This window comes from Variovorax sp. PvP013 (assembly GCF_050435945.1).
Taxonomy (GTDB): Bacteria; Pseudomonadota; Gammaproteobacteria; order Burkholderiales; family Burkholderiaceae_C; genus Variovorax.
The window spans coordinates 1-55,941 of the sequence record NZ_JBNDLF010000010.1; the positions used below are offsets into that span (position 1 = coordinate 1).

Consider the following 55,941-nt stretch of genomic DNA (forward strand, 5'->3'; position numbering starts at 1 on the left):
TTCTACGGCGCCCTCATCTTCGCCCTCGGCCTCGTCACCTTCGTCCCCGCCTTCTCCACCTGGCTGCCAAGCATGTTCATGGTGGTGCGGTAGGCACGACGGTGGCGGGCGCGCCGGACACCGCTTTCGGATTTCAAACGCAGGAGACCAACCATGAAGCAGAACGAATCGTCGATCCCCACCGGTGCACGCGCACCTTCGATCCCGTCCCGCCGGCCCCCGACCCTGGCATTGGCCACGGTCTTCGGCATGACGGCCCTGACCCTCGCGGCCTGCGGCGGTGGCGACGGCGGCACGGTGGAGGTCGCCCAGCCCGCGCTCGGCACGCGCTCCAAGCCGATCCTCGCGGTGGACGGCCGCCAGTTCAAGGACCTCAACGGCAACGGCCGGCTCGACGTCTACGAGGACTGGCGGCGCGGCCTCGACGAGCGCATCGCCGACCTGGTCGCGCAGATGACGCTGGAGGAGAAGGCCGGCCTGATGCTGATCGACACGATGAACGCCGGCACCGACGGCGCGCCGCCGGCCAGCGCCGGCACGTTCATCAACGACAACAAGATGCGGCGCTTCATCTTCCGCAGCGTCGTGACCGCGACGCCCGCGTCGGGCCAGGTGACGCCGTTGCAGGCGGCGAACTTCATGAATTCGGTGCAGGCCCTGTCGGAGGCGTCGCGCCTGGGCATCCCGTCGGTCTTCAAGTCCAATGCCCGCAACCATTACGAGAAGGACGCCCGCGTCGGCATCAACGAGGCCGCCGGCGCCTTCACCGAGTTTCCGAAGGAAGCCGGCATCGCCTCGGCCGCGCTCGGCGAAGAGGCCCTGAAGACCGGCGCGGCGCCGACGGCGGGCGACATGTCGATCGTGCGCACCTTCGCGCAAACCATGGGCGACGAGTGGAAGTCCATCGGCCTGCGCGGCATGTACGGCTACATGGCCGACATGTCGACCGAGCCGCGCTGGTACCGCGTCCACGAGACCTTCACGGAGAACGCCGACCTCAATTCGAACATCATCAGGACGCTGGTCGAGACGTTGCAGGGGCCGATGGTCGACGGCAGCTCGGTCAGCCCGAACTCGGCGGTGGCGTTGACGATGAAGCATTTCCCGGGCGGCGGGCCGCAGGAGCTGGGACTCGATCCGCACTACACCTTCGGCAAGACCCAGGTCTACCCGGGCGGCAACTTCGGCTATCACCTCAAGCCGTTCATGGCGGCGATCGACGCCGGGGTCTCGGCCATCATGCCGTACTACGGCGTGCCCATCGAGGTCACCTACGAGGGCGTCAAGTACGACCAGCTCGGCATGGCCTTCTCCAGGCAGATCGTGACCGACCTGCTGCGCGGCAAGCTCGGCTTCAAGGGCTACGTCAATTCCGACACCGGCGTCATCAACGACCGCGCCTGGGGCCTGGAGAGCAAGAGCGTGCCCGAGCGCGTGGCCACGGCCATCAACGGCGGCACCGAGACGCTGTCGGGCTTCAACCAGGTCAAGACCATCGTCGACCTGGTCAACGCCGGCCTGCTCACCACCGCCCGCATCGACGAGGCGGCGAAGCGCCTGCTCAAGGAGCAGTTCCAGCTCGGCCTGTTCGAGAACCCGTACGTCGACGCGAGCCGGGCCACGGCGGCGATCGGCAGCGACGCCAACCGCGCCAAGGGCCTGGAGGTCCAGCGCAAGTCGGTCACCCTGCTGCAGAACCAGGACCGGACCCTGCCGCTGAGGGCCGGCGCCCGCGTCTACGCCATGGGCATGGCCAAGAGCGACGTCGAGAAGTACGGCTTCACCGTCGTCGACGGCGAGGCGCTGGTCAACGGCGTACGGCCCAGCGCCGCCGGGGCCGACTACGCGGTGATCCGCGTCGAGGTCTCCAACCCGCGCGCGGCCACGGCGCTCTACCGCAGCGGCGACGCCGCGACCGGCGCCAGCACGGCGCGCACCAGCCCGATCACCGGCCGGGCCTGGGGCGCCGACGACCCGACCGGGCTGGACAACGGCCTCGGCTTCGGCGGCGCCTACCCCTGGGAGGCGAGCAACCTGTCGTTCACGACCATGGCGGCCTCGCAGTCCTGGCAGATCTCGCCCAAGCTGGCCGACATCCAGGCCGTGATGAACGAGGTCGGGCCGAAGAAGACCGTGCTGAGCATCTACTTCCGCCAGCCCTACGTGCTCGACGACGCCAGCGGCCTGAAGAACGCCGGCGCCATCGTGGCCGGCTTCGGCGTGAGCAACACGGCCTTGCTCGACGTCCTCAGCGGCCGCTTCAAGCCCCAGGGCCGGATGCCGTTCGCGCTGGCCAGCAACCTGCAGGCCGTCGTCGACAACCAGCCCGACGTGCCCGGCTACCCGGCCAAGGACACGCTGTTCCCGTTCGGCTTCGGACTGAGCTACTGAGGCGCGTCGCCACGACACCCCGACCACCAATACGGAGACAGACATGGAATTCACACATCTCGGCATCGCCAGGACCGCCGTCGCCATCGCCGTCGCCGCCTTCCTGGCCGTGGGCTGCGGCGGCAGCGACGACGGCGGCGCGGCCACGCCCCCCGCGACGACGCCGCCCGCCACCACCGCGCCGGTGACGACCGACGCGATCCGCACCACCACGGCGCTGAACAAGGACTGGCGCTTCGTCCTCGACGAGAACCTCACCGAAGCCCAGGCGCTCGCCGCCGGTCTGCCCAACGCGGCGCCGGTGACGCTGCCCCACACCTGGAACACGGCCGACGCCGCGACCACCGCGCAGTCGACGCCGGCCACGCCGTCGTACAAGCGCAGCGTCGGCTGGTACCGGCTGGCGTTCGACGACGCGGGGGCGGGCGCCGGCCGCAAGTGGCTCCAGTTCGACGCCGCCAGCATCACCGCCGACGTCTGGCTCAACGGCGTCAAGCTGGGACAGCATCGCGGCGCCTTCACGGCCTTCCGCTTCGACGTCACCGGGCTGCTCAAGCCCGGCGGCAACGTGCTGGTCGTGAAGACGGACAACCGGCAGGCCACGCGCGACGGCGACGTCAACGCCATCGCGCCGCTCAGCGGCGACTTCAACATGTCCGGCGGCCTCTACCGCGGCGTCTCGCTGGTCTCGACCACCGCTGCGCTGCACGTCGCGCTGGGCGACCTCGGCGGCCCCGGCGTCTATGCGAAGACCACCAGCGTCAGCGGCACCGACGCGGTCGTCAACGTCGTGACCAAGCTGGAGAACGCGCTGCCGGCGGCCGGCAGCTACACCGTCACGGCGTCGTTGCTCGACGCCGAGGGCAAGACGGTGCGGCAGACGGCGACCAGCCGGGTCGACGTCAAGCCGGGCGAACCGATCGCGGTGACGCAGGACCTGAGGCTCGCCGGCGTCCGGCTGTGGCAGGGCCTGGCCGACCCCTACCTGCACCGGCTGGTGGTCGAGGTCAAGGACGCCGGCGGCGCGGTGCTGGACAAGGTGGTGCGCGAGTTCGGCGTGCGCCAGATGCGCTTCGACCCCAACCAGGGTTTCTTCCTCAACGGCCGCAGCGTGCCGCTGCGCGGCGTCAACATGCACCAGGACACGCTGGGCAAGGCCTGGGCGGTGTCCGAGCAGGACGTCGACCAGTCCTTCGCGCTGATCCGGGAGGTCGGCGCCAACACGCTGCGCATGGCGCATTACCCGCATTCGGACTACGCCGTGCGGCAGGCCGACAAGCTCGGCCTCGTCGTGATGGCCGAACTGCCTTTCGTCAACGCGAGCTCCGTGACCCGCCTGGCCGATCCCGAGGCGACCGGCTTCGCCGAGAACGCGCGGCTGCAGCTGCGCGAGCTGATCCGCCAGAAATTCGACAACGCCTCGGTCGGCATCTGGTCGGTGGGCAACGAGGTGCAGGGCGGCGACGACACCCAGAACAACGTGAAGGCCCTGTTCAAGAGCCTGCACGACACGGCCAAGGCGGAGGACCCGAGCCGGATCACCACCCTGGCCAACCAGATCAACCGCAGCGGCGACGTGGTGCGGCCCGACGCCATCACCCTGACCGGCGTGACCGACAGCTTCAGCGTCAACCGCTACTTCCAGTGGTACTACGGCCAGTCGGAGACGCAGCTGGGCGACAACCTCGACGCCATCCACGCTGCCAGCCCGGCCCAGCCCATCGGCGTGACCGAGTACGGCGCCGGCAGCGGCCTCACGCACCACACCGACGACGTGCGCGGCGGGCGCGTGTGCTCCAGCGACACCAGCGGCTCGACCCGCATCTGCTACCAGCCCGAGGGCTACGCCAACTACGTGCACGAGAAGGCCTACGCGCAGATGAACCCGCGCGCCTACCTGATGGGCACCTGGATCTGGAACATGTTCGACTTCGGCTCGGGCAACCGCCACGAGGGCGACATCGGGCAGACCAACACCAAGGGCATCGTCACCTTCGGGCGCGACGCGAGGAAGGACGTGTTCTTCTTCTACAAGGCCAACTGGACGCAGACGCCGGTGACCTACATCGCCGAGCGCCGGCACACCCAGCGCGTCTACCGCACGGCGCCGGTCAAGGTCTACAGCAACGCGGCGTCGACCGCGCTGCGGGTCAACGGCGTCGAGGTCGCGCGCAGATCGGCCCTCGAATGCCCGCTGCGCGTGTGCGACTTCGGCGAGGTGCCCCTGGTCGCCGGCGCCAACGCGATCTCCGCCGTGGGCGAACACGCCGGTCAGAGCGTCACCGACGCCGTCACCTGGACGCTGTCGCCCCGCAACGCCGACAACGTCTACATCGCCGCCGGCCAGCTCACCAGCGGCTTCGTTTCCAGCGACCCGCTGCTGGGCAGCAACACCTACGGCTCGGACAAGTACTTCGTCAACGGCGAGCTGCCGCCGCTGTCGGGCCGCAGCACGGTGGGCTTCTCCGGTGCCGTGGCCATCTCCGGACTCGGCACGACGGCGATTCCCGAGGCCGGCCGGGTCTGGGACATGTGGCGCGAGGGGACCGACTTCGCCTACGAGGTGCCGGTCGCCAACGGCACCTACAAGGTCACGCTGGGCTTCGTCGAGCCGACGGCGACGGCCGCCGGCGCCCGCGTCTTCGACGTGAGTGCCGAGGGCGTCGGCAGGCTGGCGAACCTGGACCTCTTCGCCGCGACCGGGGCGATCCGGACCGCGACGGCCCGCTCCTTCGACGTCACGGTGGCCGACGGCAGATTGACGCTGAACTTCGTCGGCGTGACCGGGCGGGCGATCGTCTCGAACATCGCCATCGAGCGCCGATAGTCCTTGCGGGGCGGGCGTGCATCGCCATGCGCGCCCGGAGGAATCAGGGTAAACCCTTAGAATCCGGAGACCGTCTTCAGTCCCCGGAATCCAAGGAAATCGCCATGAACCATTCCTCCGTCAACACCCTCGGCGACGCCGCCGCCTCCCGGCGTCCGCGTTCCGCGTTCTGGCGCGCGGTCGAGCGCGTCGCCGCCGCCTGCACGACCGGCGAGCTGGGCGCGCTGGCCGATCACTACCAGGTCGGCCAGCCCGCCCTGGCGGCCCGCTTCCGGGCGGCGGTGCCCGCGGCGCAGGGCCACCGCGCCTGACGTGAGCGGTGGCCGGCCGGGCCCGGGACGCTCAGTTCCGCTCGGCCAGCTGTTCGAGGATGGCCGGGTTCTCCAGGGTGGAGGTGTCCTGGGTGATGGGTTCGTCCTTGGCCACCGAGCGCAGCAGGCGGCGCATGATCTTGCCGCTGCGCGTCTTGGGCAGGTTGTCGCCGAAGCGGATGTCCTTGGGCTTGGCGATCGGCCCGATCTCCTTGCCCACCCAGGCGCGCAGCTGCGCGGCGATCTGCTTGGCCTCCTCGCCCGTGGGGCGGGATCGCTTGAGCACCACGAAGGCGCAGATCGCCTCGCCGGTCGTGTCGTCCGGGCGGCCCACCACCGCCGCCTCGGCCACCAGGTCGGTCATCGACACCAGCGCCGACTCGATCTCCATCGTGCCCATGCGGTGGCCCGAGACGTTGAGCACGTCGTCGATGCGCCCGGTGATAGTGAAGTAGCCGGTCTTCTCGTCGCGGATCGCACCGTCGCCCGCGAGGTAGTAGCCCTTGAGCTCGGCGGGGAAGTAGCTCGACTTGAAGCGCTCGGGGTCGCCCCAGATGGTGCGGATCATGCTCGGCCAGGGCTTCTTCACCACCAGGATGCCGCCCTGGCCGTGGGGCACGTCGGCGCCCGCCTCGTCCACGATGGCCGCGGTGATGCCGGGGAAGGGCAGCGTGCACGAGCCCGGCACCATCGGCGTGGCCCCGGGAAGCGGCGTGATCATGTGGCCGCCCGTCTCGGTCTGCCAGAAGGTGTCCACGATCGGGCAGCGCCCGCCGCCCACGTGCCGGTGGTACCACTCCCAGGCGGCCGGGTTGATCGGCTCGCCCACCGAGCCCAGGATGCGCAGGCTCGTGAGGTCGTAGCGGTCGGGGTGCACCGCCGCGTTGCCTTCTGCCGCCTTGATCAGCGAGCGGATCGCCGTCGGGGCCGTGTAGAAGACGGTGACCTGGTGGTCCTGGATCATCTTCCAGAAGCGCCCGGCGTCCGGGTACGTGGGCACGCCCTCGAAGACCACCTGCGTCGCCCCGAGCGCGAGCGGGCCGTAGGCGATGTAGGTGTGGCCGGTGACCCAGCCGATGTCGGCGGTGCACCAGAAGACGTCGTCGTCGTGGAGGTCGAAGGTCCACTTGGTGGTGAGCGCCGCGTGCAGCAGATAGCCGCCGCTCGAATGCTGCACGCCCTTGGGCTTGCCGGTGGAGCCGGAGGTGTAGAGCAGGAACAGCGGGTGCTCGGCGCCCACCCACTCGGGCTCGCAGGTCTCGGCCTGGGCCGCCGTCTCCTCGTGCAGCCAGCGGTCGCGCTCGGGGTGCCAGGCGATGTTCCCGCCGGTGCGGCGGTAGACGATCACGTCACGCACGGACTCGCACCCGCCCAGGGCGATGGCCTCGTCGACGATGGCCTTGAGCGGGAGCTGCTTGCCGCCTCGCAGCTGCTCGTCGGCGGTGAGGACCATGACCGCGCCGGCGCCCTCGATGCGGTCGCGCAGGCTCTGGGCGGAGAAGCCGCCGAAGACCACCGAGTGGGTCGCGCCGATGCGCGCGCACGCCTGCATCGCCACGATGCCCTCCACGCTCATGGACATGTAGATGACGACACGGTCGCCTTTCTTCACGCCCCGCGCGCGCAGGGCGTTGGCCAGGCGGCAGGTGCGGGACAGCAGCTCGGCGTAGGTCACGCGGCTGACCTGGCCGTCGTCGGCCTCGAAGACGATGGCGGTCTTGCCGCCCAGGCCGCGCTCGACCTGGCGGTCCAGGCAGTTGTAGGAGACGTTCAGGGTGCCGTCGTCGAACCACTTGAAGAACGGCGCGGCGCTGTCGTCGAGGGTGCGCGTGAAGGGCGTGCGCCAGGCGACGAACTCGCGCGCCAGACGGCCCCAGTAGGCCCCGTGGTCGGCCTCGGCCTCGGCCACCAGCGCCTCGTAGGCGGCGAAGTCGCGCACGTGCGCGTCGGGGATGTCGGGGGCGGCGATCACGTTCGTCGTCGTTTCGGTTCGGTCGGTCATGGGGTTCTCCTGCGATGGCTGTGTCGATGTCGATGTCTCGACGGTGGTTGTCGTCAATCCTCGGCGTGGCCCGCCAGCCAGGCCGCGACGGCGGCGATGCTGCGGAACTCGTCGCAGGCGCGCGCAGGGACGTCGGGATGGCGCTGGTTCCACAGGCGCGCCAGGCCCTGCCCGGGGCCGATCTCCAGCACGCACCGGACCTGCCGCGCCATCACGTTGTCCATGCATTCGTCCCAGCGCACGGTGGTGGCGATCTGCGTGGCCAATGCCTGCCGGGCGGAGGCGGCGTCGCGGACGCGGTCGGCGGCGTTGCTGAACAGCGGCACGCGGGGAGCGCGGAAGGGCACGTCCGCCAGCAGCCCGGCGAAGCGGTCCGCCGCCGCGCGCATCCAGGGCGTGTGCGAGGCCACGCCGACGGGCAGGCGTTGGCATTGCGCGCCTTCGCGCGTGCCCCGATCGAGCGCCTGGTCCAGCGCCGCGACCGGCCCGCCCAGGATCACGGCGTCCTCGCCGTTGCGTATGGCCAGCGCCAGGCCCGTGTCCGCGATCAGCCGGTCCAGCCGCGCGCCCGACAGGCCGGTGACGGCCAGCAGCCCGCCCGGCGTCGTCGCGGCGGCGGCGTCCATGGCGGCCGCGCGGCGCGGCGCGAGGTCGAGCGCCGCCTCGGCGGAGATGACGCCGGCGGCGGCGAAGGCCGCCAGTTCGCCGACGCTGTAGCCCGCGACGGCGGCCGGCGGCATCGCGACGAGCGGCGCCAGTTGGCCCCACGCCGCCAGCGCGAGGCCGGTCAGCAGGACCTGCGCGTGGTCGTTGCGGCTCGCCCAGTCCGCATCGGCCAGCGCGGCGCGCCAGTCGGCCACGCCCAGCCGCGTGCGTACGCCATCGACCAGCGCATCGTCGGCCAGCCACGGCAGCATGGCGGGATGCTGGGCGCCCTGGCCGGAGAACAGCAGGGCGAAGCTCATCGGCCGACCGCCATGCCGCTCACGCGCCGCCTCCCACGCGCAGCAGCCAGCAGGCCGCCGCCAGCGTGTCGGCCGCGCCGCCGGGCGACAGCCGCCGCGCGACGCAGTGGTCGGCGATGGCGTGCGCCTCGCGCAGCCCCCCGGGCCGGGCGATGCCGCCGCGCTCGACGAAGCCCCGCGCCAGCGCCTGCACGTCGCGCAGGCCGGCGAGACCGCCCCGGTGCGCGAGGTTGCTGTCGTCGAGCACCGCCATGACCTGGAACAGGGCGTCGAGCCGGGCCTGCCGCACCGTCAGGCCGCGCGCCAGGGCCGATGTCAGGGCCGGCAGGGCGGTCTCGAACACCACCGGAAAGGCCAGCGCCGCTTCCTGCGAGGCGCCGCGCAGGCCCAGGCGCCGCGTCGCGATGCCGCCGGGCAGGGTGGATGCCCGCTCGCCGCGCCGGGTCAGCGCTTCGCCCCAGTGGCGGCGCAGGGCGTCGCGGATCAGGCCCGGGTGCGCGATGGCGCCGTCATCGCGCACCATCGCGCCGGCCGCCGCGCACAGCAGCCCGAGCATGAAGATCGCGCCCCGGTGCGTGTTGACGCCGCCCGTCGCGGCCAGCATGCGGGCCTCCGCCGCGATGCCCAGGCGCTCCAGGGCCTCGAACGCCGCGCCGTCGAAGCCGGCCCCGGCGATCCCGGCGAAGTAGTGGCGCAGGGCGAACAGGCTGCGCATGAAGGTGTGCGCGTCCATGTCGTCGTGGCTGCCCGGGTCGATCGGGGTCACCAGGCCCGGCTTGGGGGCGAGCGACAGCTCGTCGTGCAGCGCCAGCACGGCGGCGCGGCCGATCTCGGCCGGCGTGAGGCCGCGCGGCGCGGGTCGTCGGCGTGCCGATGCGTTCATGGGCCCGGCTCCCGCGACGGCGATGCCACGCACCACGCCGTGTCGTGCCGCAGGGCGACGCCGTCGATGCGCTTGACCATCACGGCGCGCGCGCGGCCGGCGCGCCAGTCGGTCCATTCGCGCCAGGCCACCGCCGCGCCGTCGGCGAAGACGAGTTCGCCGTCCAGGCGGGGTCGCGCGCCCTCGAAGGCCTGGAGCGCCCGCGCGACCTCGTCCGCGTGCGCGATGCCGTCGACGGCGATCCACAGGTCGAGGTCGGACGACGGGCGCACGTGGACCAGCCGGCTGAGCGCCTGCCAGCCGTGGCTGCCGAAGACATGCGCCGTGGCGTGTCGTCCGGCGAGCGCGTCGACGACCTCGCGCGCCACGCCCCGCGCCTGCGCGTCCAGCAGGCACCACGCGTCGGCCAAGCGCGGGAACTCGTCGAAGCCGTCGACCTCGGCGTGCGGCACGTGCAGCGCCAGCCGGCGCCGGTCCCAGCGCGGCGGCGCGGGCAGGCCCAGGGCGATCCAGCCCCCGACCGCCGCGTCGGCCGGCTGGCGCGTGACCACCAGGGGCAGGCCGTGCGAGGCCCAGTGCGCCAGGCACGCGCGCGCCTGCGCGTCCCAGGGCTGGCGCAGCACGCCGCGCCAGCCGGCCGGCGTGAGCCGGGCGAGCCGGTGGCGTCGCGGGAGCGGGCGATGGGGCAGGTCGGGCACGGCGCCTCCGGTCCTCAGGCGGCGTCGAGCACGCGTTGCGCGACCTCGGCGGCGAGCCGGCGTCCGCCGCGTTCGGCGCCGTCGCGCGCGCGCAGGTCCTCGGTCGGCGTGCCGGTCAGCGCCTCGCGCAGCGCGGCGGGCAGGTCGCCCTCCCACAGCGCGCGCACGCCGCCCATCGCCACGTAGTTGCCCACGCCGGGGGCGAACACCGGGTTCGATTCGGACAGCGCCGTCAGCATCGCCTCCGGCAGCTTGGTCACGCGCGCCATGGCGGGAATCCGCATGACCCGGATCTCGGCTTCCGGCAGGGCGAAGCAGGCGTCGGCGATCAGGCCGGAGGTGATGAAGCCGCCCGAAAGCGCCTGGTCGTACACCAGGCCGATCACCGGATGCCCCCGGCGCCGCGCCAGGTCGATGCAGGTGCCCAGGTGCGCCATCGCGCGGTTGATGCCCAGCAGTTCGTCGCGCCGGCGCAGTTGCTGGCCCTGGGTGTCGACGAGCAGCAGGATCGGCCGGCCGGGATGGCGCCCGAGGGTGTCGAGCACGCCGCGCGCCTGCGCCAGGGCCAGCCGCACGCCGATGGGCGCGTGGTTCGTGGTGCCGACGACCGCCAGCGGCGCGCCGTCGAAGGCGACGTCGCCGCGGATGAAGTCGCCCTCGGCGACGAGGCCGTGGTCGGGGCCGAAGAGCCGGGTGGCGAGATCGTTCCAGTGCATGGGGTGTTCCAGGTTCCTCAGGGGGTGCGCAGCGCGCGCACGGCGTCGACCGGCAGGTCCGGCACGCGTTGGGCATCGGCGATGCCCAGCGCGCGCCACAGCGCGACGGCGTCGTCGGTGCCGGGCTGGGCGTCGTCGCGCGGCGGCAGGGCGTGCAGGCGGCGGTCGAGCAAGGCGTGCTCGGCTTCCAGCGACGCCGGGGTCGGCGGCCGCGAGCAGTCCGGCAGCGCCAGCAGCGCGACGGCGGCGGCGCGGAAGGCGGCGACGTCGTCCTCGACCAGCGCGTCGCAGTCGCCGGTCAGCCAGCGGTGCTTGCCGCCGGTGGTGCGCCAGACCTGCGCGCGGTCGCGGGAGTCGAACTCCTCGACGCCGTGCGAGGCCTCGATGACCTCCGGCCCGGACATCGCCAGCCGGCCGACGTCGCTCATCACGATGCGGTCGGCGCAGCGCGCCACGATGCCCATGCCGCCGAAGCAGCCGTTGGCGCCGCCGATCAGCACCACCACCGGCACGCCGGCGGCGCGCACGTCGAGCAGGGCGCGCATCACCTCCGACACCGCGATCAGCCCGGCGTTGGCCTCGTGCAGCCGCACGCCGCCGGACTCGGCCAGCAGCAGCACGGCGGCCGGCCGGTCGCGCAGCGCGCGGCGCAGCAGGCCGACCAGCTTGGCGCCGTGCACCTCGCCGACGCCGCCGCCCATGAACTCGCCCTCCTGCGCGGCGACGAAGACCGCTCGGCCGTCAAGCGTCGCGCGGCCGACCGCCACGCCGTCGTCGAAGGCCGAGGGCACGCCCAGCTGCGCCAGGTGCGGGCTGGTCACGCGCTCGCTCGGCGGCAACCACTCGTGGAAGCTGCCGGCGTCCAGCAGCAGCGCCAGGCGCTCGCGCGCCGAGCATTCGGCATAGCTGACGGTCATGGCCGGCCTCCCGCGCGCTCGGCGATCTCGGCCACCGCCTGGTCCAGCCGCAGGCTGACCACGGCCGGCGTGGCGCCCATGTCGTTGATCGACACGCGCAGGCCGCCCAGCGGGTGGCGCGCGTGGAAGTCGTCCATCACGGCCTGCCAGATGGCGCCGAAGCCGCGCGCCGAGGTCTCGACGCGCACGGCGCAGTCGTCGCGGCCGGCGTCGGACTCCAGCATCACCTCCAGGTTGCCGGAGCCGACGACGCCGACGAGCACCGGCGCGAAGGGGGCCACGGCCGTGCGGCCGGGGTAGAGGAACTGCAGGGTCTCGAGCCCTGCGGGAACGTCGCTCATGGGGGTATCTCCTTGGGTTTCGGGCCGGCGGCTCACCAGTTTCTGAAGCGCTTGGGCGGCTGGTAGAGCCCGCCCGAGGCGCGCACCAGGTCGCGCATGCTGCGCGCGGCCAGCAGGTTGCGCGTGGCCTGGCGCGGGTCGATGCCCAGGTCCTGCGGACGGCGGATCACGCCACGGTCGCGCAGGTTCTCCACCGCGCGGCGGTCGCGCGCCAGGCCGACGGCGGTGTAGCCGGCGACGCCGCGGATGGCCTGCTCGCGCTCGGCGTCGCTGCGGCACAGCAGCAGGTTGGCGATGCCTTCCTCGGTCAGGACGTGGGTCACGTCGTCGCCGTAGATCATGATCGGCGGCAGGTCCATGCCGGCCTGCTCCTGCAGGGTCCAGGCGTCGAGCCGGTCGACGAAGGCGGGCTGCATGTGCTCGCGGAAGGTCTCGACCATCTGCACCACCAGCTTCTGCCCGCGCGGCGTGCCGGCCGCGCCGGTGCGCCCGGCGCGCGCCTCGCGCCCGGCCTTGAGCCAGGCCGGGCTGGCATGGCGCCGGCCGCGCGCGTCGGCCCCCATGTTGGGCGCGCCGCCGAAGCCGGCGATGCGGCCCAGCGTGGCCGTCGAGCTGTTGCCGTCGAGGTCGATCTGCAACGTGGAGCCGATGAACATGTCGCAGGCGTAGTGGCCGGCGGCCTGGCAGAAGGCCCGGTTGCTGCGCAGGTTGCCGTCCGGGCCGGTGAAGAAGACGTCGGAGCGCGCGCGGATGTAGTCCTCCATGCCCAGCTCCGAGCCGAAGGAATGCACCGACTCGACCCAGCCGGCCTCGATCGCCGGGATCAGCGCCGGGTGCGGGTTGAGCGCCCAGTGCTTGCCGATCTTCCCCTTCAGGCCCAGCGATTCGCCGTAGGTCGGCAGCAGCAATTCGATGGCCGCCGTGTCGAAGCCGATGCCGTGGTTCAGGCGCTGCACGCCGTACTCGGCGTAGATGCCCTTGATGGCCATCATCGCCATCAGCACCTGGATCTCGCTGATCTGCGCCGGGTCGCGGGTGAACAGCGGCTCGATGAAGTTGGGCTTGGGCGCCTTGACGACGAAGCCGACCCAGTCGGCCGGGATGTCGATGCGCGGCAGGGTGGTGGTCTTGCCGTCGACCAGCTCGTTGACCTGCGCGATCACGATGCCGCCGGAGAAGGCCGTGGCCTCGACGATGACCGGCGTGTCCTCGGTGTTGGGGCCGGTGTAGAGGTTGCCTTCGGCGTCCGCCGCGTGGGCCGCGACCAGCGCCACCTGCGGCGTCAGGTCGATGAAGTAGCGCGCGAACAGCTCCAGGTAGGTGTGGATGGCGCCGATGGCGATGCGCCCGCCCGAGACCAGCCTGGCCAGCCGCGCGCCCTGCGGCCCGGAGAAGCTGAAGTCCAGCCGCGAGGCGATGCCGTTCTCGAACACGTCCAGGTGTTCCGGCAGCGCCAGCACCGACTGCACCATGTGCAGGTCGTGGACCTTGGCCGGATCGACCTGCACCAGGGCGCGGGCGAGGAAGTCGGCCTGCTTCTGGTTGTTGCCCTCGAGGCAGACGCGGTCGCCGGGCACGAGCACGGCTTCCAGCAGCGCGCCGATGGCGTCGGCGTCGACGCGCTTGCCGGCGAGCCGGGGGCCGAGCGCGGCGGCCGCGCGCGCCAGGCGCGCGGCCCGGTCGTCGGCCTTGGTGGTCCAGGATCTGGAGTTCATGGTGGGAGTGGGTTGAGGGATGTCGATGAGGTCGATGACGGGCGGATCGGGGCGGTCACAGCACGACGAAGAGGAACCACACCACCACCGGCGCCACCACCGTGACGATGGCGCCGTAGACCATCAGCTGGCGGAAGAACACGTCGCGGTCGATCCCCTTCGCGTTGGCCAGCACCAGGGCGCCGTTGGTGGAGAAGGGGCTGACGTCGACGATGGTGGAGGACACCGCCATCGCCGCGATGAAGCCGATGGCGCTGACGCCGGCGTCGCCCTGCAGGAAGGGCACGGCCAGCGGGATCAGCGAGCCCAGCACGGCGGTCGAGGAGGCGAAGGCCGACACCACGGCGCCGACGAAGCACAGCAGCAGGGCCGCCACCAGCGGCGAGGTCAGCCCGGCGACGCTGTGGCCGACGAAGTCGATCGTGCCCATCTTGTCCATCACGCCGACGTAGGTGCTGACGCCGACGATCAGCATGATCTCCGGCCACGACACCTGGCCGAGCGCGCGCTTCTGCAGGTTGGGCGCCATCAGCGTGAGCACGAGGCCGATGGTGATCGAGACGAAGCCGATGTCCTGCTTGAAGAACAGCGTCAGGACCGCCAGGGCGATCAGGCCGGCGACGGTGGCCATCCGGTAGAGCCGCGAGCCCTCGGCGGCGGGATCGACGGCCGGGGCGTCCATGAGCGAGGCCGCATCGGGCGAGGCGGTGCGGCGCTCCTCGCCGAAGGACTCGCCCTCGGCGTCGCCGTAGATCTGGGCGCCGCCCTGGCCGTGGGCGACGCGGCGCACCGGGGCCATGGCGCCGCCGGCATCGGCGCGCTGGCGCATCAGCTTGGCGCCGCCGAACATGAAGAACAGCAGCAGCGCCACGCTCAGGTTGACGCCCAGGCTGGCCAGCATGGTGGCCGTCTCGTTCAGGGGCAGGCCGGCCTTGGCGACGATCTTGTTGGTGATGCCGCCGTAGATGCTGATCGGCGAGAAGCCGCCGCCCTGGGCGCCGTGCACCACCATCAGGCCCATCATCAGCGGGTTGATGCCGTACTTGGCGGCGAAGCCCAGCGCGATGGGCGCGATGATCGCCACCGCCGCCGGGCTGACCGCGCCGACCGCCGTCAGCAGCGCGGCGATGAAGAACATGATCCACGGGATGGCGGCGATGCGCCCGCGCACCGCGCGCACGGCCAGCCTGACCAGCCAGTCGATGGTGCCGTTGTTCTGCGCCAGCGCGAACAGGTAGGTGATGCCCACCAGCGTGAGGAACAGGTCGGCCGGGAAGCCGCCCATGATCGCCTTGGCGTTCATGCCGGCGACCAGCGTGCCCACCAGGAAGGCGCCGACGAAGGCGATCACGCCCATGTTGATGGGCAGGGCGGTGGCCAGCACGAACATGCCGATCAGCGCGTAGATCGAGATCCAGTGGGGGGTCATTCGGTCGTCTCCGGGTTTTTATGGTTCGCGACGCGCGATGGTCGGGCGTCTGGGGGCGAACGATAGGCACCCGGTTCCTTCCGATCAATGAAGCGCGCGGCCGGACCCTTACGCCCGGCGAAACGATCGAGGGTTAACCCGGGACGCGTCCCGGCGCGGTCCTCAGGCCAGCTCGCGCCGCACCGTGCGGCACACCGCCAGCAAGGCCAGCAGGTTGGGATCGCGCTCGCGCGTGCGCAGGAAGCTCAGCGCGATGGTCTGGCGCATCAGGTAACGCGGCTGCAGCGGGATCAGCTGCACCTTCTGCGGCATCGTGCCGCGCACGCGCCCGGGCAGCAGCGTGCAGCCGACGCCGCCGCCCACCAGGTTCATGAGCGAGAAGATGTCGCCGGTGCGCATGACCACGTTGGGCGTGAAGCCGGCGACCCGGAAGGCGTCGACGAAGCCGCCGTAGGTGACGAAGCCCTCGGTGAGGGTGACGAAGCGCTCCCGGGCGCAGTCGGCCAGGTCGACCTCGGCCAGCGCCGCGTAGCGCGAGCCCACCGGCGCCGCGAAGTGGATGTCGTCCTCGAACAGGGGCTCGGACTCGACGTCGGCCGCGTCCTGCGGCCGGCCCATCAGGGCGGCGTCGATGGCGCCGTCGCGCAGCTTCTGCAGCAGGTCGGCGTTCGAGCCCAGGACCAGCTCGGTCTGCAGGTCGGGCTTGCGCAGCTTCATGGCCATCACCAGCGCCGGCACGGTGCGGTCGGTCAGCGAGTAGAGCGAGCCGATGCGCACGCGGTCGGCCGAGTAGCCGGCCAGCTCGCGCGTGGCGCGCACGCCCTCGACCATGGTGTGGAGCACCTCGCGCGCCACCTCGGCCAGCGCCTGCGCGGCGTCGGTCGGGTGCAGGTTGCGGCCCTCGTGGCGGAACAGGGTGCAGCGCAGGCCCGTCTCCAGCGCGTGCAGCGCGCGGTGCACGCTGACCGGGCTGATCTGCAGCAGCTCCGCCGCGCGCGTGAGGTTGCCGGTCTCCATGAAGGCCAGCAGGATCTCCAGCCTGCGGAAGGTGATGGCTTCGTCGATGTGGAGGGGCATGGGGGTCGAGGCGGGGCGGGCCGGGTGTCAGCCGATCGTAGTACCGTCCTGCGAAGTGGCGATGCGCTTCCTCATCTCGTCGCCGATCGCCCGGAAGCGCGCATCGGGCGAGTCCGACAGCAGCCGGCCGACCTCGTCGAGGAAGCCCGGCGTCGCCGTCGCCGGCACGCGCCGCAGCCACCGCAGGGCCTCGTCGACGCGGCCGCGCCCGGCCAGCAGGCGGGCGAGGTGGTACTGGCCCCGGAAGTCGCCGCCCTCGGCGCCCTGGCGGTAGCGCTCGAAGGCCGCCTCGGCGTCGGGCGCGGTGCCCCGGCCCTCTTCGTGATGGCGCCCGGCCTTGGTCGCCGACTTGGCGTGCCCCCTGCGCGCCGCCCGCTCGTACAGCGCCAGCGCCCGCGCGTCGTCGCGCGGCAGGCCCTCGCCCGAGGCGAGCTGGTTGGCCAGGTTGTAGAGCCCGGCGTCGAGGTCCTTGTCCGCCGCGCGCCGGTACCAGCGGATGGCCGCGCCCAGGTCGCGCGCCACGCCCCAGGCGTTCTCGTAGCAGCGCCCGGCCATGTTCATGCCCATGGCGTCGCCCTGCTGCGCCGCCTTCAGGAACCAGGCGAAGGCGTCGCGCGGTCGCGGCTCCGACCCCGCCGTGCCCCGGCCGTCGAGCAGCCACTGCCCCAGCAGCGCCTGCGCGCCGGCATGGCCCTCGCGCGCCGCCGTGGTCAGCCAGGCCAGGGCCTGCGGCGCCGGGGCGTCGAGGACCGTGCGCCATTGCGCGGCGGTCATGCGGCGCAGGGCGGGGAGGTCGGTGGGAAGGTCGATGGGCGGGGGAGGCGGGGAGGTCACGGGAAGGGCGTCGGAGCGATCGGGCCGTCGGGCGCGGGGCGCGGTCGGGGATTATGGCGACGGGGCGGGGCGGATCGACGCGGGCGTGGCGTCGTCCATCTCCCCGGTGCCGCTCACGGCCATCCCGCCCCGCGACTACGATCCGGACCATGACTCGCGCGACCTCCTTTTCCTTCCCGGGCCCCGACGTGAACCCGCCCGGGCTCGTCGAGTCGACCGCTCCCGCATTTCCGACGCACGCCTCCACGATCCGCACCGCCACCCGCCAGATGCCCCCGCCGGACGGCCCGCTCTCCCGCGCCCGCCCGGGCCGCGAGCGCATCCTGGGCGCCATCCGCGCCGCCGCCATCGCCGAGTTCAGCCTGCACGGCCTGCGCGGCACCTCGACCCAGGCCATCGCCGCGCGGGCCGGGCTGACCAAGCCGCAGCTGCACTATTACATCACCGGCAAGGAGGAGCTCTACGAGGAGCTGCTGATGCAGTGCCTGCACGACTGGAAGGTGACCTTCGCCTTCGAGGGGCCGGCCGACGAACCGGCCACGGTGCTCGCCGGCTATGTCCGCAAGAAGCTCGCGCACGCCTTCGACGCGCCGGAGATCTCGCGCATCTTCACGCGCGAGGTGCTCGACGGCGGGCGCAACCTGGCGCGCTACTGGCCCAACGCGCGGGCCTGGACGCAGGCCAAGGTCGACGTCGTCGACGGCTGGATCGCGCGCGGGCTGATGCGCCCGCTCGACGCCCGCATCCTGCTGATGCACGTCTGGGCCATGACGCAGAGCTACGCCGACTACGCCCTGCAGACGCGCGTGATGCTCGACGTGGCGCCGGACGCGCCGCTCGACCGGGCGCCGATCGAACGCGAGCTGGTGGCCTTCGTGCTCGCGGGCTGCGGCTTGGCGCCGCCGGCCGCCTGATCGGCGGGTCGCCCGAAGGTCCCGCATGCGCCAGCGCGGTGCGCGCGCGCTGGCACACCGCTTGCTTAATCTGACCAGTTGCTCTGATTAAGCGGTCAAGCCCATGCGTGTCCTCGTCGTCTACTGCCATCCGGTCGAAACCAGCTTCCACGCGGCGCTGCATGCCGACGTGGTGCGCCACCTGCGCCGGGCCGGCCACGAGGTCGACGACTGCGACCTCTACGCCGAGGGCTTCGACCCGGTGCTCTCGCGCGCCGAGCGCCTGGGCTACCACGACGTGCCGTCCAACCAGATGCCGCTGCAGGCGCACGTCGCGCGGCTGCAATGGGCCGAGGCGCTGGTGCTGTGCTTCCCGACCTGGTGCTTCGGACCGCCGGCCATGCTCAAGGGCTGGTTCGACCGCCTGCTGATGCCCGGCGTCGCCTTCGACATCAGCGACCCGGCCGACGTCCGGCCGATGCTCACGCACATCCGCCGCATCGCCGCCGTGGTCACCTACGGCCGGCCGCGCTGGATGGCGCTCTACATGGGCGACCCGCCGCGCAAGCTGGTCACGCGCTACCTGCGGCGCCTGACCGGCCAGCGCGCGAAGGTCGACTACCACGCCTGCTACCACATGAACACGGCCACGCCCGAGCGCCGCCGGCGCTTCAAGGAACGCGTCGGCCAGGCGATGGCGCGCTTCGCCTGAGCCGGGAGCCGCTGCCGTGACGTCCTCGCTCTCCACCCCGTCCCCCATGACCACCACCCCCGCGACCGCCTTCCCGACGTCGGACGCGAGGGCCGCCGCGCCGGCGACGATCGACCGCCTGCGTCTGCCGCGCTGGCTGCTGCCGACCGACTGGCCCGTGCGGGACGGCGCCGCCGCGCTGGCGCACCTGACGCTGGAGCGGGGCCGCATCGTCGCGCTGCGTCCGGCCGGGCAGGGCGGACCGGACGGCGAGGGCGCCGCGCCGTCGCCGGACGCCTGGGACGTCGCCGGCGCGCTGGCGCTGCCGGGCCTGGTCGACGCCCACACGCACCTGGACAAGAGCTTCACCTTCGGCCGCATGGCGCACGTCGAGCCGGGCCTGCTGGGGGCCATCGACGCCATGCTGGCCGACCGCGCCCACTGGACCCCGGACGACGTGCGCGAGCGCGCCGGGCGCGGCCTGCGCTGGGCCTGGGAGAGCGGCACGACGCGCCTGCGCAGCCACGTCGACTGGTGGGAGCCCGACGCCGTGCCGGTCGCCTGGGGCGTGCTGCGCGAGCTGGCCGAGGCCTGGCGCGGCCGCGTGCGGCTGGAGCGCGTCGCGCTGGTCAAGCTGCCGCTGTTCGAGGACCGGGCGCAGGCGCGGCGGCTGGCGCGCACCATCGCGGCGACCGGGCCGGACGCCTTGCTCGGCGGTTTCGTCCACTCGACCAACTGGAGCGAGAACGCATTGCGCAACCTGCTGCTGGCGGCGCAGGAATGCGACCTCGACGTCGACCTGCACGTCGACGAGGAGCTGGAGGCCTCGGCCACCGGACTGGCCGCGACGGCGCGGCTGCTCGGCGACATCGGCTTCGAGGGCCGGGTGGTCTGCGGCCACGCCTGCGCATTGGCGGCGCAATCCGAGGCGCTGGCGCTGGCCACGCTCGACGCCGTGGCGCGCGCGCCCATCACGCTGGTCTCGCTGCCGGCCACCAACCTGCTGCTGCAGGACGCCACCACCGGCCGCACGCCGCGCCGGCGCGGGCTGACATTGGTCAAGGAGGCGCGCGAGCGCGGCATCCCGCTGCTGTTCGCCAGCGACAACGTGCAGGACCCGTTCTGCCGCTCGGGCAGCTTCGACCCGGTCGAGGCGCTGGGCCTGGCGGCGCTGGTGGCGCAGCTCGACGAACCCTTCGACGCTTGGTCCGACACGGTCTGCCGCGCCGACTGGCTCGACCGGGGCCGTCCCGGCGCCGCGTCGATCGTCGGCGCCCCGGCCGACCTGGTGCTGTTCACGCAGGCGGACCGCCACGGCTGGCCCTCGCGCGCCGGCGCGCGCGTGGTGCTGCGCGACGGCGCCGTCACGCAGGGCGAGGTGCCGCCGGCCTGGCGCGCGCCGATGCGCTGACCGACCCATCGACCCATCCGTTTCTCCCGACCACCCCGAGGCTCCCCCATGCTGCACGGCTACATCCCGCCCCACCGCTTCATGCCCTACCTGAGCTGGACCCAGATCGCGGCCCTGCCGGACCGCGCGGACACCGTCGTCGTGCTGCCCTGCGGCGCCATCGAGCAGCACGGACCGCACCTGCCGTGCTCGGTCGACAGCGTGATCGCCTCGGGCGTCATGGGCCGGGCGCTGGAGAAGCTGCCGGCGTCGGTGCCGGCCTTCGCGATGGCGCCCATCACGTATGGCAAGTCGGAAGAGCACCTGCACTTCCCCGGCACCATGACGCTCACCGGCACCACCTTGCTGGCGACGGTGACGGAGATCGGCGAGTCGGTCTACCGCTCGGGTTTCCGCAAGCTGCTGCTGGCCAACGGCCACGGCGGCCAACCGCAGGTGCTGGAGATGGCGGCGCGCGAGCTGCGGCTGCGGCACGGGGATTTCGTGGTGGTGCCGCACGGCGTTTCGCGCCTGCCCAACGCGTCGGGCCGGCAGATCACCGAGCGTGAGAAGAAGCTCGCCATGCATGCCGGCCACGCCGAGACGGCCCTGATGCTGGCCCTGGCGCCGGAGACGGTGCGCATGGCGCACGCCGTCGCCAACTACCCGCCGCCGTTCCCGATCGCGCTGCTCTCGCCCGACGGCCGCCCGGCCTGCGCCTGGACGGCGCGCGACTTCGGCCCCTCGGGCGTCATCGGCGACCCGACCGCCGCCACGCGCGCGCAGGGCATCGAGATCCTGGAGACGCTCTCCGACAGCTGGGTGCAGGTCCTGACCGAGCTGCACGCGCTGCGCTGGGTGGTGCGCGAGGAAGCGACCTGGGAGCGTGGCCATCAGCAGGGCCATGTCGAGTCCGCGCCCGGTGCCGCCTGAGGCGCGTTCCTTGCATTCCGATTCCGTCCTCCTCCCTTCGAAAGGCTCCTCCATGCGTCCGCATTCCGCCCTCCGTTCCCTCTCGCTCGCCGCGCTCGTGGCCGCCGCTTTCGCCGGACCGGCCCACGCCCAGGCCAACCCGCCCGTGGAGCCCTTCACCTACATGACCAACTGGTACGCGCAGGCCGAGCACGGCGGCTTCTACCAGGCGGTGGCGCAGGGCATCTACAGGAAGCACGGCCTCGACGTCACCATCCGCATGGGCGGCCCGCAGGTCAACATCACGCAGATGATGGCCGCCGGCCAGGCCGACTGCGTGATGGGCTCGAGCGACATCCAGATGATGCAGGTGCGCGAGGGCGGCGTGCCGGTGGTCAACGTCGCGGCCTTCTTCCAGAAGGACCCGCAGGTGCTCATCGCCCACGACGACGTGAAGAAGTTCGAGGACCTCAAGGGCAAGACGATCCTGATCGCCGCCCAGGCCCACCGCGGCTACTGGCCGTGGCTGAAGTCGCGCTTCGGCCTCGTCGACGAGCAGACGCGTCCCTACACCTTCAACATCCAGCCTTTCGTCGCCGACAAGAACGCCGCGCAGCAGGGCTACCTGACCTCCGAGCCTTTCGCGATCCAGAAGGCCGGCGTGAAGAGCACCGTGCTGATGTTCAGCGACCACGGCTACCCGGCCTACGCCACCACCGTCTCGTGCATGGACAAGACGCTCAAGGCGCGCAGCCGTCAGGTCGCCGCCTTCGTGAAGGCCTCGGCCGAGGGCTGGAAGAGCTACCTGGCCGATCCGGCGCCGGGCAACGCGCTCATCAAGAAGGAGAACCCCAACATGAGCGACGAACAGCTCGCCTACAGCGTCGCCAAGCTCAAGGAGATGGGCATGATCACCGGCGGCGACGCCGCCACGCTGGGCATCGGGTCGCTGACCGACGCGCGCGCCAAGGCGAGCTACGACTTCCTCGTCGCCTCCAAGCTGATCGACCCGGCCAAGGTGGCGCTGGCCGCCACCTACAGCACCGAGTTCGTCAAGGACGCGAAGGTGCTGCCGTGACGCTCGCCGCCCCGACGGCCGTCCACGCCACGCCCGCGGTCGAGGTGCTCTCGGCCGAGAAGACCTACCCCAACGGCACGCAGGCCCTGCTGCCGGTGGACCTGACGATCGCCGAGGGCGAGTTCGTCACGCTGCTCGGGCCCTCGGGCTGCGGCAAGAGCACGCTGCTCAAGATGGTCGCCGGCATGCTGGAGCCCTCCGACGGGCGCCTGCTGGTCTGGCGCAAGCCGGTGGCGCAGCTGCACGACTGCCCGCACAGGCTGTCCTTCGTGTTCCAGTCGGCGACGCTGATGCCCTGGGCCAGCGTGCGCACCAACGTGCGCCTGCCGCTGGACCTGGCCGGCGTGCCGCGCGGTGAAGGCGACGCGCGCGTGGCCGAGGTGCTGGCGCTGGTCGGGCTCGACCGCTTCGCCGACGCGCTGCCCGGCGCGCTGTCGGGCGGCATGCAGATGCGGGTGTCGATCGCGCGCGGGCTGGTGACGAAACCCGACCTGCTGCTGATGGACGAGCCCTTCGGCGCGCTCGACGAGATCACGCGCCACAAGCTCGACGCCGACCTGCTGGCCCTGTGGCGCGAGAAGAAGCTCACCGTGATCTTCGTGACGCACTCGATCCACGAGGCGGTGTTCCTGTCGACCCGCGTGGTGATGATGGCCGCGCGGCCCGGCCGCGTGGTGGAGCAGTTCGTCATCGACGAGCCGCATCCGCGCACGGCCGACTTCATGGTGTCGCCCCGGTTCGCGCAGCATGCGCGCCGGCTGCAGGACAGCCTGCTGCGCGCCAGCGCGGAGACCGTGTCGTGAACGCGCTGGCGGAGTCCGCGCCGTCGACATCGGCATCGACGACGTCGTCGAAGGCCGCGACACCGGCGGCGCCGGCGCCCGTCGCGGCGGCGAAGGCGAGACCGCCCGCGCGCGTCCGCGTGCCGCTGATGGCGCAGCCGCGCGTGCAGCGCGTGGTCTACCCGGCGCTGGTCGGCCTGGTGCTGGTGGCGATCTGGCAGGTCGCGGTCACGGCGCTGGAGCTGCCGCCGTACCTCGTGCCCTCGCCGCTGCTGATGATGCAGACGCTCGTCACCGACTGGGTGCCGCTGGGCAACGCCCTGCTGGTGACGCTGAAGATCACCTTGCTGTCCTTCGCCGTCGCCACGGTGGCGGGCGTGCTGATCTCGTTCCTGTTCGTGCAGAGCAAGCGCATCGAGACGGCGCTGTTCCCCTACGCCGTGCTGCTGCAGGTGACGCCGATCGTCGCCGTCGCGCCGCTGATCATCATCTGGGTGCGCAACCCGACGGGCGCCATGACGATCTGCGCCGCGCTGGTCGCGCTGTTCCCGATCATCAGCAACACCACGCTCGGCCTGCGCAGCGTCGACCCCGACCTGCAGGCCTACTTTCGGCTAAACCGGGCGACGCGCTGGCAGCAGCTGGTGCGCCTGCGCATCCCGAGCGCGCTGCCGTACTTCTTCGGCGGCCTGCGCATCTCCAGCGGGCTGGCGCTGATCGGCGCGGTGGTGGCGGAGTTCGTCGCCGGCACCGGCGGCTCGGGCGCGGGCCTGGCCTACCAGATCCTGCAGGCCGGCTTCCAGCTCAACATCCCGCGCATGTTCGCCGCGCTGCTGCTGATCTCGCTGACCGGCGTCGCGCTGTTCGCGGCCATGGCCTGGCTCACGAAGCGCGCGCTCGGCGGCTGGCACGCCAGCGAGCTGTCGCAGGACTGACGACGAGACCCCGCCTTCCGCCTTCCTTCCGATGGACGCCACGACCGCCATGACCGCCACGAATGCCATGACCGCCACGAACGACGCCTCCACCTCCGCCGCCCTCCCGGGCGCCGTCGCCGCGCTGATGGCCGAGCTGCCCGACCTCGACTGGATCACCGACGCCGTCCGCGTCGCCCGGCTGTCGCAGGACTTCGCCTGGTTCAGCCCGGTGCTCGATCGCCAGCTGAAGGACAAGCGCGCCGACGCCGTGGCGCGACCGCGCACCGAGGACGAGATCCGCGCGCTGGTGGGCGCCTGCGCGCGCCACGCCGTGCCGATCACCATCCGCGGCAGCGGCACCGGCAACTACGGCCAGACCACGCCCCTGGCCGGCGGCGTGGTGCTCGACATGAGCGGCTACCACGCGCTGCAATGGGTGCGTCCCGGCGTGGCGCGGGCGCAGGCCGGCATCCGGCTGGGCGAGCTGGAGAAGCAGGCCCGGGCCACGGGGCAGGAACTGCGCTGCCTGCCCTCGACCTACCGCAGCGCCACGCTCGGCGGGCTGTTCGGCGGCGGTTTCGGCGGCGTCGGCTCGATCAACTACGGACCGCTGGCCGCGCCGGGCAACGTGCTCGGGCTGCGTGCCATGACTATCGAGGCCGAACCCCGGATGGTCGAATTGCGCGGCGCCGAGGCGATGCGCATGCACCATCTCTGGGGCACCAACGGCCTGGTGCTGGAGCTGGAGATCGGCCTGGCGCCGGCCCATCCGTGGCTGGAGACGCTGGTCACCTTCGACGACTTCGCGCCGGCGCTGGCGTTCGCGGACGCGCTCGCGCACGCGCCCGGCCTGGTCAAGCGCGAGGTGGCCTTCCTCGCCAGCCCGGTGCCCGACCACCTGGCGCAGCTGGCCGAGCACCTGCCGGTCGGCTGCCACGCCGTGCTGTCGCTGGTGGCCGAGCCGGGCGAGGAGGCGCTGCGCGCGCTGGTCGAGACGCACGGCGGCACGCTCGGCTACCGCCGCACCGCCGAGGAGGTCCGGAAGAGCAACCGCACGCTGATGGAGTTCACCTGGAACCACACGACCCTGCACGCGCTCAAGGTCGACAAGTCGCTGACCTACCTGCAGAGCAGCTTCGTGCCCGGCCGGCACGTCGAGCAGATCACCGAGATGGAAGGCCTGCTCGGCGGCGAGGTGCTGATGCACGCCGAGTTCCTGCGCAATCTCGACGGGCTCGTCACCTGCAGCGCGCTGCAGCTGGTGCGCTTCACGACCGAGGCGCGCCTGGACGAGATCATGCGGATCCACCGCGACCGGGGCGTGCGCATCAACAACCCGCACGTCTTCATCGTCGAGGACGGCAAGGCCGGCGGTCCGCTGCCGGCGGAGGTGGTGGCGACGAAGCGGCGCTTCGACCCGCACGGGTTGCTCAACCCGGGCAAGCTGCGCGACTGGCCGGTGCGTCCCCCGGCGTCGCCGGACACCGCGCCGGTGGAGCCGGCCGGAGCGGTGGCGTGAGCGGCGAGGGCGCCGCCGTCGTCGGCGCGCCGATGGCCAACTACGCCGCCTTCCGCCGCGCGGGCGATTTCGTCTTCATGAGCGGCGTGGTGGCGGTCGATCCGGCCAGCCGCCGGGCCGTCGCGGCCTACGACGACCTGCCCGACGCGGCCCGCGCCGCCCTGCGCACGCTGGGCTACGACACCGGCCAGATGTCGGTCGACGTGTTCGAGGCGCCGGCCGTGGCGCAGAGCTGGTTCGTGCTGGCGCGCGTCCGCCAGCTCGCCGAGGAGGCCGGCGGCGGCATGGCCGACGTCGTGAAGCTGGTGCAGTACTTCCGCGACCTGCGCCACTACCCGGCCTACAACCGCGTGCGCGGCCTGTTCTACCCGGACGCGCCGCCGGTCAGCACGGTGGTGGAGGTGGCGCGCTTCCTGCCGGGGGACGACCTGGTGATCGAGGTCGAGGCGACGATGTACCTGCCCACCCCCCGGCTTGCTCGCTGCGCGTAGCAGCGCCCACCCCCTTCCGGGGGCGACACCGGCGGCCCGGCGAAGCCGGTTCCGCGGTGTCCTGGGTCCGGGTCGTGGCTGTCTCAAGAGGCAGGGGGCTCGGGCAGCGTCGTCGTGCCGACGCGGAAGACGTGCCGCTCCGGATCGCTCAGCACGGCCTGCCACTGGCCGTAGTAGGTCGGGCAGGGCGGCTTGACGACGCGGCCGCCGAGCTGCGCGACGCGCGCCGCCGCGTCGTCGACCTCGGCGGGCGTGGCGAGCATGAAGGTCGCGTAGGCGGTGACGGGGGCCGGCGACGCCTCGGGCCGGCGGTCGTCGAGACCGAGCAGGGCGTAGGCCGGGAGTGCGTTGAAGCCGAACTGCACGCCGTCGTGTTCCAGCGCGCGGTAGATCGGCGAGCGGGCGTGCACCGCCTCGGGCCAGCGCAGCAGGCGGGCGTAGAAGTCCAGCTGCGCCTCGACGTCGCGGCACAGCAGGTTGAACCAGAGCTTCATGCGGCGACGGCGTCCGTGGCCGCGGTCGCCTTCTTCATGCCGTAGGTGGTGCGGTACATCTCCTCCAGGTGCTCGCCGGCGGTGCACGGCGCGTAGCGCGGCGCCTCGCCGGCCGGCACGGTGCCGGGCACCGGCACGATGCGGGCGTGGTACTCGGGCTCGTAGAAGAAGGGAATCGAGTGGCGCGCCGCGCCGCCGGAGAAGGTGTTGCGCACGCGGTGCGGATTGGAGTGGTAGAGGCCGTTGGTCCAGCGCGGGATCATGTCGCCCAGGTTGACGACGAAGGTGCCGGCCATCGGCGTCGCGGCGACCCAGTCGCCGTCGGGCATGCGCACTTCCAGGCCGCCGTGCGCGTCCTGCGCCAGCACCGTGATGGCGCCCCAGTCGGTGTGCGCGCCGGCGCCGAAGGTGCGCTCGTCCGCGCCTTCGGGGTGGGGCGGGTAGCGCACCATGCGCAGCGTCACCATCGGATCGGCGCAGGCGGCGTCGAAGTGGTCCTCCGGCAGGCCGAGCGACAGCGCCATGAGCTGCATGAGGCGCAGCGAGAGGGCGTTCATCGCCGCGATGTAGGCCTCGCACGCCGGCCGGACGTCGGGCAGTTCGTCGGGCCACTGGCTCGGGCCGTAGGTCTGGTGGCCGGCCTTCACGTACGGGTGGTCGGCCGGCCAGTCCATGCCGCAGTAGAAGCTCTCCTTGAGGTCGGGCTTCATGGCCGCGTCGAGCGTCTGCGCGCCCAGGCCCTCGAAGCCGCGCAGGATCGGCGAACGGCGGATCGACAGCGCCTCGCGCCGCTCGGGCGGCAGGTCCATCAGGCGGCGGGCGATGTCGAACTGGCGCGCGACCCGGTCGGCGTCGACGCCGTGATGGCGCACGTAGAAGAAGCCCGAGGCCATGGCCGCCGCGCGGAACTCGCGCGCCACCTCGGCGCTGCGCGGGGCGCCCGGCGTCAGGGCGTCGGTCAGGTCGATCACTGGAATGCCCATGGCGCGCGTCCCCTCAGACCTTCAGCTTGCGATCGGCCATCGCGGGCAGGAAGCGGTCGGTGAAGAAGTCCGCCACCGTGGGCGTGGCCTTCAGGCCGAAGGCCGCCACGGTCTCGTCGATGGTGGCCTGCAGGCGCGCGGGCGTCGCCGCGCCCCAGCCGTTGGCGCGCACGTCGGCGGTCTTCATGGTGCCGTCGACGATGAGCTGCAGGCGCTCGGTCTCCAGCGCCTGGTTGGCCAATGGCTCGCGCGCCTTGACGGCGGCGCCGCCGGCGGCGGGGTCGGCGATGCAGTCGATCCAGCCGCGCGTGGTGGCCTTCACGAAGGCGCGCATCGTCTCGGTCTGCTGCATGGCCTTCGGGTTGGCGACCAGGCCGTTGCCGTACGACTTCATGCCGTGGTCGGAGAAGCGGAACACGGTCAGCTGCTCCGGGCCCATGCCGCGCGCCTTGAGGTTGAGCAGGCCGGTGAAATAGAAGTACGCGGAAGCGTCGAAGTCGCCCTTGACGAAGCGCGTGTCGCCGATGTCGGGCGTCACGTTCTCCCATTTCACGCCGGAAGGGTCGAAGCCCTGCGCCTTGGCGAACACCGGGAACAGCTTGCGCGAGGCGTTGAAGGGCTGGCCCAGGATGGTCTTGCCGGCGAGGTCGGCCGGCTTCTTGATGGCGCCGTCCCGGCGCACGATGATGGCGTTGGGGTTGAGGTCGTACTGGATCGCCACCGCCTTGAGCAGCACCGTGGGGTTGGCGACGTTGAACTCGATCATCGACGACAGGTCGGCCGACGCCGCGTCGTAGGCGCCGCTGCCCACCAGGCCGATGGCGGCCGTCGAGCCGTTGCCGGTGTCGATGGTGACGTCGAGGCCGGCGTCCTTGTAGTAGCCGCGCTGCTGCGCGAGCAGGAAGCCGGCGCCGGAGGCCTCGACCTTCCAGCCGAGGTTGAACTTGAAGGGCGCGAGCGCGCCCTGGGCGCGCAGCAGGGGCGGGGCGGCGACCAGCGCGGTGGCGGCGCCGGCGGTGCGAAGGAGGGAACGGCGTTGCATGGGAAGTCTCCGGAAAAGAGGAAGGGACCGGCGCGGGGCGCCGACTTCAGGAGCAATTTCCGGGCGGTCCGACCGCTGAACGCTTCTACTCGCTGCGCGCGATGCGAAGCACGGTCCGTGCCAGCACCGGTCCTCCGGCTGGATCGATTTGGCGGTTTCTAGCCGGATCGACTAATCAGCCGGTTCGACTGAAATCGATCAAATGGAACTCTTCCACCGTCCCGCCCTGGCCGAGCAGATGGCCAGGCAACTGCTGCGCCCCGGCCTGCTCGACCAGCGATCCGACCGCGCTGGTCCACGCCGCCGTCCGCAGCACCCTGGCCGAGCTGGAAACGCCGGCCTCGACCCTGCTGGGACGGCTCGAACGCCGCGAGGGCATCGACGTCGGCGCCGGCGGCTTCAAGTTCGGCTTCCAGCTCGACGACGTCGGCGCGAAGGGCGGCGCCACCTTGGCGCAGGCGCTGACCGAGCTGATCGACCGGGCCCGCACCGACGTCGTGCCGATCGTCGACGAGGTGCAGCAGGCCCTCGCCGGCGACGACGGCACCCAGATGCTGCTGGCCATCAAGGCGGCGCGCGACGCGATCAGCCCGCGCCCCGGCATGCCCGGCCACTTCCTCTTCATGGGCACCGGCTCGCACCGCGCGCAGGTGGTGGGCATGACGCTGCAGAAGGAAGACCCGGCCGAGGCCGACCGCTTCCTGCCGGTGATCGCGGCCACGCTCGAGGGCGCCGCCGCCGACGTCGAGCTGCGCAAGATCGAGGACCTGGGCGCCCTGGCCGGCGCGGTGTTCGACCGCGTCGCGCGCGTGGATGGAGACACCACCGGCCTGTTCACCGCCGACGCCCTGGCCGAGTACGCGGCCGTGGCGCGGCGCGACGTCACGGTGGACCCGATGCAGCGCATCGCCGAGGCGCTGCGCGACGCCAACCTGATCCTGCGCAAGGGCCACGGCGTCCATGCCGTGGCGGACCCGTCCGTTCAGGAGGCCTGGCGCGGGCGCAGGCCGCCGTCGGCGCTGCAGTAGCGGATCAGCGCCTCCAGGTCGCACGTCTTGTCGAACACGGCGTCGGCCCCCAGCAGTTCGCAGGAGGCGCGCGCCTGGGGCGTGGCGAAGCCGGTGAAGATGGCGATGCGCCGGCCCGCCGGCCGGTGGCGGTGCGCGCCGAGCAGCCGGATGCCGTTGCCGGCCTGGATGAAGACGTCGACGATGGCCACGTCCCAGTCGGCGTAGTGCTCGCCGAGCCAGCGGTCGGCCTCCGCCTCGACGGCCGTGCTCAGGACGATCTCCACGTCCGCGCATTCGCCCAGCATTGCGGCGAGCGTCTCCCGCAGGGCGGGGTCGTCCTCGACGATGGCGATGCGCTGGCGGGGCCTCGGCGAGCGGGTGGGAGCGGTGTCGGCTTCGGCTGGGGGCGCGACGGCGGTGGCGGTAATGGGCGAGGTCATGGGCGGTGGTTCCTGACGGGTGTCTCCGGGCGGTCGCGGGGTGTTCAGGGCGCGGCGGCGAGTTCGCGCAGGTCCTGCGCGTAGGCCTGCAGCCGGCGCGCCGCGCGCTCGCGCTGCTCGGGCCGCGTCGCCTCGTGCAGCGCGGCGACCTTGCGGCAGTTCTCCTGCTGCAGCGTCTCCTGGTGATCGCGCCAGGCGCCCGGGGCGGGCTGGAGGAAGTCGCGGGCGTAGGTGTCGATGGCGGCACGCATCTCGGCCTCGGGCATGGCGCGGTGCGCCGGATCGCGCAGCCAGGCCAGCACTTCCCGCTGCCGGCGCCGACGCTCGGCGTCGACGCGGCGCGGATCGAAGACCGAGCGGTCGGCGAACTCGCGCAGCAGGGCGCGCTGCGCCTCGTCCAGCCGGCCGTAGAAATCCTCGAAGCGCTCCAGGTCCTTGTCGTAGCGCTTGCGGTGCTGCTTCTCGGGGCCGGGCGCCAGCCAGTCCTTGGCGTAGGCGGCGTTGTTCTTGGCGAACTTCTCCTCCAGCCGCTGCAGCTGCGCGTCGTCCAGGCCCGCGACCAGCTCGGCCGTCGGTGCCGCCGCCTGCCGGGCCGTCGCGACGAGGCGCTGGCGCAGGGCGTCGCCGACGGCGCAGACCTCGGACGGAGCGACCCCGTCCGGCGCCCGGCGCGCGGCGTCCTCCAGCAGGGCGACCAGCGTCGGCAGCTCGTTGGCGCGGTGCCAGGCCAGCAGCTCGGCCAGCCGCGCGCGCACCACGGGCGTCTGGTCGTCGCGGAAGTCCACGTAGCTGTCGAGCCACCAGTAGCCCACGGTGGGCGCGTTGTCGTAGGTCAGCTTGACGGCGCTGCATCCGCACAGCGCCGCGCCCAGGACCAGCGCGGCGGCGAACCGCCCCGCGCCGGCGCGCAAGGCGCGGGCGAGGGCGAAGGTGGGCGACAGCTGCATGGCGATCCGATCCGTGGGCGCCCGGCGGGGAGGGGCGATGCCACGACCATGACGCATGCGACCGGGGGCGGGCCATCGACCGTCGCAGCCATCGGGTGTCAGCCAACAGCCAACACCGCCTTCGATGTTTCCGAAAAACACGGTGGCAGGCGCGTCCGGCCGGAGAAATCGGCCAAGTCCGATGCATCGTCACCTCCCGGAGTGATGACCGCGCGCCCGGCCGAATCTAGTCTCCTCCTGCGGTCGACAACGACGACCACGACCCCCACCGAGGAGAAGGACGATGCGGCTTCTGATGCACAAGGGCGACGCGGGCGAGGACGTGGACGCGCTGGCGCGCTCGCTCCGGCGCGAGCTCGGCGCCGACGCGGCGCCGTTCGACGTGCTCGGGCGGACCGGCGCCGCCATCGACGCCGACTTCGACGCCGCCATCCGCCGCTGGCAGGCCGGCGTCGGCCTCGTCGCCGACGGCATCGTCGGACCGCGCTGCCAGGTGCTGCTGGCGCTGATCGATCCGCCGGGCGACGCGTTCGGGCCGTACAAGCTGAACGTCGGCCGCGTCAGCCGACTGTTCCCGGCCACCAAGCCGGCCAACATCGCGCGCTACCTGCCGTATGTCGAAGCGGCGCTGGGCGTCGCGGGGCTGACCGACGCGCCGCTGGTGCTGGGTGCCCTGGCCACCATCCGCGCCGAGACCGAGGGTTTCGTGCCGATCTCCGAGTTCCCCTCCGGGTTCAACACGCGTCCCGGCGACCCGCCCTTCAGCGCCTACGACAAGCGGCTGGGCAATCGGGCCGGCGAGGGCGGGCGCTTCCGGGGCCGGGGCTTCGTGCAGCTCACCGGCCGGACCAACTACGAGAAGTACGGCCAGCGCATCGGCCTGCCGCTGATCGACCAGCCCGAGCTGGCGAACGCGCCGGAGGTCGCGGCCGTGCTGCTGGCGGAATTCCTGGCCGACCACGCCGCGTCGCTCCGCGACGCGGTGGCGCAGCGGGACCACCGGGCGGCGCGCAGGCTGGTCAACGGCGGCGCCCACGGGCTGGAGCGCTTCCGCGACGTGTTCGACCGGGCGGGCGCGGTCTTCGAGCCGCCGCCTTCCCCGGCGCTCGCCGGCGCGGGGGCCGGTGTCGCGGCGTCGCGCCGGCCGGCCGAGAGCAGGTCGCGGCTCTCCCACACCCGCCGGGACAGCGCCGACCTGCGCGACCGGCCCTTCATGCCGCAGGCGCTCGGCCTGCCCGCCGAGCATCCGTCGCAGGAGGTGGTCCGCACGCACCTGCCGGCCTACGCCGCCGCCGGGCTGATCCTGAACCAGGGCCGGGAGGGCGCCTGCACCGGCTTCGGCCTGACCTGCGTCATCAACTACCTGCGCTGGATCCGGCCCGACCGGCCGGCCGGCTTCGCGTCGGTGAGTCCGCGCATGCTCTACACGCTGGCGCGCCGTCACGACGAGTACGAGGGCGAGGACTACGAGGGATCGAGCTGCCGGGGCGCCCTCAAGGGCTGGTTCCACAACGGCGTCTGCCTGGAGGAGGACTGGCCCTATGCGCCGGAGTCGTCGAATCCGGCGAGGTACGGCTTCGCCACCCGCGCGACGCAGATCACCCTGGGCGTCTACTACCGCATCGACACCGCCTCGATCACCGACCTGCAGGCGGCGATCGCCCAGCACGGCGCGATCTTCGTCTCGGCCTTCACGCACGACGGCTGGGACCGCGTCGCCAGCGTCGACACCGACGCGCCCGACCACGCGAGCCTGCCGCGCATCGCCTTCGACGGCCGGCCCTCGACCGACGGCGGCCACGCCTTCGCGCTGGTCGGCTTCAACGCCGACGGCTTCCTGCTGCAGAACTCGTGGGGCCGGGAATGGGGCGCCGGCGGCTTCGCCGTGCTGACCTACCTGGACTGGCTGGCCAACGGCATGGACGCCTGGGTCGTCGCGCTGGGCGTGCCGGGAGTCGTCGGCGGGCGGCTGGCGGTGGCGCGCAACGCCCAGGGCGCGCGCGCCGGCGCCGACCGCGGCAAGTGGTGGGACGCCGGGCTGGCCTACCAGCACAGCGTGGTGCTGGGCAACGACGGCCGCGTCGCCCGCTACCTCACGGAGGACGAACAGCCGCGCAAGCTCCAGCAGCAGGCGTACGTGCTGCCCGACCAGTGGTTCCGCAGCCAGCCGGCGGACGAGCCGAAGCGGCTGGTGATCTATGCCCACGGCGGCCTGAACGACGAGGCCGCCGCCATCCGCCGCGTCAGCGCCATGGGCCGCTTCTTCATCGGCAACGGTTGCTATCCGATCTTCCTGGTCTGGAAGACCGGCTTGCTGGAGTCGATCCGCGACATCCTCGCCGACGCCGGTGGCCGGCGCCCGGCGGCGGTCGGCGCGGGCGAGCGGCTCTCCGATCTCTCCGACCTGGCGATCGAGCGGACCATCGGCCGGCCGCTGGCGCGGCCGATCTGGAGCGAGATGAAGGAGAACGCCGGCCTCGCCTTCGCACCGCGCCATGGCGGCGAACTGCTGCTCGACGCGATCACGGCGCTCGCCGCCACCTGGGGACCGAGGTTCGAGCTGCACCTGGTGGGCCACTCGGCCGGCTCGATCCTGCTGGGCCACATGATCACGGCGATGTCCGCCCGGGGCGACGCCGTCGCGAAGCGCTCGCTGGCCTCGGTCGGCCTGTTCGCGCCGGCCTGCACCGTCGCCTTCGCCAACCAGCACTACGCCCGCGACGACGCGGTGATGAAGCGCCTGTCGCTGGACGTGCTCTCCGACGAGGTCGAGCGCGCCGACACGGTGGCGCGGATCTACCGCAAGTCGCTGCTCTACCTGGTCTCCAACGCCCTGGAGGCCGACCTGCGCACGCCGATCCTGGGCCTGCAGCGCATCGACGACCCCGACTTCGGCGGCTGGGACGGCTCGTCCGACACCGGCGAGGCCCTGGCCAACTGGCGCCGCGCCGCCGTCGACGCCAGGCTGGCGCGGCGCACCCGCGTGGTGACGGCCCCGCGCATCCGCGTCGCCACCGACCCCGGCACGGGCGACGTGCTGCAGCCGTCGGCGCACGGCGGCTTCGACAACGACATCGACGTCCTCGCGCGCACGCTGATGCGTATCACGGGGGCGGGGGAGCTGGCGACGAAGGTGGACGACCTGCGGGGGTATTGAGGGGTGGGGGCGGGGGCGGGTGCGGCGGCGCGCGGCCGACAGCGGCTACGCTCGCGCCTCGTCCCCCGATCCGGAAACCACCCACCCATCCATGAACATCACCGACTCCACCGCCACCTACGACGCCTGGCTGCACCGCCAACTGCCCGGCGAGGTGGTCGAGGCCGACCTGAGGAAGAAGCACGCGCGCATGCGCAGCGGCCGGTTCGTCTTCCTGCGCGCGACCTACTGGCGCTGGGCGGAAGTGATGCCGGCGCTGGTGCCCGAACTGGCGGCGGCGCCGGCGGTGCTGGCCGTGGGCGACGTCCACGTGGAGAACTTCGGCACCTGGCGCGACGCCGACGGCCGGCTGGTCTGGGGGCTCAACGACTTCGACGAGGCCTTCGGGATGCCCTACGGCTTCGACCTGCTGCGGCTGGCGGTGAGCGGCTGGCTCGCGATGCGGGAGCTGGGCGATCCGCCGCCGGCCACGCTGGCGTCGATCTGCGGGAGCGTGCTCGAAGGCTATCGCGCCGGCCTGGCGAAGCCTCGGCCCTACGTGCTCGATCGCGACCACACTCGCCTGCGCGCCAAGTTCGTCGCCACCGAGGAGGACCGCGCCGCCTTCTGGCGGAAGATGGAGAAGAACGCGGCGGCGGCGCACGACCCCGTGCCGGCGCGCTTCCGGGCCGCGCTGGACCGCGCCCTGCCCGAGGGCGCCACCGACGTCAGCTACTGGCCGCGCACGGCGGGCGTCGGCAGCCTCGGACGGCCCCGGTGAGTGGCCTCGGCGGAATGGCAGGGCGGTCCGGTCGTGCGCGAGGCCAAGGGCATCGTGACCTCGGGCTGGGCCTACGCGCGCGGGCTGGAGCGCCCCGCGCCGCGGATCGCCGACATCGTCGCGGGCCGGCATCGCGCGCCGGACCCGTGGTACCGGGTCGACGCCGAGGACGGCGGCGTGCTGGTGCGCCGGCTCTCGCCCAACAACCACAAGATCGAGATGGACGTGATGGGCCGGTGGATCTTCGAGCACGACCTGCTCGCCGCCATGGGCCGCGAGGTCGCGAACGTTCACCTGTCGGGCGCGGCCGACGACGGCGTCGCCGCCACGATCGGCGCCGACCTGGACCGCCGCGGCGCGCGCTGGTGGACCGAGGCCGCGACCCGGGCGGTGGCGTCCATCGAGACCGACTTCGCCGACTGGTGCCGCCAGCCGGAAGCGGCGCGCCGGCCCTGAGGCCCGGCCGCGCCCGGCGTCGTCAGACCGAGGCCTCCCGGATGTGGAGGTGCGTCGAGTTCTTGACCTCCTCCATCACCGCGTAGGTGCGCGTCTCCCGCACCCCCGGCAATTGCCACAGCACGTCGCCGGCGAAGCGGCGGTAGGCGTTCATGTCGGCGCTGCGCGTCTTGAGCAGGTAGTCGAAGCCGCCGGCGACCATGTGGCATTCCATGATCTCCGGCCGCACCTGCACCGCGACCTTGAACTGCTCGAAGACGTTGGGCGTGGTGCGGTCGAGCAGCACCTCCACGAAGACCAGCATGCCGGCGTCGAGCTTGAGCGGATCGAGCCGCGCCTCGTAGCCCAGGATGAAGCCGTCGCGCGTCAGGCGCTGCACGCGCGCGAGCGTCGCCGTGGGCGAGAGGCTCACCGCCTCGGCCAGCTTGAGGTTGGCGATGCGGCCGTCGGCCTGCAGCAGCGCGAGGATGCGCAGGTCGATGCGGTCGGGCGGCGTCTGCGGATGATCGATGGCCATGGCGTAGTGATTCGTTTCGTGGAACGACCGAATTTCGAAGGAATATCCGGTCGATGGTGGAAGATGATAGGGCCATCCACTACCGATCCGCCGCCATGCCGAACCTCCCTGTCGACATCACCGCACCCGCCTTCGCCGATGGACCCACCGAGGCGCGCGGCGCGCTGCGACGCGCCGTCACGGCCGCGACGCGCATGCCGGAGGCCGAGGCCGTGGCGGCCCTGCTGCCGCAGGCGCGGCAGGCGCCGGCGGACGCCGAGGCGTCCGGTCGGCTCGCGCTGAAGCTGGCCCAGACCCTGCGCGAACGCAAGGGTGCCGGCGGCCGCTCGGGGCTGGTGCAGGGCCTGCTGCAGGAGTATTCGCTGTCCTCCGGCGAGGGCGTGGCATTGATGTGCCTGGCCGAGGCCCTGCTGCGCATCCCCGACGCGGCCACGCGCGACGCCCTGATCCGCGACAAGATCGCCGACGGCGACTGGCAGCGCCACGTCGGCCGCAGCCCGTCGCTGTTCGTCAACGCCGCGACCTGGGGCCTGATGCTCACCGGCCGCCTGGTCGCCACGCACAGCGAGACCGGCCTGTCGGCCACGCTGTCCCGCCTGGTCGGCAAGGGCGGCGAGCCCCTGATCCGCAAGGGCGTGGACATGGCGATGCGCGTGATGGGCGAGCAGTTCGTCGCCGGCGAGACCATCGCCGACGCGTTGCGGCACGCCAGGGCGCAGGAGGCGCGGGGCTTCCGCTACTCCTACGACATGCTGGGCGAGGCCGCGCTGACCGCGCAGGACGCCGGGCGCTACCTGGACGACTACCGCCACGCCATCGACGCCATCGGCCGCGCCGCGGCCGGCGCCGGCGTGCAGGACGGCCCCGGCATCTCCATCAAGCTGTCGGCCCTGCACCCGCGCTACGTCCGCGCGCAGCGCGCGCGGGTGATGGAAGAGCTGTATCCGCGCGTGCTGGAGCTCGTGCTGCAGGCCAAGGGCCACGACATCGGCCTGAACATCGACGCCGAGGAGGCCGACCGGCTGGAACTGTCGCTCGACCTGCTCGAACGCCTGTGCTTCGAGCCCGCGCTGGCCGGCTGGGACGGCATCGGCTTCGTCATCCAGGCCTACCAGAAGCGCTGCCCGCGGGTGGTCGACGTCATCGTCGACCTGGCGCGCCGCAGCGGCCACCGGCTGATGATCCGCCTGGTCAAGGGCGCCTACTGGGACAGCGAGATCAAGCGCGCCCAGGTCGACGGCCAGGCCGGCTACCCGGTCTACACGCGCAAGCCGCACACCGACCTCGCCTACCTGGCCTGCGCCCGCCGGCTGCTGGCGGCGCCCGACGCGGTGTATCCGCAGTTCGCCACCCACAACGCCCACACCGTCGCGGCCATCCACCGGATGGCCGACCCGTCGGCCTGGGCGCCGGGCCAGTACGAGTTCCAGTGCCTGCACGGCATGGGCGAACCGCTGTACGAGCAGGTCGTGGGCGACCCGGCCACGGGCGGCCTGGGCCGGCCGTGCCGCATCTACGCGCCGGTGGGCACTCACGAGACCCTGCTGGCCTACCTGGTGCGCCGGCTGCTGGAGAACGGCGCCAACACCTCCTTCGTCAACCGCATCGCCGACCCGGACCTGCCGCTGGAATCGCTGGTCGAGGACCCGGTCGCGACCGTGGATCGCCTGGCGCGCGAGGAGGGCGGCGTCGGCCTGCCGCATCCGTCGATCCCGCTGCCGGCGGACCTGTACGGCCCGGCCCGGCGCAACTCGCGCGGCCTGGACCTGTCCGACGAGGACGCCCTGCAGGCCATCGCGACCGGCATGGCCGAGGCGGCGGCGACGGACTGGTCGGCCGGCCCGATGGTCGCGGAGCCGTCGGCCGGCGGCGCCTCCGCCACGACCATCGCCACCGCCGATGCGTCGGTTCCCGCGTTCGACGGCGCCGAGGTCGGCATCCGCAACCCGGCCCGCCTGACCGATCTCGTCGGTCACGTCCGCGAATCGTCGTCCCGGGACGTCGAGGCCGCGCTGGCCGCCGCCGATGCCGCCGCCGGGGACTGGGCCGCGACGCCGCCCGCCGTCCGCGCCGACGCCCTCGAGCGGGCGGCCGACGCGCTGCAGGCCGACCTGCCGCCGCTGATCGGCCTGCTCGCGCGCGAGGCCGGCAAGACGGCGTCGAACGCCATCGCCGAGGTGCGCGAGGCGGTCGATTTCCTGCGCTTCTACGCCGCCCAGGTGCGCCACGATTTCGGCGTGGACACGCACCGGCCGCTCGGGCCGGTGGTGTGCATCAGCCCGTGGAACTTCCCGCTGGCGATCTTCGTCGGCCAGGTCGGCGCCGCGCTGGCGGCCGGCAATCCGGTGCTGGCCAAGCCGGCCGAGCAGACGCCGCTGGTGGCCGCGCACGCCGTGCGCCGCCTGCGCGAGGCCGGCATTCCGCCGGCGGTGCTGCAGCTGCTGCCCGGCCGGGGCGAGACCGTGGGCGCCATGCTCGTCGGCGACGCCCGGGTGCAGGGCGTGCTGTTCACCGGCTCGACCGACGTCGCCCGGCTGCTGCAGAAGGCGCTGGCCGGCCGGCTCGGCCGCGATGGCGCGCCGGTGCCGCTGATCGCCGAGACCGGCGGCCAGAACGCGATGGTGGTCGATTCGTCGGCGCTCGCCGAGCAGGTTGTCGCCGACGTCATGGCGTCGGCCTTCGACAGCGCGGGCCAGCGCTGCTCGGCATTGCGCGTGCTGTGCCTGCAGGAGGAGGCGGCCGAGCGCATCGTCGGCATGCTCCGGGGCGCGATGGCCGAGGCCCGCGTCGGCGACCCGGCCCGCTTGGCCGTAGACGTCGGCCCGGTCATCGACGCCGAGGCGCGCGAGGGCATCGAGCGGCACGTCGAGGCGATGCGCGCCAGGGGCCGCCGGGTCTTCCGCACCGCCTGGAACGACGGCGGCGACGCCACGGCGTGCGGCACCTTCGTCCTGCCGACGCTGATCGAGCTCGACGACGTCGCCGAGCTGACGCGCGAGGTCTTCGGGCCGGTGCTGCACGTCGTGCGCTACCGCCGCGCCGACCTCGACCGGCTGATGGAACGGATCGCCGCGACCGGCTACGGCCTGACGCTGGGCCTGCACACCCGCATCGACGAGACCATCGCCCGGGTCGCGGGCGCCGCCAGGGCCGGCAACGTCTACGTGAACCGGAACATGGTGGGCGCGGTGGTCGGCGTCCAGCCCTTCGGCGGCGAGGGGCTGTCGGGCACGGGGCCGAAGGCGGGCGGACCGCTCTACCTGTACCGGCTGCTGTCGCGGCGGCCGGACGACGTGCTGGCGCGGGCGGTCGGGACGGGCGGCGACGCGGGAGCCCCGTCCGGGGCACCGGCGCCCACGCGGCCGGACGACCGGACCGGGGGTCGCCCCGCCTTCGATGCGCTGCGCGCCTGGGCATCGGACGCCGACGCGCCCGAACTCGCCGCGCTGTGCGCTCGCCTGGCGGGCCAGCCCGGCCCCGGCGCCGCGCGCGAGCTGCCCGGTCCGACCGGCGAGCGCAACGTCTACACGCTGGTGCCGCGCGAGGCCGTGCTGTGCCTGGCCGACGCGGACGACGACCGGCTCGCCCAGCTGGCGTCGGTCCTGGCGGTGGGGGGACGGGCGGTCTGGCCGGCGGCGGCGAGACCGTCCTTCGACCGGCTGCCGCCGGCCGTGCGGGACGCGATCGCCCTGGCGGTCGACTGGCGCGCCGACGAGGTGCGTTTCGACGCCGTGCTGCACCAGGGCGACGCCGCGTCGCTGCGGGAGGTCAATCGGACGATGGCGGCGCGGCCGGGTCCGATCGTCGGCGTCCACGGCGCGTCGGCCGGCGGGGAGGGGGAACGAGGGGGGCGGTCGTGGCCGCTGGAGCGGCTGGTCCTCGAAAGGGCGTCGAGCGTGAACACCGCGGCGGCGGGTGGCAACGCGAGCCTGATGACCATCGCCTGACCCGGTGCCGGGCCGGCGGGAAGACGGGTGGCGCGGACCCGACCGGTGCCGGGACCGGGTCGCGCGATGCCGCGTCGTTCGAACGAGCGACGCGGGCGGAGGACGTCAGTGCTGGTCGGCGGGCGCCACGAAATCGCGGGTCTGGAAAGCCACGTCGAACAGCTTGGCCTTGCCGGCGTAATAGCGCTCCAGGCGCCATTCCTTCAGGATCGAGATCGCCATCTGGAAGGAATCGATGTCCAGCGCGTAGAGGCTGGACATGTCGAAGTCGCCCTCCGACTCCAGCGCCAGCACGAGCCGGGCCAGGGTCTTCGCGGTGGGGGTCGAGGGGTCTTGAGTGATCAGACGGCGCGCGGATTTGATGGCGTTCATGGGAGGTTGCTTCGAGTTGAGGATGACTTGGTGTCCGGAAAAGTCCTGAAGGCAATCAAAACTGCAATAGGACAAGGCCGATTTCCGATGATTCTAGGATCAGTATAGACCCTAGGTTTCGCGCCGCCACCGGCTTCCGGCGCGTCGAGCACGGCGAGACGGATGCATCGTTGCACAGAGAACTTCCGATGTACAGCCATGCGACATCGAAGCGGCAGGCCACGAGGCGTCGTCGGACTGCGACCGCCCACCCGGCGCCATGCGCGCCGGACAGCCCCGGATCCTGCGCCGGCCGGGGTGCTTACACGAAGCTTTCACACACGGCGCGAAGACTCCCGCTCTTTCCCCGACCCGAGCGCGCCATGCCACGTCCTTCGATCCCCTTCGTCCACCTGTGCCTGTCCACCGCCCTGGCCGCCGGCCTGTCGGCATGCGGCGGCGGTGACGACACCCCGTCCACCCCGGCGACCCCGGCCGCCACGGCACCGACGACGGCGCCGGCGACGGCCGCATCGGCCGCCGCCGGCACCCGCGCCACGCTGGCCATCCTGGAGACCACCGACCTGCACGCCAACGTGCGCAGCTACGACTACTTCAAGCTGGCCGACGACCCCTCCTACGGCTACGAGCGCACCGCCACGCTCATCGAGGCCGCGCGCGCCGAATTCCCCAACACCTTCCTGGTCGACAACGGCGACACCGTGCAGGGCACGGCGCTGGCCGACTACGAGGCCACCGTCGCGCCGCTGCCCTGCGGCCAGGCGCCGTCGATCTACCGCGCCATGAACGCCACCGGCTTCGACGCCGGCACCCTGGGCAACCACGAGTTCAACTACGGCCTGGCCTACCTCGACCGGATCGTCGGCGGCGGCCTGGACGTCGAGGGCGTCGACGCCGGCCTGCGCTGCGCCGGGGCCAACTTCCCGCTGGTGCTGGCCAACGTCACCAGCACGCGCACCGGGCGGACGCTGTTCAAGCCCTACACCATCGTCACCAAGCAGATCGCCGCGACCGGTCCGGACGGCCGCGCCGTCAACGTGCCGTTGAAGGTCGGCGTGATCGGCTTCACCACGCCCGGCATCCTCAACTGGGACAAGCGCTGGCTCGACGGCAAGGTCGCCACCGAGGGCGCCGTCGAGGCGGCGCAGAAGTACGTGCCGCGCCTGAAGGCCGAGGGCGCCGACATCGTCGTGGCGCTGCAGCACGGCGGCCTCGACGGCACCGCCTACTCGCCGACCATGGAGAACCCCGGCCTCCACCTGTCGAAGGTCGCCGGCATCGACGCCATGGTCATGGGCCACCAGCACGGCCTGTTCCCCGATCGCGGCACCCGGCCGGCCTACACCCAGGCCGGCGTCGACAACGCGGCGGGCACCGTCAACGGCGTGCCGGCGGTCATGGCCAGCTCGTGGGGCAAGGCGCTGGGCGTGATCCGCCTGGGCCTGGTGTGGGACGGCAAGGCCTGGTCGGTCGACAAGACGCGGACGACGGTCGAGGCGCGCCTGACCGAGACCGGCAAGGACGCCGCCGGCAAGACCACCTACGTCGCGGCCGACGCCAGCGTCGCGCCGCTGGTGGCGACCCAGCACCAGGCCGCCATCGCCTACGTGAGGACGCCCATCGGCCGCACCGACTTCCGCATGAGCACGTACTTCGCCGACGTCGGCGACCCGGGCGCGATCCAGATCGTCAACGCGGCGCAGGCCGACCACGTGGCGCGCTACGTCCGGGCCAACCTGCCGCAGTACGCGAATCTGCCGGTGCTGTCGGTCAGCGCGCCCTTCAAGTCGGGCTACGAGGGCGGACGCGACTTCACGGACGTGGCCGCCGGCGACCTGGCGATCTTCAACGCGGCCGACCTCTACCTCTACCCCAACACGGTCTACGCCGTGAAGGTCACGGGCGCCGAGGTGCAGGCCTGGCTCGAGGCCGCGGCCAAGCGCTTCAACCGCATCGACCCGACCCGCACGGCCGACCAGCAGCTCGTCGGCACCTTCCCGGGCTACAACTTCGACATGTTCACCACGCCCGACGTCCGGTACGAGATCGACGTCACCCAGCCCGTGGGCGGCCGCATCCGCAACCTGACGTACAAGGGCCTGCCGATCGACGCCAGGCAGGATTTCGTGATCGCCACGAACAACTACCGCGCCACCAGCGGCGGCGCCAGCTTCATCGCCGCGCTGGACGGCCGCTCGACCATCTACGCCTCGCCCGACGCCAACCGCGACGTGCTGATCGACTTCATCAAGGCGAACCCGAACGTCGCGCGCGCGCAGTACGGCGCCGCGCGCAGCTGGCGCTTCACGCCCGTGGCGACCGCCGGGCGCGTGCTGTTCACCTCCGGCCAGGGCGTGGCCGGCGTGGCGGCGGCGGCGGGCCTGACCGGCGTGTCGCTGGTGGCGGACGACGACGGGTCGGGCAAGGGCCGGGCGCTGTACCGGATCGATCTGAGGGATTGACCACGCCCCCCCAGTCTTCGCGCACTACGGGCACTTCGCGTCGCTTCGCCAACCCCCTTGCAGGGGCGACACCGGCGGCCCGGCGAAGCCGGTTCCGCGGTGTCCTGACGATGAGAAGCGAGGCGGGACGAGGCGGACCGAGTCCGGGAGTTGCGACGCCTGGACAATGCGGCGCCCGACCTTCGAACCGCCCGCACGACACCATGACGACACCCGACCACGATCCGCGTTCCACCCTGCTCCCGCCCGGATCCGCCGCCCCCGACCTGCTCGACCCCGTCCTCCACGCCGGCCTCAAGGGCTTCCCGCTCGCCGCCGCCCCGGTGCGCCGCCGCGCCATCGGCGAGCGGGGCTGGAACGTGCTGGCCGGCGACCTGCCGCTGCCGGTGGCGCTGCTGCGGCGCGAGGCGCTCGAACACAACCTGGCCTGGCTGCAGGCGCGCGTCGACGAATGGGGCGTCGACCTGGCGCCGCACGGCAAGACGACCATGTCGCCCCAGCTGTTCCGCCGCCAGCTTGACGGCGGCGCCTGGGGCATCACCTTTGCCACGGTGGGGCAGCTGGCCGTCGGCGTCGCGGCGGGCACGCGGCGCGCGCTGATCGCCAACCAGGTCGTGTCCGACGCGGACCTGGCGGGCCTCCAGCACCTGCTGCGATCGCATGCCGACCTGCGCGTGGTCTTCCTGGTCGACTCGGCGGCGCAGCTCGACCTGATCGAGGACTTCGCATGCCGCCATCCGCTGGCGCGGCCCTTCGAGGCGATGGTCGAGATCGGCGTCGAGGGCGCGCGCACCGGCTGCCGCACGCACGAGCAGGCCGTCGCGCTGGCGGCGCGGCTGCGCGCGAGCCCGGCGGCGCGGCTGGTGGGCATCGAGTGCTACGAGGGGCAGGGCGCCACCGGCGAGAGCGGTCCCGACGCCGCCTACACCGACGCGCTGATGGACCGCGTCGAGGCCGTCGCCCGCCACGGCGCCGCGCACGACCTGTTCGAGGGCGACGAGGTGCTGGTCTCGGCCGGCGGCTCGGCGCTGTACGACCTGGTCGCGCGGCGGCTGCGGCCCGCTCTGGGGCGTCCGGTGCGCGGCCTGCTGCGCTCGGGCTGCTACGTCACGCACGATCACGGCACCTACCGCCGGCTGCAGGTCGCGATCGACGCCCGCCTGCATTGCGCCGCCGGCGAGAGCCTGCGCCCGGCGCTGGAGGTCTGGGCGACGGTGCAGTCGCGCCCCGAGCCGCGCCTGGCGATCGTCGCCATGGGCAAGCGCGACGTCTCCTTCGACCTGTCGATGCCCGTGCCGATCGCGCGTGCGGCCCTCGGCGCGCGCCGGACCTCGGCCGTACCGGCGAGCTGGGAGATCGGCGCGCTCAACGACCAGCACGCCTACCTGCGCTGGCGCGAGGCCGACGACGCCCTGGCGCCGGGGGTGGGCGAGCGCGTCGGCTTCGGCATCTCGCACCCGTGCACGACCTTCGACAAGTGGCATTGGATGCCCGTCGTCGAGGACGACTACACCGTCGGCGATGCAGTCACGATGCACTTCTGAGAGGGGTTACCCGCCCTGGCGCACCTGAACTGTGCGCGCTTGTATAGTACGAAGGTACTCTAAACTGATGCCATGGGCCTTCGATGTTCCGTCCCGATCCCCCAGAGAACCGGCCCATGACGAAGGCCCGAACGTCCCTCGGCACGCCGGCCGAGGCCTCCAATGGGACGACCCGGGTGCCCGCTGCCCCGGTCGTCGGCCTGGCGATCAAGCGGGCCGTCGACATCGTCGGTGCCCTGACCTTCTTCCTCGTCTTCGGACCGCTGTACGTGGCCGTGGCCCTGTGCGTGTGGCTCGGCGGCGGCCATCCGGTCCACTACTGCCAGACGCGCCTGGGCCGCCGGGGCCGGCCGTTCCGCTTCTACAAGTTCCGCTCGATGGTGCTGGATTCCGACCGGGTGCTCGACGAGCACCTGGCGCGCGACCCCGCCGCGCGGGCCGAGTGGGACACCTTCCAGAAGCTGGAGAACGACCCGCGCATCCTGCCGGTCGGACGCTTCATCCGCCAGCTCAGCCTCGACGAACTGCCGCAGTTCTGGAACGTGCTCAAGGGCGACATGAGCCTGGTCGGCCCCCGGCCGTGCATGGAGCGCCAGCGCTCGCTCTACGGTGCCGCCTGGTCGCACTACGCGGCGATGCGCCCGGGTCTGACCGGCCTGTGGCAGGTGAGTCGGCGCAACGAGCTGACCTTCGTGCAGCGCGCGGAACTCGACGTCGAGTACGTCGAGCACTGGTCGTTGTGGCTGGACTGCAAGATCCTGCTGCGGACGGTGCGCGCGGTGATCTTCGACGGCGAGTGACGAGGGTCGGTCCGGCCACGGTCCCGCGTCGGCGGGGCGATCGCGGCGGCGACGACTTCGGTTCGGCTTACACGCAGGAGTGCGCACTTCGCACGTCGGGCGGTCCGCGTTCACCGGACATTGCCCGCATGCTCAGTCGGATTCTCTATACCAGCCGGTCGCTTTGCAGCACGCCCGAAGCCTTGGCGCTGCTCGATCACGCGCGCATCGCGAACGCGCGCCTGGATGTCACCGGTGCCCTGTACCTGGCCGACGGCCGCTTCCTGCAGTGCCTGGAAGGCGAGGAAGGCGTCATCGCCGCGCTGCTCGAACGCATCGAGCACGATCCGCGCCACTGCGACTGCCAGGTGCTGGACCGGCGTTCGATCTCGCGCCGCGTCTACACGGGCTGGGCCATGGCTTGGCTGCCCGCGTCGCCGAACGCGTCGCTGATGATGAAGACGATCGTGGCGCAGACCGCGCCCGCCTGCGGTCCGGACGCCCGCGCGGTCGGCGCGTTCTTCTATGCGATGGCGCAGATGGGCGAGTGCCAGTAGACGCGTTGGATGCGGGAATGGTCAGGGCGCAGTCGTTTCCGTGCAGCCGATGCGTCCATCGCGGATCTCCGCCGACCGCCGGGCGATGCCCTCGCGCCGATCGCCGGTCAGCGTGTCCAGGCGCCGGAGCTGGTGAACGAGCCGGGGTTGCCTGGCCAGCAGGGTCTTGTGGCGGATCAGGAAATCCCAGTACAGCGTGGTGAACGGGCAGGCGGTCGGTCCGTCGGACCGGCCGGGGTCGTAGCGGCAATCGGCGCACGGCCCGCCCATGCGCTCGATGTACCGGCCCGTGGCCACGTAGGGCTTGCTGCCCATCAGGCCGCCGTCGGCGAACTGGCTCATGCCCAGCGTGTTGGGCAGTTCGACCCATTCGACCGCGTCCACGTAGACCGCCAGGTACCACGCGTGCACCGCGCGCGGTCGCACGCCCAGCAGCAGCGCGAACAGACCGGTGACCATCAGGCGCTGGATGTGATGCGCGTAGCCGTGGCGCAGGGTCTGGCCGATGGCGTCGCGCAGGCAGGCGAAGTCGGTCTCGCCGTTCCAGTACCAGGCGGGCAGGTCGGCCGTCGCTTCCAGCGCGTTGCGTTCCAGGTAGCCCGGCATCTGCGTCCAGTAGACGCCGCGCACGTACTCGCGCCAGCCCAGGATCTGGCGCACGAAGCCTTCCACGCTGGCCAGCGGCGCGCGTCCCGCGCGGTAGGCGGCCTCGGCGGCGGCCACCGCCTCGCGCGGGTGCAGCAGCTTCAGGTTGAGCGCGGCGGAGAGCTGCGAGTGATGGAGCCACGGTTCTCCGGGCCACATCGCGTCCTGCCAGGGACCGAAGGTCGGCAGCCGGTGGTCGACGAAGTCGGCGAGCGCCCGCAGGGCGTCCGCGCGCGTCACGGGCCAGGCGAAGTCGTCGAGCTCGCCCGGATGGTCGGCGAAGCGTTCCGACACCAGCCGCAGCACCTCGAGCGTCGTCGCGTCCGGCTCGAAGCGGACGCGCGGCGGCAACAGGCCCGGACCCGCGCGCCCGAACGAGCGGCGGTTGGCCCTGTCGTGGTTCCATTCGCCGCCCTCGGGCCGGCCGTCCGCCGTCATCAGCACGCCATGGCGGCGGCGCAGTTCACGGTAGAAGTATTCGAGCCGCAACGGCCGGCCCGCCAGACTGCGCACATGGGCCGCGAAATCGCGGACCGTCACGAAGAAGTGGCGATCGGGCCGGACGTCGAGCGGCACGCCGGCCGTACGCGCGGCGCCCGACAGGGCCTTCCACACCCGCCAGTCGCCGGGTGCCGTCATGACCAGTCCGGCCGGGGAGAGCGTGCGGATCGCATGCGCCAGCTCGTCGGCCAGCGTGCCGGCGTTGCGTTCGTCGTCCAGGCGCACGCGATGCACGCGCCGGCCACGCTCGGCCGACGCCTGCGCGAAATGCCGCATGGCGGCGAGGAACACGGCGATGCGCGGTTTCGACGACCAGACATGCGTCGATTCCTCCGCCACCTCGGCCATCCAGACCGCGTCGCGCGCCGGATCGAAGTCGTCGAAGGCGGCCGCGTCGAGATCGAGCTGGTCGCCCAGCACGACGACGAGGTGGCGCAGGGGCGGGGTGGCCGCGCCTCCCGGCGTCAGTGGCCGCCCTTGCGCGACTGCGTCTGGTTGCCGCTGCCCACGTGCGATTCACGGTCGCTGCGGCTCTCGGGCGTGCGGCGCGGCTCGTTGGTCTGGGTGAGCTGCGCGTTCTCCTTGGCCTTGTTGTGCTCGGTGTGGTCGGGCTGGGCCTGCGGGGCATCCTGGCCCTGCTGGAGATCCTTGGAGTTCTGCGAGTTGGACATGGCATGGCCTTTCGAAGTGCGACGTGGACGGAGGCCGGCAGGTGCAGACCCGTCGTGACGACGGACTCCGTGCCTGCCGGACCCTCAAGCTAGCGGCATCGCGGTCCGGTCGTGTGGGAAGGCGCCGCGACGCGCGTAGGAAACGCCGCGTCCGGCCGGGCGCCTGCTTCAAGTCTCCTCGGCATCTCGGGATCGGTGGATGTCAGTCTGGGCTTTTCGAACCGATGAGCGAAGAATGGGAAGGTCGCGATGGATCGTCTTCCAGACGATCTCCAGATCGACCTTGTCGTAGCCGTGCGAAATGCGGTTTCGCATCGTGTACATGACTTGCCAGGGAATGCTGGCATGCCGCGACGCGAATTCCGGAGCCGTGCGCTGGATGTTGTTGGATGCTTCGCCGACGATCTCGATGTTCCGCAGCACGGCGTCCTGCACCAGCTCGCTGTTCAGGAATGCGGCTTCATCGAGGCCGGCCGTGTATCGGTCGATGCGCTCCATCGCCCGAAGGATATGACCGAGGTAGTCCGAAACACGCGATGTCTTCGTCACACCGGAACAGCCTCCGACAGAACCTGCTGACGGAAGGCATCGGGCAATGCCCTGGGCGTCAGCACATCCACCGGAATTCCCAGCAGGTGCTGAAGTTCGACCTGGATGGCCGCCACGTCCATCAGGGTCGTCTCCGATGTCGTGTCGATGAGGATGTCCAGGTCGCTGCCGTCCATGTCCTCGCCGTGCAGGACCGAGCCGAAGACCCGGGCATTGCACGCATGGTGGGACGCGACGACGCGGCGGATCGCGACCCGGTTCGACCGCAGTGCGTCCGAAGGTTTCAAGTGCCTCTCCATCGATGGAAATCCGATCGATGGTAGTTGAACGTTTCGGTCGATTCAACGCAGCCGCCGGGCCGGATCGATCCGCCGCGTCGACCCGGTCCCGCCACCCGCCTCAGGCCACGTTCACCGGGATGCGCCGCGGCTGCGCGTGCCCGGCCTTGGGGATCGTCAGCTTCAGCACGCCCTGCGCCAGCTCGGCCGAGACCTTGTCGGCGTCGAGTTCCTTGCTCAGCGTGAACACGCGGCGGAAGCGCGCCAGGCCCACCTCGGTGTGCTGCGAGTTCAGTCCCTCGGGCAGGGTCAGGTCCGCCTCGGCCTCGATGGTCAGCGTGTCGGCCTCGACCTGCAGATCGAGCCTGTCGCGGCTCACGCCGGGCAGGTCGGCGTACAGGGTGATGCCCTGGGCGTCCTCGATTACGTCGACCGCCGGGGTCAGCGCCGCGTCGCCGTAGCGGGGGCGCTGCGATGCCTCGGGGCCGGCGGCGGCGGGGGACGAGGGGTTGCGCGTGGCCTGGATGTCGTTGCTCATGGTGTGGTCCTTCGTGGTTCGTGCGGTCGTCGATCGTCGATCGGTGGTTCTCACTGGACGGTGATGCGGCGCGGCTGCGCCGAGGCGCGGCGCTGCACGGTGATGTGCAGCACGCCGTCGCGCAGCCGGGCGTCGACCGCTTCGGGGTCGGCGTCGTCCGGCAGTGTCAGCACGCGGCGGAAGCGGCCGTCGAAGCGCTCGTTGATGTGCAGGGTGGCCTTCTTCGCGTCCTGGCCGGGCAGGGACGTGCGGCGCTCGCCGGCGATGGTCAGCAGGCCGCGTTCGAGGTTCACTTCGAGCGACGCCGGATCGACGCCCGGCGCGAAGGCGTAGATCTCGATGGTGCGCGGCGTGCCGCCGACGTTGAGCGCCGGGAAGCCGTTGCGGGCGACGCCGCGGATGGTGGGAGACAGGTCGAAGGCCTGCTGCACGTCGCGCTGCAGGCGATCGATCTCGGCGAAGACGTCGCGCGGATTGAGGGATCGGTACATGGTGAACATCTCCTGAAGAAAGGTTGACGATGCGGCGCCGGAAGCGGTCTCCGGGAAGGGCTCCGGCGGCCTCGTCGGAAAGCTAGGAGCGCCGGAAAATTTTTCAAGGGCTTCTTCTTCGACGGTCCGCGCGAGCGCGTTTCATCGCCGCGTCATGCGCCGACGTCAGCATCCGGCGCGCTCCGACAACCACATTCGAGAAGAGAGTTCCCCGATGCGACATACCCCCTTTCGCGCCACGCCGGTGCTGCTGGCACTGACGGCGGTCGCCGCCGCCGCGATCCTCGCGTCCTGCGGCGGCGATGGCGGCGGCGATCCGGCCTGGCCGCCGGCCGCCACGGCCGATGCCCGGGTCAAGGCGGCCTGGGTCGAGGTCGGCGCCGGCGGCCAGGCGATCGTGCGGGCCGTCACGTCGGCCGACGCCTGTCCGGCGATCTCGATCGACGGCGTCGTCGCGCCCATGACCCTGCGCGCCGCCGCCGGCACCGCCGCCCAGCGCACCACGGCCAGCGACGCCGCCGATTCCAAGCCCTCGGAGTTCCCCGTCGCCACCTGCGAGAGCCGGCCGGCGTCCGGCGCGCTGGCCGTCAGCGTCGCCGGTCGCGCGCTGCCGCTGCCCAAGGCGCAGCCGCGTCGCATCGCCGTGCTGGCCGACACCGGCTGTCGCATGAAGAAGGCCGACAACGCCTTCCAGGCCTGCAACGACGCCACAGCCTGGCCCTTCGCGACCATCGCCGCCACCATCGCGTCGATGCAGCCCGACCTGGTCGTGCACATCGGCGACTACCACTACCGCGAGAACGCCTGCCCGAAGGACATCGCCGGCTGCAGGGACAGCCCCTGGGGCTACGGCTGGGACACCTGGGAGGCCGACCTGTTCAAACCGGCGGCGCCGCTGCTGGCCGCCGCGCCCTGGGTGATGGCGCGCGGCAACCACGAGGAGTGCGCGCGCGGCGGCCAGGGCTGGATGCGCTTCCTGGACACGCGCGCCTACGGCGCCACGCTCAGCTGCGACAGCCCGGCGAACGACAACGCCGCCAACTTCAGCGACCCCTACGCCGTGCCGCTGGGGGATGACACGCAGATCGTGATCTTCGATTCGGCCAAGGCCGGCACGGCGGCCTTCGGCGCCTCGGACTTCAAGTTCCCGATCTACCAGGCCCAGTTCCGCCAGGTGGCCGCGCTCGTCGCCGATGCGGCGAAGACCTCGCTGTTCGCCAACCACCACCCGATCCTGGCCTTCGCGCCCATCGCCGGCGGCGCGCCCGCGCCGGGCAACCAGGGCCTGCAGGCGGTGATGAGGACGCTGAACCCGGTGGCCTACTACCCCGAGGGCGTGAAGATCGCGCTGCACGGCCACGTGCACGACTTCCAGGCCATCAACTTCGCCAGCGCCCACCCGGCGACCTTCGTCACGGGCAACGGCGGCGACAACGTCGACGTCAACCTGCCCGATCCGTTCCCGGCCGGCCTCGCGCCCGCGCCCGGCACGGTGCTCGATCGCATCACGCACACCAACACCTTCGGCTTCATGATGATGGCGCGCGGCGCCGAGGCCGGGTCGACCTGGCGCTACGAGGCCTACACGAAGGACGGCAAGCTGCTCGCCACCTGCGTGCCGACGGGCGCGAAGATCGCCTGCGACAAGACCGGCTTCCTCGCGCCGTGACGCGCCGCACCGCGATCGCCGGGGCGGCGGCGCTGTTCGCCGTCGTCGTCGCGCTGGCGGGCGCGCCGGTGCGTGCCGGCACGTCGCCAGGTCCGGCACCCGCCGCTCCCGCCACCCCGGGCGCCATCCCGGCCGCCATCCCGCCCGACGTCCCGCGCGTGGTCGGCCGTGTCGGCGCCACGCCGCAGTACGCGGCCATCGTGCCGGCGGCGCGGCCCCTCGTGCCGCCCGCATCGGAGGACGTCGCGCTGGGCCGCCGGCTGTTCGCCGACGCGCGCCTGTCGCAGCCGCGCGGCACCAGCTGCGCGAGCTGCCACGACCCGGCCAAGGCCTTCACCGGTTTCAACGGCGGACGCGACGGCGTGGCCGGGGGCAGCCTGCGCGGCCGCCTGGGCACGCGCAACCCGCCCTCGCTGACCTACGCGCGCTACCTGCCGCCGCTCTACTTCTATCAGGACGACGACGCCCAGGTGCCCGCGCCCTTCGGCGGCCTGATGCTCGACGGCCGCGCCGACACCCTGGCCGCGCAGGCGCGCGAGCCGCTGCTCGCGCGCCACGAGATGAACCTCGGCACGCCCCGGGCGGCGGCCCGGCGTCTGCGCGAGGCCGGCTACGAGGCCGCGTTCGAGGCCCGCCACGGCCCCGGCGTGCTGCGCGATCCGCGGCGGGCCCTGGAGGCCTTCGGCCATGCCCTGGAGGCCTACCTGCGCAGCGACGAGCTCGCGCCCTTCGACTCGCGCTTCGACGACGAACTGCGCGGCAGGCCCTCCCTGAGCGCGCAGGAACGGCGCGGGCTGGCGATCTTCCGCAACCCCGACCAGGGCAACTGCGCCTCCTGCCACAGCGTCAGCGCGACGTCGAGCAATCCGGCGCGCTCGCTGTTCACCGACTTCGGCTACGAGGCGCTGGGCGTGCCGCGCAACCGCGCGCTGCCGGCCGACGCCCGCGCCGGTGCCCACGACCTCGGCCTGTGCCGCACCGCCCGGGCGCGCCAATGGCCCGACGCCGATGCCTGGTGCGGCTACTTCCGCACGCCCAGCCTGCGCAACGTGGCGGTGCGCCAGCGCTTCATGCACAACGGCGTGTTCGATTCGCTGCGCGACGCGGTGCGCTTCTACGCCACCCGCTCGACCGACCCGGCCGCCTGGTACGGCCGGCACCCGGTCTTCGACGACCTGCCCGCGGCGCTGCGCGGCAACGTCAACACGGTGAGCACGCCGCTCAACCGGCGCGCGGGCGCCACGCCGGCCCTGAGCGAGGACGACATCGACGCGCTCGTCGCGTTCCTGGGCACGCTGACGGACCGGCGCTACGCGGTGGGCGCGCCCGCGACGCCGGTGTCGCGACCCTGAGACGGCGGCGGGCGTCGATCGGGCGATCTGGCGGCGGGAACCCGGTTTATTCCGGGGAAGGGCGGGCGCCCGGGCGGCGAGACTTCCGGGTTCGGGCGCGAAGCGGAACGCGAGGAACGCCGGCCCACCGTTCATCAGCCAGGAACCGTCCCTTGACCCTCTCCACCATCGCCACCCCCGTCGACGACCCGGAAGAGCACGACCGCCTGCGCGCCCTCGACGCGCTCCAGATCCTCGACACGCTGCCCGAGGCGGTCTTCGACGACCTGGCCTGGCTGGCGGGCCGGCTCTGCGACACGCCGATCAGTCTCGTCACCCTGGTGGCGGCCGAGCACCTGTGGTTCAAGGCCCGGTGCGGGCTCGACCCCGACCGGATGCCGCGCAAGGAGGCCTTCTGCGCCTACGCGCTGGAGCAGGACGACATCCTCGAGATCTCTGACACGCTGCTCGACGAGCGCTTCGTGCATTCGCCCTCGGTGACCGGGGCGCCGCACGTGCGCTTCTACGCCGGCGCGCTGGTGCGCGGCGTGGGCGGCCAGCGCTTCGGCACCCTCTGCGTGCTCGACACCCGGCCGCGCACGCTGACGGACGACCAGCGCGAGGGCCTGCGGCGCCTGGCCCGGCGGGCCAGCGAGGCCCTGGAGACGCGGCGCCAGCGGCTGCTGGCGCAGAGCCGCGAGGCGGCCATCGCCGACCTGCTCGACGTGCTGCCCGACGGCGTGGTCACCTGCGACGCGGCGGGCGCGCTGCGCGAGTTCAATGCCACCTCGCGCGACTGGCACGGCGTCGACGCGCGCCGCTGCCCGCCGCAGGACTGGGCGCGCCACTTCGGGCTGTACGACGAGCGCGGCGAGACCCTGCTCGAACCGGAGCGCATCCCGCTGGCGCGGGCGTGGACGGGCGAGCGCGTGCGCGGCCAGACCATCGTCATCCGCACCCCGAACCGGCCGCCGCGCACGGTCAGCTGCAACGCCACGCCGCTCTTGGGCGGCGACGGCGGCATCCTGGGCGCCGTCTGCACCATGCACGACGTCACGGTCCAGATCCGGTTCGCCCAGCTCATGGAGAAGATGGCGCTGACCGACGAGCTCACCGGCCTGCCCAACCGCACGGCCTGGGTCGCCGAACTCGACCGCGCGGTGGCCTGGGTGCGGCGCAGCGACCAGGCCGTGGCCGTCATGTTCATGGACCTCGACAACTTCAAGCAGATCAACGACGCCTTCGGCCACGCGGCGGGCGACGAGGTGCTGCGCCAGTTCAGCCAGCGGCTCAAGGCCACCTGCCGCAAGGGCGACTTCATCGCGCGCCTGTCGGGCGACGAGTTCGTGGTCTGCTCGCACGGGCTGGGCGCCGACAACCTGGACCCGGAGCCGATCGCCCGGCGGATCCACCAGGCCATGGTCGACGGCGTGCGCTGGGAGGGCCGGCACATCCCGCTGGCCTGCAGCATCGGCTTCGCGATGGAGTGGGGGCCGGAGATCGACGCCGGCCGCCTGATGGACAAGGCCGACCGGGCGATGTACGTCGCCAAGCGCGACCCCTCGCTGGCGTTCTCGGCCACGCTGGAGGCGCAGCCGGGCGGGTGACTGGCTACGGCGTGCGCGTCGCCGCCTGCGCCCGGCGCTGCGCGCCCAGCCGGTCGTTGTCCAGGTACTGCGCCATCACGTCCAGGTCGGTGGCCTTCGCGCCGCAGGCCTCGTAGGCATCGAGCCTCCGGCTGACCCCGAGCGCGCGGTAGCGGTCGGGACCGGCGAACGGCAGGAATTCCAGCAGCGACATCCGGGGCGACCGCTCGAACCTGTGGATGACGCGCTCGCCCCAGCGGCCTGGCCGCGCGTCCTCGACGGCCCCGGCCGCTTCCTGCCTGCGGGTCGGCACGAACAGGTCGTCGACCAGCGGCAGGTCCTCGCTGAGCGCGTACCCGCGACGCAACTACTGCGGGTCGTACCGGAGCGCCCAGGCCTGACCGTTCAGCGCCAGCGAGATCACGCCCACGCGCACCGGATGCGCGGGCGCGGTCAGCATCCAGAGCGACAGCGCGTCGCACGGCATGGGGCGGTCGTGCCCGCTGGTGGTCATCCGATCAGATCGACGTCCGAGCCGGGTCGAACGGGATCGAGTCGGATCGGGGCGGAAAGGGGCTCGTCGTCCAGCACCCGCTCCCGCAGCCAGCGGTCGAAGCTGCCCGTGGGATGCGGCGCCCGCGCGGCGCGGCGCTCGGCGAAGAAGGCCGCCAGCAGCGCGATGGCGTCCTCGGCCGTGGGCACCAGGCGCGCCGAGCAGCCCAGCATCAGGTTCAGCGGCATGCCGAAGTCCTCGACGGCCATGCCGCCGTCGCGTTCGCGCAGCATGCCGACGGCGTCGCGCTCGCAGGGCCGGGTGCGCGACACCCGCTCGGCATAGGCCTCGGCGGACGCGCCGTAGCCGACGATGGGCAGTTCCAGGGCGGCGGCGAAGCCGACCTCGAACGCGGTGCCCGAATCGGGCTCGTGGCCGCGCCACTCCTGCAGGTCGGCCAGCACGCCGTCGGCCTCGCGCAGCATGCGGGTGTTGGCGGCGTAGATGCGGTGGGCGAGCGGCGTGTCGGCCGCGCCGCCGCAGTCGTCGGTGGGCAGCAGGGCCTGCAGGCCGTGGCGCGCGCACAGCGCGGCCAGACGGCCCAGGTGCTCGCGCGCGTCGGGGCGGAAGACGGCGGGGCCGGCGAGGTAGACCCGGGGGCGTTCGGGATGCGGAAGGGGTGTGGCGGGGGCGGGCACTGCGATCGTCAAGCGGGGGCTCCTCGGGACGGAAGGTCGAGCCCGCATGCTAACGGTCGGCCGCCGCCCTCAATACAGCCGCTGGGCGATCACGATCTCGTGGATGAACTGCAGCTTGGCCACGGCGCGGAAGGGCAGCACGAAGGGGTAGGCGTCGGGCTGGCCCATGCTGCGCGAGAGTTCGTTCATGACCTGGGTCAGCTGCACCCAGGCGTTGAGCATCTCCAGGAAGCCGGCGGCGCCCGGCAGGTCGCGGCGCCAGAGGTAGTTGCCGTCGAGCGGGTCGGACTCGGTGGCGGCCTCGTCGAGCGCGATGCCGAAGCTCGCCGCGGTGTCGACCGTGTCGGCGATGTGCAGGTAGTGCGACCAGGTCTCGGCCCAGTCCTCCCACGGATGGGCCGAGGCGTAGCTGCTGAGGTAGGTCGCGCCCCAGGCCGGCGGCGGGCCGTCGCGGTAGTACTGCTCCAGGGCCTTGGCGTAGTCCATGCGCTCGTCGCCGAACAGGGCGCGGAAATGCTCCAGGCGCAGCATGTCGTGGCGCACCAGGCGGTCCCAGTAGTAGTGGCCGATCTCGTGGCGGAAATGCCCGAGCAGCGTGCGGTAGGGCTCGCCCATCGCCGTGCGGATGGCCTCGCGCTGGGCGTCGTCGGCCTCCACCACGTTCAGGGTGATGACGCCGTCGAGGTGGCCGGTCATCACCGGCGGGCCGCCCACGCGCTGCTCGAGCATGTCGAAGGCGATGCCCGGGGACGTCGGCGTCTTCACCTCCACCGGCAGCCGCAATGCCAGCAGCTGCGTGAGCAGGCGGCGCTTGGCGGTCTCCAGCTCGCGCCAGCGGTAGCGGTTGAGCGGCGTGTCGACGTCGAACATGCGGCGGTTGAGCCGGCAGGCCAGGCAGGGCGTCTCCATGTGGCCGATCCAGTCGTGCGGCTCGGGCGAGGGCACCAGCCAGTTGCAGCCCGACGCGCTCTGGCGGTTGACGCAGAAGCGGAAGAGGCCGCCGGCGGGCTCGCCGACGATGCGCCACAGCGCGGGCGCGGGACCGGGCGTCAGCGCCACCATGGTCAGCCGGCCGGTCTCGTAGCCAAGCTGGCTGCCGCAGTTGACGCACTGCGTGTTGCGCAGGAACACCGGGCGCCCGCACTGGCACTTGTAGGCGCGTCGGACGACGGGGGACTTGAGGTGCGGCATGGCGGCGGATCCGGGGAGGCGAGGAAGGTGCGGCCGATGTCGATCGGGCCGTTC

52 protein-coding genes are annotated in these 55,941 nt (G+C 72.4%); 24 read left to right on the forward strand and 28 right to left on the reverse strand.

Annotated features, from left to right (window positions below):
- Positions 1-153 precede the first annotated feature (153 nt).
- The 3 genes from ABID77_RS19325 (at position 154) to ABID77_RS19335 (ending at position 5,529) form a co-directional block, all read left to right on the forward strand.
- A complete protein-coding gene (locus tag ABID77_RS19325; RefSeq protein WP_429599313.1) occupies positions 154-2,391 on the forward strand; it encodes a glycoside hydrolase family 3 N-terminal domain-containing protein in 2,238 nt (745 codons plus the stop codon).
- 43 nt (positions 2,392-2,434) lie between these two features.
- Entirely contained in the window at positions 2,435-5,218 is a 2,784-nt protein-coding gene (locus tag ABID77_RS19330; RefSeq protein ID WP_429599316.1) for a glycoside hydrolase family 2 TIM barrel-domain containing protein, read from the forward strand.
- Between the two features lie 104 nt (positions 5,219-5,322).
- Positions 5,323-5,529 carry a hypothetical protein gene (locus ABID77_RS19335; RefSeq protein ID WP_429599319.1) on the forward strand — a complete coding sequence of 69 codons (207 nt, stop codon included), beginning with the start codon at positions 5,323-5,325 and terminating at the stop codon, positions 5,527-5,529.
- 31 nt (positions 5,530-5,560) lie between these two features.
- On the opposite strand, the gene acs is transcribed toward ABID77_RS19335, so the two are convergent.
- The 11 genes from acs to ABID77_RS19390 form a co-directional block, all read right to left on the reverse strand.
- Positions 5,561-7,531: an acetate--CoA ligase gene (acs, locus tag ABID77_RS19340; RefSeq protein ID WP_429599321.1), complete on the reverse strand. Its 1,971-nt coding sequence runs from the start codon at positions 7,529-7,531 to the stop codon at positions 5,561-5,563.
- A 53-nt stretch (positions 7,532-7,584) separates the two neighbouring features.
- Positions 7,585-8,496: an acyltransferase domain-containing protein gene (locus tag ABID77_RS19345; protein ID WP_429599324.1), complete on the reverse strand. Its 912-nt coding sequence runs from the start codon at positions 8,494-8,496 to the stop codon at positions 7,585-7,587.
- Between the two features lie 19 nt (positions 8,497-8,515).
- On the reverse strand, positions 8,516-9,379 hold the full coding sequence (gene mdcB / locus ABID77_RS19350) for a triphosphoribosyl-dephospho-CoA synthase MdcB (RefSeq protein WP_429599327.1): 864 nt from the start codon (positions 9,377-9,379) through the stop codon (positions 8,516-8,518).
- A complete protein-coding gene (mdcG, locus tag ABID77_RS19355; RefSeq protein ID WP_429599330.1) occupies positions 9,376-10,077 on the reverse strand; it encodes a malonate decarboxylase holo-[acyl-carrier-protein] synthase in 702 nt (233 codons plus the stop codon). Before mdcG ends, mdcB begins: the two co-directional genes overlap by 4 nt.
- 14 nt (positions 10,078-10,091) lie before the next feature.
- Entirely contained in the window at positions 10,092-10,793 is a 702-nt protein-coding gene (locus tag ABID77_RS19360) for a biotin-independent malonate decarboxylase subunit gamma (RefSeq protein WP_429599332.1), read from the reverse strand.
- A 17-nt stretch (positions 10,794-10,810) separates the two neighbouring features.
- Positions 10,811-11,710, reverse strand: coding sequence for a biotin-independent malonate decarboxylase subunit beta (locus tag ABID77_RS19365; RefSeq protein WP_429599335.1), 900 nt, complete (start codon positions 11,708-11,710; stop codon positions 10,811-10,813).
- The gene (gene mdcC, locus ABID77_RS19370) at positions 11,707-12,051 is read right to left on the reverse strand and encodes a malonate decarboxylase acyl carrier protein (protein ID WP_429599338.1); all 345 of its coding nucleotides are present in this window, start codon (positions 12,049-12,051) and stop codon (positions 11,707-11,709) included. The genes ABID77_RS19365 and mdcC overlap by 4 nt, the downstream gene beginning before the upstream one ends.
- 32 nt (positions 12,052-12,083) lie before the next feature.
- Positions 12,084-13,766, reverse strand: coding sequence for a malonate decarboxylase subunit alpha (gene mdcA / locus ABID77_RS19375; RefSeq protein ID WP_429599340.1), 1,683 nt, complete (start codon positions 13,764-13,766; stop codon positions 12,084-12,086).
- A 55-nt stretch (positions 13,767-13,821) separates the two neighbouring features.
- A complete protein-coding gene (locus ABID77_RS19380) occupies positions 13,822-15,195 on the reverse strand; it encodes an SLC13 family permease (protein WP_429599343.1) in 1,374 nt (457 codons plus the stop codon).
- A gap of 162 nt (positions 15,196-15,357) precedes the next feature.
- Entirely contained in the window at positions 15,358-16,272 is a 915-nt protein-coding gene (locus ABID77_RS19385) for a LysR family transcriptional regulator (RefSeq protein ID WP_429599346.1), read from the reverse strand.
- A 27-nt stretch (positions 16,273-16,299) separates the two neighbouring features.
- A complete protein-coding gene (locus tag ABID77_RS19390) occupies positions 16,300-17,106 on the reverse strand; it encodes a tetratricopeptide repeat protein (RefSeq protein WP_429599349.1) in 807 nt (268 codons plus the stop codon).
- A 269-nt stretch (positions 17,107-17,375) separates the two neighbouring features.
- Here ABID77_RS19390 and ABID77_RS19395 point away from each other — a divergent pair, with 269 nt between their 5' ends.
- The 9 genes from ABID77_RS19395 to ABID77_RS19435 all read left to right on the forward strand — a co-directional run bounded on the left by ABID77_RS19395 (position 17,376) and on the right by ABID77_RS19435 (position 25,779).
- A complete protein-coding gene (locus tag ABID77_RS19395; protein ID WP_429599608.1) occupies positions 17,376-18,020 on the forward strand; it encodes a TetR/AcrR family transcriptional regulator in 645 nt (214 codons plus the stop codon).
- 103 nt (positions 18,021-18,123) lie between these two features.
- Positions 18,124-18,711 carry an NAD(P)H-dependent oxidoreductase gene (locus ABID77_RS19400; protein WP_429599352.1) on the forward strand — a complete coding sequence of 196 codons (588 nt, stop codon included), beginning with the start codon at positions 18,124-18,126 and terminating at the stop codon, positions 18,709-18,711.
- A 46-nt stretch (positions 18,712-18,757) separates the two neighbouring features.
- Positions 18,758-20,101 carry an amidohydrolase family protein gene (locus ABID77_RS19405; RefSeq protein ID WP_429599355.1) on the forward strand — a complete coding sequence of 448 codons (1,344 nt, stop codon included), beginning with the start codon at positions 18,758-18,760 and terminating at the stop codon, positions 20,099-20,101.
- A gap of 48 nt (positions 20,102-20,149) precedes the next feature.
- Positions 20,150-21,013 (forward strand): creatininase family protein, encoded by an 864-nt coding sequence (locus ABID77_RS19410; protein WP_429599357.1) that lies wholly within the window; start codon positions 20,150-20,152, stop codon positions 21,011-21,013.
- A 52-nt stretch (positions 21,014-21,065) separates the two neighbouring features.
- A complete protein-coding gene (locus tag ABID77_RS19415) occupies positions 21,066-22,070 on the forward strand; it encodes an ABC transporter substrate-binding protein (RefSeq protein ID WP_429599360.1) in 1,005 nt (334 codons plus the stop codon).
- Complete coding sequence (locus ABID77_RS19420; protein ID WP_429599363.1) at positions 22,067-22,873, forward strand: ABC transporter ATP-binding protein; 807 nt, start codon at positions 22,067-22,069, stop codon at positions 22,871-22,873. The genes ABID77_RS19415 and ABID77_RS19420 overlap by 4 nt, the downstream gene beginning before the upstream one ends.
- On the forward strand, positions 22,870-23,787 hold the full coding sequence (locus ABID77_RS19425) for an ABC transporter permease (protein WP_429599366.1): 918 nt from the start codon (positions 22,870-22,872) through the stop codon (positions 23,785-23,787). Before ABID77_RS19420 ends, ABID77_RS19425 begins: the two co-directional genes overlap by 4 nt.
- A gap of 127 nt (positions 23,788-23,914) precedes the next feature.
- The gene (locus ABID77_RS19430; RefSeq protein WP_429599611.1) at positions 23,915-25,288 is read left to right on the forward strand and encodes an FAD-binding oxidoreductase; all 1,374 of its coding nucleotides are present in this window, start codon (positions 23,915-23,917) and stop codon (positions 25,286-25,288) included.
- A 32-nt stretch (positions 25,289-25,320) separates the two neighbouring features.
- Positions 25,321-25,779, forward strand: coding sequence for a RidA family protein (locus ABID77_RS19435; RefSeq protein WP_429599613.1), 459 nt, complete (start codon positions 25,321-25,323; stop codon positions 25,777-25,779).
- A gap of 83 nt (positions 25,780-25,862) precedes the next feature.
- Here the strand turns inward: ABID77_RS19435 and ABID77_RS19440 are convergent, their stop codons facing one another.
- From ABID77_RS19440 to ABID77_RS19450, 3 genes are read right to left on the reverse strand one after another with little or no spacing between them, the layout of a single operon-like run.
- On the reverse strand, positions 25,863-26,273 hold the full coding sequence (locus tag ABID77_RS19440; RefSeq protein WP_429599369.1) for a VOC family protein: 411 nt from the start codon (positions 26,271-26,273) through the stop codon (positions 25,863-25,865).
- Positions 26,270-27,256: an isopenicillin N synthase family dioxygenase gene (locus ABID77_RS19445; protein WP_429599371.1), complete on the reverse strand. Its 987-nt coding sequence runs from the start codon at positions 27,254-27,256 to the stop codon at positions 26,270-26,272. The genes ABID77_RS19440 and ABID77_RS19445 overlap by 4 nt, the downstream gene beginning before the upstream one ends.
- A 13-nt stretch (positions 27,257-27,269) precedes the next feature.
- On the reverse strand, positions 27,270-28,298 hold the full coding sequence (locus ABID77_RS19450; RefSeq protein ID WP_429599374.1) for an ABC transporter substrate-binding protein: 1,029 nt from the start codon (positions 28,296-28,298) through the stop codon (positions 27,270-27,272).
- Between the two features lie 101 nt (positions 28,299-28,399).
- On the opposite strand from ABID77_RS19450, the gene ABID77_RS19455 reads away from it, so the two are divergent.
- The gene (locus ABID77_RS19455; RefSeq protein ID WP_429599376.1) at positions 28,400-29,326 is read left to right on the forward strand and encodes a hypothetical protein; all 927 of its coding nucleotides are present in this window, start codon (positions 28,400-28,402) and stop codon (positions 29,324-29,326) included.
- On the opposite strand, the gene ABID77_RS19460 is transcribed toward ABID77_RS19455, so the two are convergent.
- Together ABID77_RS19460 and ABID77_RS19465 are read right to left on the reverse strand one after the other, a co-directional pair.
- Positions 29,281-29,748 (reverse strand): response regulator, encoded by a 468-nt coding sequence (locus ABID77_RS19460; protein WP_429599378.1) that lies wholly within the window; start codon positions 29,746-29,748, stop codon positions 29,281-29,283. The two genes, ABID77_RS19455 and ABID77_RS19460, sit on opposite strands and share 46 nt — an antisense overlap.
- 44 nt (positions 29,749-29,792) lie before the next feature.
- Entirely contained in the window at positions 29,793-30,695 is a 903-nt protein-coding gene (locus tag ABID77_RS19465) for a DUF6279 family lipoprotein (RefSeq protein ID WP_429599380.1), read from the reverse strand.
- A gap of 283 nt (positions 30,696-30,978) precedes the next feature.
- Here ABID77_RS19465 and ABID77_RS19470 point away from each other — a divergent pair, with 283 nt between their 5' ends.
- From ABID77_RS19470 to ABID77_RS19480, 3 genes are all read left to right on the forward strand, one after another.
- Positions 30,979-33,852 (forward strand): C1 family peptidase, encoded by a 2,874-nt coding sequence (locus ABID77_RS19470; RefSeq protein ID WP_429599382.1) that lies wholly within the window; start codon positions 30,979-30,981, stop codon positions 33,850-33,852.
- Positions 33,853-33,943: 91 nt separating this feature from the next.
- The gene (locus ABID77_RS19475; RefSeq protein WP_429599384.1) at positions 33,944-34,612 is read left to right on the forward strand and encodes a DUF2252 family protein; all 669 of its coding nucleotides are present in this window, start codon (positions 33,944-33,946) and stop codon (positions 34,610-34,612) included.
- Positions 34,613-35,068: a hypothetical protein gene (locus tag ABID77_RS19480; RefSeq protein WP_429599387.1), complete on the forward strand. Its 456-nt coding sequence runs from the start codon at positions 34,613-34,615 to the stop codon at positions 35,066-35,068.
- A 22-nt stretch (positions 35,069-35,090) separates the two neighbouring features.
- Here the strand turns inward: ABID77_RS19480 and ABID77_RS19485 are convergent, their stop codons facing one another.
- Complete coding sequence (locus ABID77_RS19485) at positions 35,091-35,585, reverse strand: Lrp/AsnC ligand binding domain-containing protein (RefSeq protein ID WP_429599389.1); 495 nt, start codon at positions 35,583-35,585, stop codon at positions 35,091-35,093.
- A gap of 95 nt (positions 35,586-35,680) precedes the next feature.
- Here ABID77_RS19485 and putA point away from each other — a divergent pair, with 95 nt between their 5' ends.
- Positions 35,681-39,532, forward strand: coding sequence for a trifunctional transcriptional regulator/proline dehydrogenase/L-glutamate gamma-semialdehyde dehydrogenase (gene putA, locus ABID77_RS19490; protein ID WP_429599392.1), 3,852 nt, complete (start codon positions 35,681-35,683; stop codon positions 39,530-39,532).
- A 105-nt stretch (positions 39,533-39,637) separates the two neighbouring features.
- Here the strand turns inward: putA and ABID77_RS19495 are convergent, their stop codons facing one another.
- Positions 39,638-39,904 (reverse strand): hypothetical protein, encoded by a 267-nt coding sequence (locus tag ABID77_RS19495; protein ID WP_429599395.1) that lies wholly within the window; start codon positions 39,902-39,904, stop codon positions 39,638-39,640.
- Positions 39,905-40,266: 362 nt separating this feature from the next.
- Between ABID77_RS19495 and ABID77_RS19500 the strand changes: the two genes are divergently transcribed.
- From ABID77_RS19500 to ABID77_RS19515, 4 genes are all read left to right on the forward strand, one after another.
- Entirely contained in the window at positions 40,267-42,366 is a 2,100-nt protein-coding gene (locus ABID77_RS19500) for a bifunctional 2',3'-cyclic-nucleotide 2'-phosphodiesterase/3'-nucleotidase (RefSeq protein ID WP_429599397.1), read from the forward strand.
- A gap of 203 nt (positions 42,367-42,569) precedes the next feature.
- Positions 42,570-43,910 (forward strand): alanine racemase, encoded by a 1,341-nt coding sequence (locus ABID77_RS19505; RefSeq protein WP_429599399.1) that lies wholly within the window; start codon positions 42,570-42,572, stop codon positions 43,908-43,910.
- 116 nt (positions 43,911-44,026) lie between these two features.
- Positions 44,027-44,710, forward strand: coding sequence for a sugar transferase (locus tag ABID77_RS19510; protein ID WP_429599401.1), 684 nt, complete (start codon positions 44,027-44,029; stop codon positions 44,708-44,710).
- 128 nt (positions 44,711-44,838) lie between these two features.
- Positions 44,839-45,246: a BLUF domain-containing protein gene (locus ABID77_RS19515; RefSeq protein ID WP_429599404.1), complete on the forward strand. Its 408-nt coding sequence runs from the start codon at positions 44,839-44,841 to the stop codon at positions 45,244-45,246.
- Positions 45,247-45,267: 21 nt separating this feature from the next.
- Here ABID77_RS19515 and ABID77_RS19520 read toward each other — a convergent pair whose 3' ends face one another.
- From ABID77_RS19520 to ABID77_RS19545, 6 genes are all read right to left on the reverse strand, one after another.
- Positions 45,268-46,812 (reverse strand): cryptochrome/photolyase family protein, encoded by a 1,545-nt coding sequence (locus ABID77_RS19520; RefSeq protein WP_429599406.1) that lies wholly within the window; start codon positions 46,810-46,812, stop codon positions 45,268-45,270.
- Between the two features lie 44 nt (positions 46,813-46,856).
- Positions 46,857-47,063: a hypothetical protein gene (locus ABID77_RS19525; RefSeq protein ID WP_429599409.1), complete on the reverse strand. Its 207-nt coding sequence runs from the start codon at positions 47,061-47,063 to the stop codon at positions 46,857-46,859.
- 168 nt (positions 47,064-47,231) lie between these two features.
- Positions 47,232-47,612: a HepT-like ribonuclease domain-containing protein gene (locus tag ABID77_RS19530; protein WP_429599411.1), complete on the reverse strand. Its 381-nt coding sequence runs from the start codon at positions 47,610-47,612 to the stop codon at positions 47,232-47,234.
- Positions 47,609-47,899, reverse strand: a complete 291-nt coding sequence (locus ABID77_RS19535; protein WP_429599414.1) for a nucleotidyltransferase family protein — start codon at positions 47,897-47,899, stop codon at positions 47,609-47,611. The genes ABID77_RS19530 and ABID77_RS19535 overlap by 4 nt, the downstream gene beginning before the upstream one ends.
- A 112-nt stretch (positions 47,900-48,011) precedes the next feature.
- Positions 48,012-48,428, reverse strand: a complete 417-nt coding sequence (locus tag ABID77_RS19540; protein WP_429599416.1) for an Hsp20/alpha crystallin family protein — start codon at positions 48,426-48,428, stop codon at positions 48,012-48,014.
- 50 nt (positions 48,429-48,478) lie between these two features.
- A complete protein-coding gene (locus tag ABID77_RS19545) occupies positions 48,479-48,919 on the reverse strand; it encodes an Hsp20/alpha crystallin family protein (protein WP_429599418.1) in 441 nt (146 codons plus the stop codon).
- A 214-nt stretch (positions 48,920-49,133) separates the two neighbouring features.
- Between ABID77_RS19545 and ABID77_RS19550 the strand changes: the two genes are divergently transcribed.
- The 3 genes from ABID77_RS19550 (at position 49,134) to ABID77_RS19560 (ending at position 53,526) form a co-directional block, all read left to right on the forward strand.
- Positions 49,134-50,588 carry a metallophosphoesterase gene (locus ABID77_RS19550; protein WP_429599420.1) on the forward strand — a complete coding sequence of 485 codons (1,455 nt, stop codon included), beginning with the start codon at positions 49,134-49,136 and terminating at the stop codon, positions 50,586-50,588.
- Positions 50,585-51,940 (forward strand): cytochrome-c peroxidase, encoded by a 1,356-nt coding sequence (locus ABID77_RS19555; protein ID WP_429599422.1) that lies wholly within the window; start codon positions 50,585-50,587, stop codon positions 51,938-51,940. The genes ABID77_RS19550 and ABID77_RS19555 overlap by 4 nt, the downstream gene beginning before the upstream one ends.
- Before the next feature lie 152 nt (positions 51,941-52,092).
- Positions 52,093-53,526, forward strand: coding sequence for a diguanylate cyclase domain-containing protein (locus tag ABID77_RS19560; protein WP_429599424.1), 1,434 nt, complete (start codon positions 52,093-52,095; stop codon positions 53,524-53,526).
- Positions 53,527-53,530: 4 nt separating this feature from the next.
- On the opposite strand, the gene ABID77_RS19565 is transcribed toward ABID77_RS19560, so the two are convergent.
- Genes ABID77_RS19565 through ABID77_RS19580 form a run of 4 tightly spaced genes read right to left on the reverse strand, consistent with a single transcriptional unit; the run spans position 53,531 to position 55,887 of the window.
- Positions 53,531-53,872, reverse strand: a complete 342-nt coding sequence (locus ABID77_RS19565; RefSeq protein WP_429599427.1) for a hypothetical protein — start codon at positions 53,870-53,872, stop codon at positions 53,531-53,533.
- Positions 53,873-54,019, reverse strand: a complete 147-nt coding sequence (locus ABID77_RS19570) for a hypothetical protein (RefSeq protein ID WP_429599429.1) — start codon at positions 54,017-54,019, stop codon at positions 53,873-53,875. It abuts the gene before it with no gap.
- Positions 54,016-54,708 (reverse strand): nucleoside 2-deoxyribosyltransferase, encoded by a 693-nt coding sequence (locus tag ABID77_RS19575; protein WP_429599431.1) that lies wholly within the window; start codon positions 54,706-54,708, stop codon positions 54,016-54,018. The genes ABID77_RS19570 and ABID77_RS19575 overlap by 4 nt, the downstream gene beginning before the upstream one ends.
- A gap of 57 nt (positions 54,709-54,765) precedes the next feature.
- Positions 54,766-55,887, reverse strand: coding sequence for a zinc-binding metallopeptidase family protein (locus tag ABID77_RS19580; RefSeq protein WP_429599433.1), 1,122 nt, complete (start codon positions 55,885-55,887; stop codon positions 54,766-54,768).
- Positions 55,888-55,941: the final 54 nt, after the last annotated feature.

What these genes read in the sequence shown, in the direction of transcription:
- ABID77_RS19360 (WP_429599332.1), bottom strand. Translation starts at nt 10,793, where the DNA reads ATGCACTGGAACGATCTCGCCACCCGGCTCTTCGGCCCCGACCACGGC.
- ABID77_RS19440 (WP_429599369.1), bottom strand. Translation starts at nt 26,273, where the DNA reads ATGAAGCTCTGGTTCAACCTGCTGTGCCGCGACGTCGAGGCGCAGCTG.
- ABID77_RS19365 (WP_429599335.1), bottom strand. Translation starts at nt 11,710, where the DNA reads ATGACCGTCAGCTATGCCGAATGCTCGGCGCGCGAGCGCCTGGCGCTG.
- ABID77_RS19580 (WP_429599433.1), bottom strand. Translation starts at nt 55,887, where the DNA reads ATGCCGCACCTCAAGTCCCCCGTCGTCCGACGCGCCTACAAGTGCCAG.
- ABID77_RS19405 (WP_429599355.1), top strand. Translation starts at nt 18,758, where the DNA reads ATGACCACCACCCCCGCGACCGCCTTCCCGACGTCGGACGCGAGGGCC.
- ABID77_RS19485 (WP_429599389.1), bottom strand. Translation starts at nt 35,585, where the DNA reads ATGGCCATCGATCATCCGCAGACGCCGCCCGACCGCATCGACCTGCGC.
- ABID77_RS19540 (WP_429599416.1), bottom strand. Translation starts at nt 48,428, where the DNA reads ATGAGCAACGACATCCAGGCCACGCGCAACCCCTCGTCCCCCGCCGCC.
- ABID77_RS19500 (WP_429599397.1), top strand. Translation starts at nt 40,267, where the DNA reads ATGCCACGTCCTTCGATCCCCTTCGTCCACCTGTGCCTGTCCACCGCC.
- ABID77_RS19470 (WP_429599382.1), top strand. Translation starts at nt 30,979, where the DNA reads ATGCGGCTTCTGATGCACAAGGGCGACGCGGGCGAGGACGTGGACGCG.
- ABID77_RS19505 (WP_429599399.1), top strand. Translation starts at nt 42,570, where the DNA reads ATGACGACACCCGACCACGATCCGCGTTCCACCCTGCTCCCGCCCGGA.
- ABID77_RS19550 (WP_429599420.1), top strand. Translation starts at nt 49,134, where the DNA reads ATGCGACATACCCCCTTTCGCGCCACGCCGGTGCTGCTGGCACTGACG.
- ABID77_RS19410 (WP_429599357.1), top strand. Translation starts at nt 20,150, where the DNA reads ATGCTGCACGGCTACATCCCGCCCCACCGCTTCATGCCCTACCTGAGC.
- ABID77_RS19475 (WP_429599384.1), top strand. Translation starts at nt 33,944, where the DNA reads ATGAACATCACCGACTCCACCGCCACCTACGACGCCTGGCTGCACCGC.
- ABID77_RS19570 (WP_429599429.1), bottom strand. Translation starts at nt 54,019, where the DNA reads ATGACCACCAGCGGGCACGACCGCCCCATGCCGTGCGACGCGCTGTCG.
- ABID77_RS19415 (WP_429599360.1), top strand. Translation starts at nt 21,066, where the DNA reads ATGCGTCCGCATTCCGCCCTCCGTTCCCTCTCGCTCGCCGCGCTCGTG.
- ABID77_RS19445 (WP_429599371.1), bottom strand. Translation starts at nt 27,256, where the DNA reads ATGGGCATTCCAGTGATCGACCTGACCGACGCCCTGACGCCGGGCGCC.
- ABID77_RS19380 (WP_429599343.1), bottom strand. Translation starts at nt 15,195, where the DNA reads ATGACCCCCCACTGGATCTCGATCTACGCGCTGATCGGCATGTTCGTG.
- acs (WP_429599321.1), bottom strand. Translation starts at nt 7,531, where the DNA reads ATGACCGACCGAACCGAAACGACGACGAACGTGATCGCCGCCCCCGAC.
- ABID77_RS19455 (WP_429599376.1), top strand. Translation starts at nt 28,400, where the DNA reads ATGCGAAGCACGGTCCGTGCCAGCACCGGTCCTCCGGCTGGATCGATT.
- mdcA (WP_429599340.1), bottom strand. Translation starts at nt 13,766, where the DNA reads ATGAACTCCAGATCCTGGACCACCAAGGCCGACGACCGGGCCGCGCGC.
- ABID77_RS19325 (WP_429599313.1), top strand. Translation starts at nt 154, where the DNA reads ATGAAGCAGAACGAATCGTCGATCCCCACCGGTGCACGCGCACCTTCG.
- ABID77_RS19525 (WP_429599409.1), bottom strand. Translation starts at nt 47,063, where the DNA reads ATGTCCAACTCGCAGAACTCCAAGGATCTCCAGCAGGGCCAGGATGCC.
- ABID77_RS19400 (WP_429599352.1), top strand. Translation starts at nt 18,124, where the DNA reads ATGCGTGTCCTCGTCGTCTACTGCCATCCGGTCGAAACCAGCTTCCAC.
- ABID77_RS19460 (WP_429599378.1), bottom strand. Translation starts at nt 29,748, where the DNA reads ATGACCTCGCCCATTACCGCCACCGCCGTCGCGCCCCCAGCCGAAGCC.
- ABID77_RS19385 (WP_429599346.1), bottom strand. Translation starts at nt 16,272, where the DNA reads ATGCCCCTCCACATCGACGAAGCCATCACCTTCCGCAGGCTGGAGATC.
- ABID77_RS19335 (WP_429599319.1), top strand. Translation starts at nt 5,323, where the DNA reads ATGAACCATTCCTCCGTCAACACCCTCGGCGACGCCGCCGCCTCCCGG.
- ABID77_RS19495 (WP_429599395.1), bottom strand. Translation starts at nt 39,904, where the DNA reads ATGAACGCCATCAAATCCGCGCGCCGTCTGATCACTCAAGACCCCTCG.
- ABID77_RS19395 (WP_429599608.1), top strand. Translation starts at nt 17,376, where the DNA reads ATGCCCCCGCCGGACGGCCCGCTCTCCCGCGCCCGCCCGGGCCGCGAG.
- putA (WP_429599392.1), top strand. Translation starts at nt 35,681, where the DNA reads ATGCCGAACCTCCCTGTCGACATCACCGCACCCGCCTTCGCCGATGGA.
- ABID77_RS19465 (WP_429599380.1), bottom strand. Translation starts at nt 30,695, where the DNA reads ATGCAGCTGTCGCCCACCTTCGCCCTCGCCCGCGCCTTGCGCGCCGGC.
- ABID77_RS19435 (WP_429599613.1), top strand. Translation starts at nt 25,321, where the DNA reads ATGGCCAACTACGCCGCCTTCCGCCGCGCGGGCGATTTCGTCTTCATG.
- ABID77_RS19545 (WP_429599418.1), bottom strand. Translation starts at nt 48,919, where the DNA reads ATGTACCGATCCCTCAATCCGCGCGACGTCTTCGCCGAGATCGATCGC.
- ABID77_RS19430 (WP_429599611.1), top strand. Translation starts at nt 23,915, where the DNA reads ATGGCCGAGCTGCCCGACCTCGACTGGATCACCGACGCCGTCCGCGTC.
- ABID77_RS19345 (WP_429599324.1), bottom strand. Translation starts at nt 8,496, where the DNA reads ATGAGCTTCGCCCTGCTGTTCTCCGGCCAGGGCGCCCAGCATCCCGCC.
- ABID77_RS19515 (WP_429599404.1), top strand. Translation starts at nt 44,839, where the DNA reads ATGCTCAGTCGGATTCTCTATACCAGCCGGTCGCTTTGCAGCACGCCC.
- ABID77_RS19510 (WP_429599401.1), top strand. Translation starts at nt 44,027, where the DNA reads ATGACGAAGGCCCGAACGTCCCTCGGCACGCCGGCCGAGGCCTCCAAT.
- mdcC (WP_429599338.1), bottom strand. Translation starts at nt 12,051, where the DNA reads ATGAGCGACGTTCCCGCAGGGCTCGAGACCCTGCAGTTCCTCTACCCC.
- ABID77_RS19330 (WP_429599316.1), top strand. Translation starts at nt 2,435, where the DNA reads ATGGAATTCACACATCTCGGCATCGCCAGGACCGCCGTCGCCATCGCC.
- mdcB (WP_429599327.1), bottom strand. Translation starts at nt 9,379, where the DNA reads ATGAACGCATCGGCACGCCGACGACCCGCGCCGCGCGGCCTCACGCCG.
- ABID77_RS19450 (WP_429599374.1), bottom strand. Translation starts at nt 28,298, where the DNA reads ATGCAACGCCGTTCCCTCCTTCGCACCGCCGGCGCCGCCACCGCGCTG.